At 65.8% G+C, this 54,029-nt stretch carries 61 protein-coding genes (2 of these 61 only partly in view); 28 read left to right on the forward strand and 33 right to left on the reverse strand.

Annotation, left to right across the window (positions count from 1 at the left end):
- Positions 1–66: the start of an L-threonylcarbamoyladenylate synthase gene (locus ACODRZ_RS03990; protein WP_488969566.1), read on the reverse strand. The gene continues 882 nt to the left of window position 1, outside the view; 66 of the gene's 948 nt are visible here — the first part of the coding sequence; it begins with the start codon at positions 64–66; its stop codon lies off the left edge, out of view.
- 49 nt (positions 67–115) lie between these two features.
- Here ACODRZ_RS03990 and ACODRZ_RS03995 point away from each other — a divergent pair, with 49 nt between their 5' ends.
- Positions 116–955 (forward strand): DUF815 domain-containing protein, encoded by an 840-nt coding sequence (locus tag ACODRZ_RS03995; protein ID WP_488969567.1) that lies wholly within the window; start codon positions 116–118, stop codon positions 953–955.
- A 121-nt stretch (positions 956–1,076) separates the two neighbouring features.
- Here the strand turns inward: ACODRZ_RS03995 and ACODRZ_RS04000 are convergent, their stop codons facing one another.
- Positions 1,077–2,567: a PQQ-dependent sugar dehydrogenase gene (locus ACODRZ_RS04000; RefSeq protein ID WP_488969568.1), complete on the reverse strand. Its 1,491-nt coding sequence runs from the start codon at positions 2,565–2,567 to the stop codon at positions 1,077–1,079.
- 61 nt (positions 2,568–2,628) lie between these two features.
- Between ACODRZ_RS04000 and ACODRZ_RS04005 the strand changes: the two genes are divergently transcribed.
- Together ACODRZ_RS04005 and ACODRZ_RS04010 are read left to right on the forward strand one after the other, a co-directional pair.
- Positions 2,629–3,111: a GAF domain-containing protein gene (locus ACODRZ_RS04005; RefSeq protein WP_488969712.1), complete on the forward strand. Its 483-nt coding sequence runs from the start codon at positions 2,629–2,631 to the stop codon at positions 3,109–3,111.
- A 151-nt stretch (positions 3,112–3,262) separates the two neighbouring features.
- Positions 3,263–3,922, forward strand: a complete 660-nt coding sequence (locus ACODRZ_RS04010) for a glycine zipper 2TM domain-containing protein (RefSeq protein WP_488969569.1) — start codon at positions 3,263–3,265, stop codon at positions 3,920–3,922.
- A 76-nt stretch (positions 3,923–3,998) separates the two neighbouring features.
- Here ACODRZ_RS04010 and ACODRZ_RS04015 read toward each other — a convergent pair whose 3' ends face one another.
- The 6 genes from ACODRZ_RS04015 to ACODRZ_RS04040 form a co-directional block, all read right to left on the reverse strand.
- Positions 3,999–4,961, reverse strand: coding sequence for a ParB/RepB/Spo0J family partition protein (locus ACODRZ_RS04015; RefSeq protein WP_488969570.1), 963 nt, complete (start codon positions 4,959–4,961; stop codon positions 3,999–4,001).
- The gene (locus ACODRZ_RS04020; protein WP_488969571.1) at positions 4,958–5,734 is read right to left on the reverse strand and encodes a ParA family protein; all 777 of its coding nucleotides are present in this window, start codon (positions 5,732–5,734) and stop codon (positions 4,958–4,960) included. Before ACODRZ_RS04020 ends, ACODRZ_RS04015 begins: the two co-directional genes overlap by 4 nt.
- Positions 5,731–6,372 carry a 16S rRNA (guanine(527)-N(7))-methyltransferase RsmG gene (gene rsmG / locus ACODRZ_RS04025; RefSeq protein ID WP_488969572.1) on the reverse strand — a complete coding sequence of 214 codons (642 nt, stop codon included), beginning with the start codon at positions 6,370–6,372 and terminating at the stop codon, positions 5,731–5,733. Before rsmG ends, ACODRZ_RS04020 begins: the two co-directional genes overlap by 4 nt.
- Positions 6,369–8,216: a tRNA uridine-5-carboxymethylaminomethyl(34) synthesis enzyme MnmG gene (gene mnmG / locus ACODRZ_RS04030; RefSeq protein ID WP_488969573.1), complete on the reverse strand. Its 1,848-nt coding sequence runs from the start codon at positions 8,214–8,216 to the stop codon at positions 6,369–6,371. The genes rsmG and mnmG overlap by 4 nt, the downstream gene beginning before the upstream one ends.
- Before the next feature lie 67 nt (positions 8,217–8,283).
- Positions 8,284–9,561, reverse strand: a complete 1,278-nt coding sequence (mnmE, locus tag ACODRZ_RS04035) for a tRNA uridine-5-carboxymethylaminomethyl(34) synthesis GTPase MnmE (protein WP_488969574.1) — start codon at positions 9,559–9,561, stop codon at positions 8,284–8,286.
- A 62-nt stretch (positions 9,562–9,623) separates the two neighbouring features.
- Positions 9,624–9,887: a DUF6489 family protein gene (locus ACODRZ_RS04040; protein WP_488969575.1), complete on the reverse strand. Its 264-nt coding sequence runs from the start codon at positions 9,885–9,887 to the stop codon at positions 9,624–9,626.
- Positions 9,888–9,988: 101 nt separating this feature from the next.
- Between ACODRZ_RS04040 and ACODRZ_RS04045 the strand changes: the two genes are divergently transcribed.
- Positions 9,989–10,687, forward strand: a complete 699-nt coding sequence (locus tag ACODRZ_RS04045; RefSeq protein ID WP_488969576.1) for a dienelactone hydrolase family protein — start codon at positions 9,989–9,991, stop codon at positions 10,685–10,687.
- Between the two features lie 11 nt (positions 10,688–10,698).
- Positions 10,699–11,667 carry a quinone oxidoreductase family protein gene (locus ACODRZ_RS04050; protein ID WP_488969577.1) on the forward strand — a complete coding sequence of 323 codons (969 nt, stop codon included), beginning with the start codon at positions 10,699–10,701 and terminating at the stop codon, positions 11,665–11,667.
- A 49-nt stretch (positions 11,668–11,716) separates the two neighbouring features.
- On the opposite strand, the gene ACODRZ_RS04055 is transcribed toward ACODRZ_RS04050, so the two are convergent.
- From ACODRZ_RS04055 to hemE, 5 genes are all read right to left on the reverse strand, one after another.
- Positions 11,717–12,442 (reverse strand): TerC family protein, encoded by a 726-nt coding sequence (locus tag ACODRZ_RS04055; protein ID WP_488969578.1) that lies wholly within the window; start codon positions 12,440–12,442, stop codon positions 11,717–11,719.
- A 15-nt stretch (positions 12,443–12,457) separates the two neighbouring features.
- A complete protein-coding gene (gene rho, locus ACODRZ_RS04060) occupies positions 12,458–13,714 on the reverse strand; it encodes a transcription termination factor Rho (protein WP_488969579.1) in 1,257 nt (418 codons plus the stop codon).
- 274 nt (positions 13,715–13,988) lie between these two features.
- Positions 13,989–14,315, reverse strand: coding sequence for a hypothetical protein (locus ACODRZ_RS04065; protein ID WP_488969580.1), 327 nt, complete (start codon positions 14,313–14,315; stop codon positions 13,989–13,991).
- Positions 14,316–14,328: 13 nt separating this feature from the next.
- Positions 14,329–14,769 (reverse strand): CopD family protein, encoded by a 441-nt coding sequence (locus ACODRZ_RS04070; protein WP_488969581.1) that lies wholly within the window; start codon positions 14,767–14,769, stop codon positions 14,329–14,331.
- 31 nt (positions 14,770–14,800) lie between these two features.
- The gene (gene hemE, locus ACODRZ_RS04075; protein WP_488969582.1) at positions 14,801–15,826 is read right to left on the reverse strand and encodes a uroporphyrinogen decarboxylase; all 1,026 of its coding nucleotides are present in this window, start codon (positions 15,824–15,826) and stop codon (positions 14,801–14,803) included.
- Between the two features lie 335 nt (positions 15,827–16,161).
- Between hemE and ACODRZ_RS04080 the strand changes: the two genes are divergently transcribed.
- The 10 genes from ACODRZ_RS04080 to ACODRZ_RS04125 all read left to right on the forward strand — a co-directional run bounded on the left by ACODRZ_RS04080 (position 16,162) and on the right by ACODRZ_RS04125 (position 22,664).
- The gene (locus ACODRZ_RS04080) at positions 16,162–17,007 is read left to right on the forward strand and encodes a pyruvate, water dikinase regulatory protein (protein ID WP_488969583.1); all 846 of its coding nucleotides are present in this window, start codon (positions 16,162–16,164) and stop codon (positions 17,005–17,007) included.
- Between the two features lie 41 nt (positions 17,008–17,048).
- Entirely contained in the window at positions 17,049–17,633 is a 585-nt protein-coding gene (locus tag ACODRZ_RS04085) for a Maf family protein (protein ID WP_488969584.1), read from the forward strand.
- Positions 17,630–18,523: a shikimate dehydrogenase family protein gene (locus tag ACODRZ_RS04090; protein WP_488969585.1), complete on the forward strand. Its 894-nt coding sequence runs from the start codon at positions 17,630–17,632 to the stop codon at positions 18,521–18,523. Before ACODRZ_RS04085 ends, ACODRZ_RS04090 begins: the two co-directional genes overlap by 4 nt.
- Positions 18,524–18,533: 10 nt before the next feature.
- Positions 18,534–19,121, forward strand: a complete 588-nt coding sequence (gene coaE / locus ACODRZ_RS04095; RefSeq protein ID WP_488969586.1) for a dephospho-CoA kinase — start codon at positions 18,534–18,536, stop codon at positions 19,119–19,121.
- A 50-nt stretch (positions 19,122–19,171) separates the two neighbouring features.
- On the forward strand, positions 19,172–19,855 hold the full coding sequence (gene dnaQ, locus ACODRZ_RS04100; protein WP_488969587.1) for a DNA polymerase III subunit epsilon: 684 nt from the start codon (positions 19,172–19,174) through the stop codon (positions 19,853–19,855).
- Positions 19,856–19,880: 25 nt separating this feature from the next.
- Positions 19,881–20,453, forward strand: coding sequence for a ribosome hibernation-promoting factor, HPF/YfiA family (gene hpf, locus ACODRZ_RS04105; RefSeq protein WP_488969588.1), 573 nt, complete (start codon positions 19,881–19,883; stop codon positions 20,451–20,453).
- A gap of 113 nt (positions 20,454–20,566) precedes the next feature.
- Positions 20,567–21,028, forward strand: coding sequence for a PTS sugar transporter subunit IIA (locus ACODRZ_RS04110; RefSeq protein ID WP_488969589.1), 462 nt, complete (start codon positions 20,567–20,569; stop codon positions 21,026–21,028).
- Positions 21,018–21,512 carry a PaaI family thioesterase gene (locus ACODRZ_RS04115; protein WP_488969713.1) on the forward strand — a complete coding sequence of 165 codons (495 nt, stop codon included), beginning with the start codon at positions 21,018–21,020 and terminating at the stop codon, positions 21,510–21,512. Before ACODRZ_RS04110 ends, ACODRZ_RS04115 begins: the two co-directional genes overlap by 11 nt.
- Complete coding sequence (locus ACODRZ_RS04120) at positions 21,512–21,838, forward strand: DUF1491 family protein (protein ID WP_488969590.1); 327 nt, start codon at positions 21,512–21,514, stop codon at positions 21,836–21,838. Before ACODRZ_RS04115 ends, ACODRZ_RS04120 begins: the two co-directional genes overlap by 1 nt.
- A gap of 199 nt (positions 21,839–22,037) precedes the next feature.
- Positions 22,038–22,664, forward strand: coding sequence for a cell wall hydrolase (locus ACODRZ_RS04125; protein WP_488969591.1), 627 nt, complete (start codon positions 22,038–22,040; stop codon positions 22,662–22,664).
- Positions 22,665–22,799: 135 nt separating this feature from the next.
- Here the strand turns inward: ACODRZ_RS04125 and xth are convergent, their stop codons facing one another.
- The 3 genes from xth to ACODRZ_RS04140 all read right to left on the reverse strand — a co-directional run bounded on the left by xth (position 22,800) and on the right by ACODRZ_RS04140 (position 24,414).
- Positions 22,800–23,576, reverse strand: coding sequence for an exodeoxyribonuclease III (xth, locus tag ACODRZ_RS04130; RefSeq protein WP_488969592.1), 777 nt, complete (start codon positions 23,574–23,576; stop codon positions 22,800–22,802).
- Entirely contained in the window at positions 23,573–23,905 is a 333-nt protein-coding gene (locus tag ACODRZ_RS04135) for a HesB/IscA family protein (RefSeq protein ID WP_103099383.1), read from the reverse strand. The genes xth and ACODRZ_RS04135 overlap by 4 nt, the downstream gene beginning before the upstream one ends.
- Positions 23,906–23,988: 83 nt before the next feature.
- Positions 23,989–24,414, reverse strand: coding sequence for a CBS domain-containing protein (locus ACODRZ_RS04140; RefSeq protein WP_488969593.1), 426 nt, complete (start codon positions 24,412–24,414; stop codon positions 23,989–23,991).
- A 132-nt stretch (positions 24,415–24,546) separates the two neighbouring features.
- Here ACODRZ_RS04140 and ACODRZ_RS04145 point away from each other — a divergent pair, with 132 nt between their 5' ends.
- Positions 24,547–24,843 (forward strand): hypothetical protein, encoded by a 297-nt coding sequence (locus ACODRZ_RS04145; RefSeq protein ID WP_488969594.1) that lies wholly within the window; start codon positions 24,547–24,549, stop codon positions 24,841–24,843.
- 6 nt (positions 24,844–24,849) lie between these two features.
- Here the strand turns inward: ACODRZ_RS04145 and ACODRZ_RS04150 are convergent, their stop codons facing one another.
- From ACODRZ_RS04150 to ACODRZ_RS04170, 5 genes are all read right to left on the reverse strand, one after another.
- Positions 24,850–25,233 carry a (2Fe-2S) ferredoxin domain-containing protein gene (locus ACODRZ_RS04150; RefSeq protein ID WP_488969595.1) on the reverse strand — a complete coding sequence of 128 codons (384 nt, stop codon included), beginning with the start codon at positions 25,231–25,233 and terminating at the stop codon, positions 24,850–24,852.
- Positions 25,230–25,661 (reverse strand): acyl-CoA thioesterase, encoded by a 432-nt coding sequence (locus ACODRZ_RS04155; RefSeq protein WP_488969596.1) that lies wholly within the window; start codon positions 25,659–25,661, stop codon positions 25,230–25,232. The genes ACODRZ_RS04150 and ACODRZ_RS04155 overlap by 4 nt, the downstream gene beginning before the upstream one ends.
- A gap of 47 nt (positions 25,662–25,708) precedes the next feature.
- The gene (locus tag ACODRZ_RS04160) at positions 25,709–26,155 is read right to left on the reverse strand and encodes a DUF2497 domain-containing protein (protein ID WP_488969597.1); all 447 of its coding nucleotides are present in this window, start codon (positions 26,153–26,155) and stop codon (positions 25,709–25,711) included.
- A gap of 64 nt (positions 26,156–26,219) precedes the next feature.
- Positions 26,220–27,683 (reverse strand): TolC family outer membrane protein, encoded by a 1,464-nt coding sequence (locus ACODRZ_RS04165; RefSeq protein WP_488969598.1) that lies wholly within the window; start codon positions 27,681–27,683, stop codon positions 26,220–26,222.
- A gap of 2 nt (positions 27,684–27,685) precedes the next feature.
- Positions 27,686–28,291 carry a protein-L-isoaspartate O-methyltransferase family protein gene (locus ACODRZ_RS04170; protein ID WP_488969599.1) on the reverse strand — a complete coding sequence of 202 codons (606 nt, stop codon included), beginning with the start codon at positions 28,289–28,291 and terminating at the stop codon, positions 27,686–27,688.
- A gap of 224 nt (positions 28,292–28,515) precedes the next feature.
- Between ACODRZ_RS04170 and ACODRZ_RS04175 the strand changes: the two genes are divergently transcribed.
- The 3 genes from ACODRZ_RS04175 to ACODRZ_RS04185 all read left to right on the forward strand — a co-directional run bounded on the left by ACODRZ_RS04175 (position 28,516) and on the right by ACODRZ_RS04185 (position 32,347).
- Positions 28,516–30,036, forward strand: a complete 1,521-nt coding sequence (locus tag ACODRZ_RS04175) for a fumarate hydratase (RefSeq protein ID WP_488969600.1) — start codon at positions 28,516–28,518, stop codon at positions 30,034–30,036.
- 237 nt (positions 30,037–30,273) lie between these two features.
- A complete protein-coding gene (locus ACODRZ_RS04180; protein ID WP_488969601.1) occupies positions 30,274–31,599 on the forward strand; it encodes a sensor histidine kinase in 1,326 nt (441 codons plus the stop codon).
- A complete protein-coding gene (locus ACODRZ_RS04185) occupies positions 31,592–32,347 on the forward strand; it encodes a LytR/AlgR family response regulator transcription factor (protein WP_488969602.1) in 756 nt (251 codons plus the stop codon). Before ACODRZ_RS04180 ends, ACODRZ_RS04185 begins: the two co-directional genes overlap by 8 nt.
- Before the next feature lie 166 nt (positions 32,348–32,513).
- On the opposite strand, the gene ACODRZ_RS04190 is transcribed toward ACODRZ_RS04185, so the two are convergent.
- Positions 32,514–32,834: a UrcA family protein gene (locus ACODRZ_RS04190; RefSeq protein ID WP_488969603.1), complete on the reverse strand. Its 321-nt coding sequence runs from the start codon at positions 32,832–32,834 to the stop codon at positions 32,514–32,516.
- Between the two features lie 266 nt (positions 32,835–33,100).
- On the opposite strand from ACODRZ_RS04190, the gene ACODRZ_RS04195 reads away from it, so the two are divergent.
- Genes ACODRZ_RS04195 through ACODRZ_RS04205 form a run of 3 tightly spaced genes read left to right on the forward strand, consistent with a single transcriptional unit; the run spans position 33,101 to position 35,185 of the window.
- Positions 33,101–33,370, forward strand: a complete 270-nt coding sequence (locus ACODRZ_RS04195; protein ID WP_488969604.1) for a hypothetical protein — start codon at positions 33,101–33,103, stop codon at positions 33,368–33,370.
- A 49-nt stretch (positions 33,371–33,419) separates the two neighbouring features.
- Entirely contained in the window at positions 33,420–34,301 is an 882-nt protein-coding gene (locus ACODRZ_RS04200) for a diacylglycerol kinase family protein (RefSeq protein ID WP_488969605.1), read from the forward strand.
- Positions 34,301–35,185 (forward strand): metallophosphoesterase family protein, encoded by an 885-nt coding sequence (locus tag ACODRZ_RS04205; RefSeq protein WP_488969606.1) that lies wholly within the window; start codon positions 34,301–34,303, stop codon positions 35,183–35,185. Before ACODRZ_RS04200 ends, ACODRZ_RS04205 begins: the two co-directional genes overlap by 1 nt.
- A gap of 156 nt (positions 35,186–35,341) precedes the next feature.
- On the opposite strand, the gene ACODRZ_RS04210 is transcribed toward ACODRZ_RS04205, so the two are convergent.
- The 5 genes from ACODRZ_RS04210 to ACODRZ_RS04230 all read right to left on the reverse strand — a co-directional run bounded on the left by ACODRZ_RS04210 (position 35,342) and on the right by ACODRZ_RS04230 (position 39,855).
- A complete protein-coding gene (locus ACODRZ_RS04210) occupies positions 35,342–35,656 on the reverse strand; it encodes a hypothetical protein (RefSeq protein ID WP_488969607.1) in 315 nt (104 codons plus the stop codon).
- A 128-nt stretch (positions 35,657–35,784) separates the two neighbouring features.
- On the reverse strand, positions 35,785–36,318 hold the full coding sequence (locus ACODRZ_RS04215; RefSeq protein WP_488969608.1) for a CarD family transcriptional regulator: 534 nt from the start codon (positions 36,316–36,318) through the stop codon (positions 35,785–35,787).
- A 318-nt stretch (positions 36,319–36,636) separates the two neighbouring features.
- Complete coding sequence (gene fdxA / locus ACODRZ_RS04220) at positions 36,637–36,975, reverse strand: ferredoxin FdxA (protein ID WP_488969609.1); 339 nt, start codon at positions 36,973–36,975, stop codon at positions 36,637–36,639.
- 18 nt (positions 36,976–36,993) lie between these two features.
- A complete protein-coding gene (locus ACODRZ_RS04225; protein ID WP_488969610.1) occupies positions 36,994–37,299 on the reverse strand; it encodes an RNA-binding S4 domain-containing protein in 306 nt (101 codons plus the stop codon).
- A gap of 9 nt (positions 37,300–37,308) precedes the next feature.
- Complete coding sequence (locus ACODRZ_RS04230) at positions 37,309–39,855, reverse strand: helicase-related protein (RefSeq protein WP_488969611.1); 2,547 nt, start codon at positions 39,853–39,855, stop codon at positions 37,309–37,311.
- Between the two features lie 167 nt (positions 39,856–40,022).
- On the opposite strand from ACODRZ_RS04230, the gene ACODRZ_RS04235 reads away from it, so the two are divergent.
- The 6 genes from ACODRZ_RS04235 (at position 40,023) to ACODRZ_RS04260 (ending at position 46,679) form a co-directional block, all read left to right on the forward strand.
- Complete coding sequence (locus ACODRZ_RS04235; protein WP_488969612.1) at positions 40,023–41,660, forward strand: peptidoglycan DD-metalloendopeptidase family protein; 1,638 nt, start codon at positions 40,023–40,025, stop codon at positions 41,658–41,660.
- Positions 41,661–41,878: 218 nt separating this feature from the next.
- Positions 41,879–42,874, forward strand: a complete 996-nt coding sequence (hemB, locus tag ACODRZ_RS04240; RefSeq protein ID WP_488969613.1) for a porphobilinogen synthase — start codon at positions 41,879–41,881, stop codon at positions 42,872–42,874.
- Positions 42,867–43,454 (forward strand): GNAT family N-acetyltransferase, encoded by a 588-nt coding sequence (locus tag ACODRZ_RS04245; protein ID WP_488969614.1) that lies wholly within the window; start codon positions 42,867–42,869, stop codon positions 43,452–43,454. Before hemB ends, ACODRZ_RS04245 begins: the two co-directional genes overlap by 8 nt.
- 149 nt (positions 43,455–43,603) lie before the next feature.
- A complete protein-coding gene (locus tag ACODRZ_RS04250) occupies positions 43,604–45,844 on the forward strand; it encodes a spermidine synthase (protein WP_488969615.1) in 2,241 nt (746 codons plus the stop codon).
- The gene (locus ACODRZ_RS04255; RefSeq protein ID WP_488969616.1) at positions 45,841–46,401 is read left to right on the forward strand and encodes a gamma carbonic anhydrase family protein; all 561 of its coding nucleotides are present in this window, start codon (positions 45,841–45,843) and stop codon (positions 46,399–46,401) included. Before ACODRZ_RS04250 ends, ACODRZ_RS04255 begins: the two co-directional genes overlap by 4 nt.
- Positions 46,401–46,679, forward strand: coding sequence for a DUF167 domain-containing protein (locus tag ACODRZ_RS04260; RefSeq protein ID WP_488969617.1), 279 nt, complete (start codon positions 46,401–46,403; stop codon positions 46,677–46,679). Before ACODRZ_RS04255 ends, ACODRZ_RS04260 begins: the two co-directional genes overlap by 1 nt.
- Positions 46,680–46,715: 36 nt before the next feature.
- On the opposite strand, the gene ACODRZ_RS04265 is transcribed toward ACODRZ_RS04260, so the two are convergent.
- The 6 genes from ACODRZ_RS04265 to ACODRZ_RS04290 all read right to left on the reverse strand — a co-directional run.
- The gene (locus ACODRZ_RS04265) at positions 46,716–47,111 is read right to left on the reverse strand and encodes a group II truncated hemoglobin (RefSeq protein ID WP_488969618.1); all 396 of its coding nucleotides are present in this window, start codon (positions 47,109–47,111) and stop codon (positions 46,716–46,718) included.
- A 44-nt stretch (positions 47,112–47,155) separates the two neighbouring features.
- Positions 47,156–48,748, reverse strand: a complete 1,593-nt coding sequence (locus tag ACODRZ_RS04270; protein WP_488969619.1) for a cisplatin damage response ATP-dependent DNA ligase — start codon at positions 48,746–48,748, stop codon at positions 47,156–47,158.
- 186 nt (positions 48,749–48,934) lie between these two features.
- The gene (locus ACODRZ_RS04275) at positions 48,935–49,939 is read right to left on the reverse strand and encodes a ligase-associated DNA damage response exonuclease (RefSeq protein ID WP_488969620.1); all 1,005 of its coding nucleotides are present in this window, start codon (positions 49,937–49,939) and stop codon (positions 48,935–48,937) included.
- Positions 49,940–50,108: 169 nt separating this feature from the next.
- Complete coding sequence (gene clpA / locus ACODRZ_RS04280) at positions 50,109–52,481, reverse strand: ATP-dependent Clp protease ATP-binding subunit ClpA (protein WP_488969621.1); 2,373 nt, start codon at positions 52,479–52,481, stop codon at positions 50,109–50,111.
- 173 nt (positions 52,482–52,654) lie between these two features.
- Positions 52,655–52,873 (reverse strand): DUF1192 domain-containing protein, encoded by a 219-nt coding sequence (locus tag ACODRZ_RS04285; protein WP_008831392.1) that lies wholly within the window; start codon positions 52,871–52,873, stop codon positions 52,655–52,657.
- Positions 52,874–53,148: 275 nt separating this feature from the next.
- Positions 53,149–54,029 carry the 3' portion of an MlaA family lipoprotein gene (locus ACODRZ_RS04290; RefSeq protein ID WP_488969622.1) on the reverse strand. It continues 55 nt past the right edge of the window, so the window shows 881 of its 936 coding nt (coding positions 56–936); the start codon falls outside the window, past its right edge; it ends in the stop codon at positions 53,149–53,151.

The following is a 54,029-nucleotide window of genomic DNA, read 5'->3' on the forward strand; positions in this document are numbered from 1 at the left end:
ACGCGCGGCGGCTTCGATCCCGACGGGACCGGCTTCAAGCATCTCGGGCTGGGTGGCGTGCTCCATACCCCGCCGCTATAGCCCCACGGCGACGAATGCCAAGGACATGCAACAGATGACGACCCAGCCCGCCGAGCACACTGACGTTCTCACGCGCATCGCCGAAGCACTGGAACGCCTCGTGCCTCCCGCGCCCACTGCGACCAACTGGCTCGCCCATCCCGCCTACGTCTGGACCGGCAGCACCGCGAGATCGGTCGAACAACTGGACGCCCCTGCCCTCGCCCTGCTGCGCGGCATCGACACCCAGAAAGACCGCGTCGTCACCAACGTCGAGCGCCTTGCCGCAGGCCACGCCGCGCACGACATGCTGCTCTGGGGCTCGCGCGGGATGGGCAAGTCGGCCCTGCTGCGCGCCGCCGTCCGCTCCGCCGACGCGGCGCACCCGGGCCGCATCGCGCTGGTGCAGGTGGCGCAGGAAGCCCTCTCCGGCGTGACCGACCTCTTCGCCGCACTCGGCAAGGTGGACCGCAGCTTCCTCGTCTTCATCGACGATCTCGGTTTCGAGGAAGGCGACGGCGCCGGGCCGCGCATCCTGCGCTCGTGGCTGGAAGGCGGCGTCGAGGCACGCCCGGCGAACGTGCGCCTCGCCGTCACCTCGAACCGCCGCGCCATCGTCGGCCGCTCGATGTCGGAGCAGGACGATCCCATCAACGCCCGTGACGCGGTGGACGAAAAGCTGGCGCTGGCGGATCGCTTCGGCCTCTCGATCGGCTTCCACAACTGCGATCAGGATTCCTACCTCGCCATCATCGGCGGCTATGCCGGGGAATTCGGTCTGGAGTGGGAGCCGGCGGACGCGCTGGAATGGTCGCGGCGGCGTGGGGCTCGCTCGGGGCGCGTGGCCTGGCAGTATGTCAATGAATTGGCTGGAAGAGCAGGGAAAGCAATATAAACGCAGGGGTTAACACCCCTGCACCCCATTACCGTCGTCGCTGTGCGCGCATCACCGTAGCTGCACGCACGACGACGACAGTTTGGGGGTCTGGGGCGATGGCCCCAGGACTTCCTTCTTCTTACTGCGGCAGCAGCCTGTCGTCTTCCTTCCGGAATCCCCCCATCAACTTCGCCGCTTCTTCCGGAGAAGTCGGATCCTTGATGTCCTCACGCGGCTTCATGTGCTCGGTGACGACGGGCTTGATCGCCGCAGAAGGCTGTGCCCCCGGCGACACCACGCGCCAGACGATCCCCGCCGTATCGTCGCTGACGAGCAGCGCGCCGCCCTTGTCCCACGTGACCCAGGTAGGACGGCCGTGCGTATCGCCGTTGTCCTTGAGGAAGCCGGTCAGCACCGGCTGCGGCTTCACGTCCTTCGGATTGCCGTTGGCGTCGAAGGGAATGAACACTACGTCGTAACCCGCCGAGGGGCGGCGATTCCACGAACCGTGACGCGCGATAAAGACGCCGTTCTCGTAGCCCTTGCCCATGCGGTTGCCGCCATTGGCGAAGGTCAGCCCCAGTGCCGAGACATGGGCGCCCAGCGCATACTCGGGCTTCCGGGTATATTCGATCATGTAGGTCTGCATCGGCCACTGGACGCGCTCGTCGAAAGTGTCCTTCCAGTAGACCCACGGCCAGCCGTACTGCGCGCCGACCGGAACGTTGGTCAGATAATCCGGCACGAGATCCGGGCCGAGCATATCGCGCTCCTGCACCGTCGCCCACATCTCGCCGGTCGAGGGGTTCCAGCCCAGGCCGTTGGGATTGCGCATGCCCACCGCAAACTGGCGGCGGCGGGCGGTAGCGACGTCGATCTCCCAGATCATCGCGCGGCCGGTCTCTTGCTCCATGCCGTTTTCGGCAATGTTGCTGGCCGAGCCGACCGCGACGTAGAGGTGCTTGCCATCCTCGCTCAGCAGCAGGTTGCGCATCCAGTGATTGCCGGCGGGCGGCAGGTCCATCATCGTGCGCAGCGGACGGCCTTCCAGCTTGGTCTGGCCGGGCGTGAAGGCGAATTCCAGCACCTTGTCGTGGTTCGCCACGTAGAGCTTGCCGTCGCGATAAGCGAGACCGGAGGGCGAGTGCATGTCCTCGCTGCGCAGCGTGGTCTTCAGTTCAGCCTTGCCGTCACCGTCGGCGTCACGCAGCAGGACGATGCGGTCGGGCGAAGCAACTCCGGCGCCAACGCGATTGAACATCAGGCCCATGACGAAGCCGGTGATCCCGCCCGGCTTGTTCCCGGCCGGCGCATTCGTCTCCGACACCAGCACGTCGCCGTTGGGCAGCGTCAGCATGGTGCGCGGATGATCGAGCCCTTCCGCAAAGCGGGCAACCGTCAGTCCCTGAGCCGCCTTGGGCGCCTCGCCCGCAGCCCAGCCCACCGGCTTGGCGAGCTTGATGCTGGGGATCCACTGCGCCTTGGCCTCGACCAGCTGCGGGTTCTTGCCTGCAGTCGCATCGCTCGGCAGGTCCGAGGTGTTGGAGTTCAGGCCCCAGTACACGAACCCGGCGGCAGCCAGGACGATCACGGCGGAGGCGATGGCGGTCTTCTTGACGATCGGATTCATGCGCCAAGAGATAGAGCCGCACCGGCTGGCCGACAACAAAGACTTGCGCTAAATGCGCCGCATGTACGACTTTGCCGCAGACGCCGATCTCCCCAAGCCCGAACTCTACAGCGCCCTCGCCCGCGCCGCCGATGCGCTGGTGCAGGGAGAACCCGATCCCATCGCCAACATGGCCAATCTGGCGGCGGTGATCTGGCAGTTCGTGCCCGACCTTAACTGGGCCGGTTTCTACCGCACGGTGGAGGACGAACTGGTGCTCGGCCCGTTCATGGGCAAGCCCGCCTGCATCCGCATCCCCTTCGGCCGCGGTGTATGCGGTACGGCGGCAGCGCTCGGCACCACGCAGGTCGTGCCCGACGTCCATGCCTTCCCCGGCCACATCGCCTGCGACGCCGACAGCCGCTCCGAACTGGTGGTGCCGGTCCTGCGCGACGGCAAGCTTATCGCCGTGATCGACCTCGACAGCCCCACCCCTGGCCGCTTCGATGACGAGGACGCCGCCGGGCTGCAGCTTCTCGCGCAAGTCGCCTCCCTCGCCATTTGATCTCTGGCCATCCGAGCCCGCACCAAAACGGGACACCGACAGTGCATCCGCGCAAGACGCTTGGTTTTGCGCGGATCACGATGCTAAATTTTGCGTTAACTGACGGGGCTGACTTCGTGGCCTCCGCATTTCTCGCGAAAGGGTGCCCTCGATGCGTCTTCCCCTGCATGCCGTCGTCATCGCGACGCTGTCCCTGGCCGCATCTCCGGCCCTCGCCCATGACGCGCCAGACGGCCGCCCCTACGGTTATGATCGCGGGTATGATGCCCGTGGATACGACGCGCGCGGCTACGATCCGCGCGAAGCATGGCTCGCGGATTGCCGCCAGCGCCTGTCCTCGCGCGACTCGGGCGTCGGCGGTGCCGTCATCGGCGGTGTGGTCGGCGGTGTAGCGGGCAACCGCATCGCCGGACGCGGCAATCGCACGGTCGGCACGGTGGCAGGCGCGGCCGTGGGCGCCGTGGCCGGAGCCGCAATCGACAAGGCCGAAGATCGCGGCCGCAATCGCGACGAATGCGAAGCCTATCTCGACGACTATTATGCCCGCTACGAGCGTGGCGGCGCTTACCCCGGTTACGCACCGCAGGGCTACTACCCCGCCTACGGCTACCCGGCGCAGGGTTGCTGCATGGCTCAGCCCATGATGATGGTCCCGGTCGCTCAGCCCCAGCAGAACTGCACCGAGACGGTCGAGTACGTCTACGAGGACGTGCCGGTGCGCCCCGCCTACCACGTCATCCCCCGCCGCAGCAAGGTGGTGCCGGACAAGCGCGTGAAGATCGTCCCCGACAAGCGGGTCCCCATCAAGTAAGCCGAAACGAAGAGACCCGGCGCGGCATTAGGCCGCCCCGGATCTTTTCCTTTTACACGCAATGACGAGGCAAGATTCAGATCGCGCCGCCGGTCAGGCGCTGGCAGATCAGATCGAGCTGATCGAGCGTCGCATAGCGGATCGTCACGGTGCCGGTCGAAGGATCGGCATCGGCGCTGATCTTCACCGGCAGGCCGAGGAATTCCTCGAGATGGTTCTGCACCGCCGCGATGTCCGCATCCTCCGAACCACTGCGCGCCGCGCGTGCGGAACGGCGGGGCGCCACGTCGCCGCGCTGCTTCTTGCGCACCAGCTTTTCCACGTCGCGCACCGACATCTGCTTGGAGACGGCAGACACCGCTATGTCTTCGGCGTCGTCGCAGCCGATCAGGGCGCGGGCATGGCCCATCGACAGATCGCCCTTTTCGACCAGCAGGATCACGCCGTCAGGCAGAGCGAGCAGGCGCTGGAAATTGGCGACATGGCTGCGGCTCTTGTCGACCATGCGGGCGATCTCGGCCTGCGTCATGCCCTCCAGTTCGGCGAGGCGATTGTAGGCGCGCGCCTCTTCGATGGGGTTGAGATCCTCGCGCTGGAGGTTCTCGATCAGCGCCAGCGCCATGACCTCGCGGTCGGACAATTCGCGGACCAGCGCCGGAATCTCGTGAAGCTGCGCCTTCTGCGCCGCGCGCCAGCGGCGCTCACCAGCGACCAGCTGATAGCGCCCGTTGTCGAGCGGGCGCACGATGATGGGCTGGATCACGCCGCGCTGGGCGATCGAGGCGGCGAGTTCCTCCAGCGCCGATTCCTCGAAGTAGCGACGCGGCTGATGCGGGTCGGGCTTGATATCGGAGATCGACAGCACCGCCAGGCCACCGCGCGTCGGAACGACCGTGCCGCCCTCGCCCGTCGCCGGCACCGGCTCCTCGCGTCGGCTTTCGCCCAGCAGCGCGCCGAGGCCACGGCCAAGACCCTTGGGCTTCTGCCCGCCCGCCTTGGGCTGGGGTACGCTGAAGCGCACGATGGAATCGTCGTTCATGCCGCTTTCCTCTTTTCGGGCAATCGGGTGATCAGCTCGCGGGCGAGCGCCATGTAGGCACGGCTGCCTGCGCAGGCATGATCGTAGATCAGCGCCGGAACCCCATGGCTCGGCGCTTCGGAGAGGCGCACGTTGCGCGGAATGACGGTCTCGAACACCAGCTTGCCCAGCACCGATCGCACGTCGTCGGAAACCTGCTCGGTCAGACGATTGCGGCGATCGTACATGGTCAGCGCGATGCCGATGATGCCAAGGTCGGGGTTGAAGCGCTGCTGCACCCGCTCGACCGTCTGCAGCAACTGGCTGAGCCCTTCGAGCGCGAAGAACTCGCACTGCAGCGGCACCAACAGGGTATCGGCGGCATTGAGCGCGTTAAGCGTCAGCAGGCCCAGCGAAGGCGGGCAATCGATCAGGCAAACGTCGTAGCCGAGGTCCGGCGTCAGCGTGCGCTGCAGGCGATGCGCGCGATCGTCGGCGCTGACCAGTTCGACTTCGGCGCCCGACAGGTCCACCGTCGCGGGCAACAGATCAAGATTGGGAATGCGGGTGGGCATGACGCACTGCGACACCGGCACCTTGTCGACCAGCACGTCATAGGACGATGCCTCGCGTTCGGAAGCGCCGACGCCGATGCCGGTGGAGGCATTGCCCTGCGGGTCGATGTCGATCAGCAACGTCTTCCAGCCGGTGGCCGCCAGCGCGGTCGCGATGTTGATTGCCGTCGTCGTCTTTCCGACGCCGCCTTTCTGGTTGGCGATGGCAATGCGAATCACCCGATCTTACCCTTCCCGCCGGCAAGCGTGCCGACAATGATGCCCGCCTGCGGGTCCGTCAGGGACTGTTCCACGTGGAACACATGCCGCCACTTGCGAAGGTCTGCCAATTCTTGACCGGCAGACCGCCCTTTGGGCAACAGGAACACGGTGTCACTTGTGGAAAATCGCGCGGATAACGTCAGCAATTTGTCGAGAGGCGCAAAAGCACGCGCGGAGATGACTGCTGCCTGACGACTTTCGACCAGTTCGAGACGTTGTCCGGCAACCGAAGCGCGATCGAAGCCCATCGCGATTCGCGCCCGGTCGAGCCATTCGATTCGCCGCGCGCGCGATTCGACCATCACGACTTCGCATTCGGGCCGAAGCGCCGCGATCACTAGTCCAGGGAATCCCGCGCCGGTTCCGAGATCAATCCAGGGCGTCGATGTTTCACGTGGAACATGCGGCAGCAGCTGCGCGCTGTCGACGATATGCCTCAGCCAGACCTGATCGAGACTGGCGGCCGACACGAGGTTCTGGCGCTGGTTCTCTTCCGCCAGCATGGCGACGAGCAGTTCCAGTCGCTCCATCGCCGCCGCATCGCATTCGGGCAGCGCACGCAGCCATTCGCGCGCCTCTTCTTCGGTCGTGATCACGCGGCCTCCCTGCGGGCATGGACAAGCAGCGCCGCCAGCGCCGCCGGAGTGATTCCCGGAATCCGCCCTGCTGCCGCCAGGGTGGCAGGACGCGCCCTGGTCAGCCGCTCGACCATCTCGCGGGAGAGGCCGGCGATCCGGTCATAAGGAAAATCGTCGCCAAGGCTCAGCGCTTCGCTGGCGCGCAGATCACGCAGTTCGCGCTCCTGCCGTTCGAGGTAAGGCGCGTAAGCCGCGTCTTCAGCCATCTCGTCAAGCAGTTCGGCATCTGCGCGCAAGGCGGGATCTAACCACGGCTCCAGACCGGCAATGTCGACACCGCCGAAGCGCAGCCATTCGCGCAGCGGCAATCGCCCGACATCGGAGCGCACCGGCAGTCCCGCCGCCGCCAGCTCGGTAGAAGCCAGGGTCGCATCGAATGCTTGGCCCAGTGCCGCCCTCGCCTCCTCACGCCGCGCGAACCATTCGCGGCGAGCGGGGCTTGCCGCTCCGACCTCGATGGCCAGAGGAGTCAGGCGCGTGGTGGTATTGTTGGCGCGCAGCCGCAGACGATACTCCGCGCGGGCGGTGAGCATGCGGTAGGGCTCGCTGACACCATGCAGCGTAAGGTCGTCCACCATCACCGCCATGTAGCTGTTCGCCCGGTCAAGAGCGGGAGGCTGGCGACCGATCACTTCGGCCGCCGCGTGAAGACCCGCGACCAGACCTTGCGCCGCCGCTTCCTCGTAGCCCGTCGTGCCGTTGATCTGCCCTGCGCAGTAGAGGCCTGGAATCTCGCGCAGTTCTAGACTGGAACGCAGGGCGCGCGGATCGATATGATCGTACTCGACGGCATAGCCGGGCACGACCATCTCCACCGTCTCCAACCCCTCCATGGTGCGCAGCATTTCGAGCTGGACGTCGGCAGGCAGAGAGGTGCTGACCCCGTTGGGATAGACGAGGTGCGTGGTCAGCCCCTCAGGCTCGAGAAAAATCTGGTGCCCTTCGCGGTCGGCGAAGCGATGAATCTTGTCCTCGATCGAAGGGCAATAGCGTGGCCCCTGCGCCCCGATCGCGCCGGAGAACAAGGGCGAGCGGTGGAGGTTGGCGCGGATGACATCGTGGCTGCGCGGGTTCGTGCGGGTGATGGCGCAGAACACTTGCGGCACGGTACGCCGCTGCTCCATCGGCGACATGGTCCAGGCCTCGCCATCCGAGGGTTGCTCGTCGAGCCGGGACCAATCGATTGTCCGCCCATCGAGGCGAGGCGGCGTGCCGGTCTTGAGCCGTGCCATCGGCAGCGCCGCATCGCGCATCTGGGCTGCGAGCCGCTGCGCCGATGCTTCACCGATACGTCCTCCGACCAGACGCTCTTCCCCCCGGAACAGGGTGCCGCCAAGGAAGGTGCCGGTGCACAGGATCGTGGCAGGCGCAATCAGCCGGCTACCATCAGCGAGATCGACACCGACCGCACGCCCGCCTTCAAGCACCAGTGCCGCCGCCTCGCCGGCGACCAGCGAAAGATCGCCCTGCTCTTTCAGCAGCCGCTGGATCGCCGCCTTGAACAATACGCGGTCTGCCTGCACGCGCGGCCCCTGCACCGCGCTGCCCTTGGAGCGGTTCAGCATCCGATAGTGGATCGCCGCGGCATCCGCAGCCCGTGCAATGAGTCCGTCGAAGGCATCGACTTCGCGCACGAGATGACCTTTGCCCAAACCACCGATAGCAGGGTTGCAGCTCATCGCACCGACCGCATCGAGGTCGAAGCTGACGAGCGCCACGCGCGCGCCCATGCGGGCGGCCACGGCCGCCGCCTCACAGCCGGCGTGGCCGCCGCCGATCACGATCACATCGAAGGAGTGCATCCGCCGCCTTTACCGCGTCGCGGATTTCACGTCAAAGTGCCTCAACGTGTTCCACGTGGAACATTGCTTATTTTCCGATGCAGAACCGGCCGAACAGCGCATCTAGCATATCCTCGGTGGTGGCGCGGCCGATCAGACCGTCGAATGCCACTCGCGCCCGGCGCAGGCATTCGGCGACGAGGAGCGGATCGCTTTCATGTCCCGCGGCGCGCAGCGCATTTTCGGCGTCAGCGAGAAAAGCATATTGCCGAGCATTCAGGGCGGCATCGCCCGGACGCGGCATGGCCTGCCGTGCCGTCTCCACAAGGTCATGCCGCAAGCCGTCGAGCCCTTCGCCGCTTACCGCCGAGATCGCATGGCGCGCGTTCGGGCTCGGTTGCACGGAAGGCATATCGATCTGCGGCGTGACTTCCCATGCCTCTTGTGGCCCTAGACCTGGGTCGCCCAGCCAGAGCACCAGATCGGCGCGATCGAGTGCGGCCTTGGCCCTGTCGATGCCGATGGCCTCGATCACGTCGTCAGTCTCATCCCGGAGCCCTGCGGTATCGGCGAAGACAAATGGCACCCCGCCAATCGCAACGGCGCGGGTCAGGACGTCGCGCGTCGTTCCCGCCACTGGTGCGGTGATCGCGGCCTCGTCCTCGACCAGTGCATTGAACAAGGTGCTTTTGCCGGCATTGGGAGGACCGGCCAGCACCACGCGAAACCCTTCACGCAGGGTTTCGGCGCGAGGACGGGCGAGCCAGTCGGACACTTCCCTGGCCAGGCCATCGATGCGGGATATGAAATCAGCCGGAAGATCAGCGACGTCATCTTCATCCCCGAAGTCGAGCACGGCCTCCACCGATGCCGACGCCGCGAGAACGCGGAACCGCCAGTCGTCGACCTGGCGGGACAAGGCCCCGCCCGCCATGGCGATCGCGCTGCGGCGCTGCAGTTCAGTCTCGGCGGAAAGCAGGTCCGCCAGCCCCTCGGCCTCTGCAAGATCGATGCGTCCATTGGCGAAAGCGCGGCGGGTGAATTCACCCGGCACGGCTCGCCGCAAGCCTGGGATATCGCCCAAGGCCCCCTCCACTGCGGCGACCACCGCCTTGCCGCCATGGAGATGCAGTTCGGCAAGATCTTCTCCCGTGGCGGTGTTCGGGCCAGGGAACCACAGGACGAGAGCATGGTCGAGAACTGTTTCACGTGAAACACTCAGCGGCCGGTAGCTGGCGTGACGAGGTTGCGGGATACGTCCGGCGAGTCGGGAAAGCGCCTCCCCCGCCTGTGGCCCACTGATTCGGACCACGGCGATGGCGGCAGGCGGCGAGCCACTCGAAAGCGCGAAAATCGTATCGTCCATTATGCCCCCCTAGAGCGTTTTCACATGGTGTGAAAATGCTCCGACAGGGAGCAGGACCGATTCTACTCGCTGTCCTTACGGGGCTTGGTGCCGCTCATTGCCATGGCCACGCCATTCTCGAGGAACTGCTGGAACAGCTTAAGACCCATCTGACCCATGGGCGCGACCTGTTTGGCCAGTTCGTTCATCTGGTCGAAGTTGGTCGTACCCTGCATCGCGTTGGTCAGAGCATCGACGTAAGCCTCGTTCGCCCGGGTCACGTCAGGCAGACCCAGAAAACGGCGCGCCTCCTCAGGGGAGCATTCGACCTCGACATTGACTTTCATCGCGCGGCTCCCGCTGATTTATCGCATCATGACTGACACATGCGCTTGGCAAAGTCCATTGCAAGTGCCTTACTCGGCCCAAAGCGAACAGGAGAAGAGACATGGCCACGAACACCGGGATTCCCAGCCTCGACGGTGACGGCACGATCCCCGCCTATGTCGCCGTCCCGGAGGGGACCCCGCGCGGTGCGATCATCGTGCAGCAGGAGATTTTCGGCGTGGACGAAGGCATCCGGCGCAAGGCCGACGAATGGGCCGCCAGAGGCTACCTCGCCGTCGCACCAGACACGTTCTGGCGCCAGCGACCGGGCATCGAACTCAGCCCTTATGTCGAGACCGAAATGCAGGCCGCACTTAACCACATGATGAAGCACGACTTCGATCTCGGGATGCGCGACATCGAAGCGGTGATCCACTGGGTCCGCCGCGAAAAGCGCGTCGACAAGGTCGGCTTCGTTGGCTTCTGCATGGGCGGCAAGATTGCCTACATGACCGCCGCGCGCACCGATATCGATGCCTCGGTCGGCTATTACGGCGTCATGATCGACCAGATGCTGAACGAGAAGCACGCCATCGCCCGCCCTCTCATGCTGCACATTCCTACCGCCGATCACTTCGTGGACGAGGCGGCCCAGAAAGCGATGCACGACGGGCTGGACGATCACCCCAAGGTCACACTCCACGATTACGAAGGGCTCGACCATGGCTTCGCGGCCGAGATCGGCGCGCGCCGTGACGAGGCGGGAGCGAAGCTGGCAGACGGTCGCACCGAAGCCTTCTTCGCTGAGCATATCGGCTGAGGATACCGGACATGACCAGCAGCTATCGCATGATCGTGCGCGCCCATGGCGGCCCGGAAGTCATCGAGCACGAGGACTTCGCCATCCCCTCTCCCGGTCCCGGAGAAGTGGTGATCGAGACCGAGGCGGTCGGGCTCAACTTCATCGACACCTATTATCGCAAGGGTCTCTATCCCGACGCCCTGCCGATCAGCCTCGGCTCCGAGAGCGTGGGGCGCATTGTCGCCGCAGGTGACGGCGTCGCCGATCTGACGGTGGGCGATCGTGTCGGCACCACGCAGAACGGCGGCGCCTATGCCACGCACCGGACGATCCCCGCGGCCAAGGCCATGCGTATTCCCGAAGGCATTGCCCCCGAAATCGCCGCCGCCGTCATGCTCAAGGGACTGACAGCCTGCTATCTTGCCGAAGATACCTTCCCCGCCAAGGCCGGAGACGTGGCACTCGTCCATTCCGCTGCGGGCGGGGTGGGCTCCCTGCTGATGCCCTGGCTGCTGGACAAGGGCGTGACGGTGATCGCGCATTCGGGCAGCCCCGAAAAGGCCGCGAAGGTGCCGGGCGACCATTCGCTGCACTGCCCCTTCGCCGAGTTGCCTCAAGCCATCCGGGAAATCACCGGCGGGGCCATGTGCAACGTCGTCTACGATGGCGTCGGCGCCGCCACCTGGGAGGCGTCGCTCGCTTCGCTGCGCCGGCGCGGAATGATGGTAAGCTACGGTAATGCCTCTGGCGCGGTGCCGCCGATCGCGCTGCTCGACCTCATGCGTGGCGGGTCGCTCTATGTGACGCGGCCGACGCTGGCGGACTACGTCGCAACACCCGAATTGCTGGCAGCCAGCGCGAAGAAGCTGTTCGACAGGATCGCTTCGGGCGTACTCGAACCGAAGATCGGGCAGACCTTTGCTCTGAAGGATGCAGCGGATGCGCATCGGGCTCTGGAGAGTCGGTCAACGACGGGATCTACGGTTCTGGTTCCGTAGGAGCGGGAAGGGTAAATCTGGGACTATGGCCTCAGATTTACCCTAAATCTCAAAAAAGCGTGACAATTCCAAGGGTTGGATCAGTCCACCCCTCATAGATCATCTTGACCGCAACATAGAGGATGACGGCAAGCCCGACCCATCCGATCCAGCGATACCGCTCGATATACCGCGCAATGAAATTCGCGGCGAGGCCCATCATCGCCACCGCCACGATCAGGCCGACGATGAGGATACCGGGATGCTCGCGCGCCGCACCGGCCACGCCGAGCACGTTGTCGATCGACATCGACACGTCCGCCACCGCCACCGAAATTGCCGCCGAGGCAAAGCTTTTGGAAGGCGCGAGACCGGAGCGTTCGTCGCCTTCGATCTCGGGCGAGCCGACGGAATGTTCGCCCACGGGGCTATGGTGCAGTTCGCGGTACATCTTCCACGCGACCCACAACAGCAGCAGGCCGCCTGCGAAGACGAGGCCGACGATGCCCAGCAACCAGGTCACAACCAGCGCAAAGCCGATGCGCAGAACCAGCGCGGCGAGGACGCCGATAGCGATGACCTTCTTGCGCTGCTCCGCCGGAAGTCCCGCCGCCAGTGCGCCGACGACGATCGCGTTGTCCCCGGCAAGGACGACGTCGATCATCAGCACCTGGAGGAACGCGGAAAGCGCCGCCGGGGTGCCGATGTTCGAGAAGTCGGTGACGATGTGGTGCCAGATCTCCGCCGGGCTCTGGATTCCCGGTGCTCCGGCGAGGATCGTGAGAATATCCAACATCGTCTCCTTCGACGCTTACTGGTTCATCGTGGCAAAGAAGTCCTCGTTGGTCTTGGAGTCCTTCATCTTGTCCAGCAGGAACTCCATCGCATCGACGGTGCCCATCTGCATGAGGATGCGGCGCAGCACCCACATCTTCGTGAGTTGGTCCTTGGGCACGAGCAGTTCTTCCTTGCGGGTGCCGGACTTGCCCACGTCGAGCGCCGGGAAGATGCGCTTGTCGGCCACCTTGCGGTCAAGGACGATTTCCGAGTTACCGGTGCCCTTGAACTCTTCGAAGATGACTTCGTCCATGCGGCTGCCGGTGTCGATCAGCGCGGTGGCGATGATGGAGAGCGAGCCGCCCTCCTCGATGTTGCGCGCGGCACCGAAGAAGCGCTTGGGGCGCTGCAGGGCGTTGGCGTCGACACCGCCGGTCAACACCTTGCCCGAGCTGGGCACCACGGTGTTGTAGGCGCGGCCGAGGCGGGTGATGGAGTCCAGCAGGATGACCACGTCGCGCTTGTGCTCGACGAGGCGCTTGGCCTTCTCGATCACCATTTCGGCAACCTGGACGTGGCGCTGCGCGGGTTCGTCGAAGGTGGAGGAGATGACCTCGCCCTTCACGGAGCGCTGCATGTCGGTGACTTCCTCGGGGCGCTCGTCGACGAGCAGGACGAGAAGGAACACCTCGGGATGGTTGTCGGTAATGGCCTTGGCCATGTTCTGCAGCAGCACGGTCTTACCGGTGCGCGGCGGTGCGACGATCAGCGCGCGCTGGCCCTTGCCCTGCGGCGAGACGAGGTCGATCACGCGGGCCGACTTGTCCTTGACCGTGGGGTCGAGGGTGTCGAGGCGCAGGCGCTCGTTCGGATAGAGCGGCGTCAGGTTGTCGAAGTTGACGCGGTGGCGCACCGCGTCGGGATCGTCGAAGTTGACGCTCATGAGCTTGGTGATGGCGAAGTAGCGCTCGCCCTCCTTGGGGGCGCGGATTTCGCCTTCGACGGTATCGCCCGTGCGCAGGCCCCATTTGCGGACCTGGTTGGGCGAGACGTAAATGTCGTCGGGGCCGGCGAGGTAGTTCGCCTCGGCGTTGCGCAGGAAGCCGAAACCGTCGGTCAGCACTTCGATGGTGCCCTGCCCGATGATTTCCTCACCGTCTTCAGCCACTTCCTTGAGGATGGCGAAGATCAGGTCCTGGCGGCGCAGCGTGGAGGCGCTTTCGACGCCCAGTTCCTCTGCCATTTCGACCAGCTCGGCCGATGACTTCTTCTTGAGTTCTTTGAGATGCATTTCTTGAAATTCCAGATGGATTTGTAGTGTCGGCCAGATGATCGTTACGGCGGGATCGATGGGCTTGGGGAAAGCGGATCCAGGCAGGAGAAAAGGCTCGCGCCCTGTTGCCGGAACGCCGCTCAGATAAGCGTTCGCGAGGGCTCGGTCAACGAGTCAATCCGCGAGATGGGACCGGGGCGGGGTGAGTCGAGGAAAGCCCACCCCCAGCCCCTCCCGCTTGTGGGAGGGAACGGGACTTGGCAGTCTGCTGCCCAGTCGCAGCGGGGTGGGCCTAGCGCGCACCCTCGTATCTTCCCTTCCAAGCATCGAAGTGCGCCGCAAGCGGATCCAGTTGCGCGTGGCAGCGGGCCTTGTCAGCCTCGTAGGCCTTCTTGTCGTATTCCGGCGTGCTCACGATCGCCTGTAACGCGGCGGCGATGTCCAGTTGCGGATCACTCGCCTCGATCCGGCCGAAGTAATACAGCGCCCCGCCCTCGACCTTGCGGCGCGTCTCTCCATCCACTTTCCCTGCCGCCACCGAAAGATAGGCGAGGCAGTGGATATCGTCTTCGGTCTGAGGTGACAGAAGTAGCGCTGCAGCAAGCAGGGTAACGATCATCACCTTACTCCATTCAGAACGGTTTCACGACCACCAGAATGACGATCACCACGGCGGCAAGGCCGGGCACTTCGTTCAGCAGGCGCAGCTTTTTGCCAGTCAGCGGTCGCTCACCGCGTGCCAGCTTCTTCGCATAGCCGACCAGCCAGCCATGATAGCCCGAGAGAGCCACCACGAAGAGCAGTTTGGCATGGAGCCACCCTTCGCTGAAGGCACCGATCGAAAGCGCTGTAAGCACCCCCAGAACCCAGGTGAGGACCATCGAGGGGGTCAGGATGATCTTCCGCAGCTTTGCTTCACGATCGACCCAGCGTGCCTCTTCCGCCGAACCAGGATCGCTTTCCTGGTGATAGACGAAATAGCGGGGCAGCATGAACAGCCCGGCCATCCAGAAGATCACGAAGATGACGTGCCCGGCCTTCAGCCAGGGATAGAGACTCTGAAGGATACCCATGATGCCCCTCTAGCGGGTCGACGATCCGGCCTCAACGCTCCCAGTTGCGAACGGTGGCGAGTAACTGCTCGACATTCGCGATGGGCGTGTGCTGGCCGATGCCGTGGCCGAGATTGAAGACGTGGGGACGGTCCGCGAAGGCGTCAAGCACCGTGCGGGCCTGCCGGTCGAGATCGTCGCCGCCCGAAAGCAGGAGCAGCGGATCGAGGTTCCCCTGTACGGGAAGCCCTTCGGGAAGTTCGCGCGCGGCCCAGATCGGGTCGATGGTCTCATCGATTCCGACTGCGTCGACCCCCGTCTCACGGGCATAGGCCGGAAGCTTCTCGCCCGATCCCTTCGGGAAGCCGATGATCGGAGTCTGCGGATGGCGGGCCTTCACCGCTTCGACGATCACCGCGTTGGGCGCGATGACCCAGCGTTCGAACTGCGCCGGAGACAGGCTTCCTGCCCATGAATCGAAAAGCTGCACCGCCTCTGCGCCGGCTTCGATCTGGCCGCACAGATATTCCACGGTCACCTGAATCACGGAATCGATGATCGCCGCGAAGGCCTGCGGGTCCCGATAGGCCATGGCGCGGGTGTCGTGCTGGTCGCGGCTGCCTTCTCCCGCGACCATGTAGGTGGCGACGGTCCAGGGCGATCCGGCGAAACCGAGCATCGTCTTGTCCGTGGCCAGTTCGGCACGGACTTTGCCGACTGTCTCATAGATCGGCGAGAGGCGCCCGGGCACCTGAGTCAGCCCCTCGAGCGCATTGTCCACAAGCCGGGGACTCAGTTTCGGCCCTTCTCCGGCGAGGAACTGGAGGTCCTGCCCCATGGCGTAAGGCACGATCAGGATATCGGAAAACAGGATGGCACCATCGAATCCGAAACGGCGGATCGGTTGCAGCGTAATCTCGGCGGCTGCGTCGGTATCGTAGACCAGCGCAAGGAATCCGCCCTTTTCGGCGCGCAATTCGCGGTATTCCGGTAGGTATCGGCCTGCTTGCCGCATGAGCCAGATCGGTCGCTTCCGCGTGTTCGTACCGCGCAGTGTGTCGAGGAGAATTCCGGGCATCGCGTCACGTCCCAACAAAAAAATAGAATTTTTATAGAAGGATGATGGAGTCTGTTGGCCCTGTGGATATCGGGGACGAGCGCGCATTGCCCGATTTGTACCCGGTTGAACAGGTCGAAGAGTCATATGCGACTCTTGGACGAGAGTGAGTCAACGAAAGGTTGTCCGCCTTGTCCACAGGGTGTGGGAAGAGTCGGTTGCCCTGTCCAGAAACTGACTCGGTGAATCCCGGTAACGGGCAGGAAAAGTCCGGAGCGAGTTGTCACCAGCCCACTCCCATGGTTTATGCCGCCACATATCCACACCCCTTCCCCTTCCGGAGGCCCTGAGCCGGCATGGCGCGTTTCCACCTGCACCTCCTGTCAGATTCCACCGGCGAAACGCTGGAGATGATCGCCAAGGCGGCCCTCGCGCAGTTCGACGACAGCGACGTCCTGCGCCATTTCTGGCCGATGGTGCGCTCGCAGCAGCATCTCGACCGCATCATGGGGGAGATCGCCGCGAACCCGGGGCTGGTGTTCTTCACCCTGGTCAATGAAGAGACGCGGGGGCGGCTCGAGGAAAAGTGCCAGACGCTCGGGCTTCCGGCGATTGCGGTGCTCGACGGCGTGACCGATGCGCTTGAGGCGCTGCTCGGACAGGAGGCCAAGGGCCGTCCGGGCCGCCAGCATCGGCTGGACGACGCCTATTTCGCGCGCGTCGATGCGATCCAGTTCACCATTGCCCACGACGATGGCGTCCTGTGGGAGGAATGGGAAGAGGCCGACATCGTCCTGGCGGGTGTGTCGCGCACCAGCAAGACGCCGACCTCGATCTACCTCGCCAATCGCGGGTACAAGGTTGCGAATATCCCGATCGTCGTCGAGAGCCCGCCGCCCTCGCTCCTCTACGGGCTCAAGCGGCCGCTGGTGGTGGGGCTGACGACGGCGCCCGACCGGCTGATCCAGATCCGCCGCAATCGCCTGCTCTCGCTCAGCCAGTCCCCGGACACCGACTATGTGGCGAGTGACAAGGTGGAGAGCGAGCTTAAATATGCACGGCGCATGTTCGCCGACAATTCCTGGCCGGTGATCGACGTGACCCGTCGCTCGATCGAGGAAACGGCCGCAGCAGTCATCAACCTCTACAACGAACGCAAGGCCGCCGGTCAGTCCGGGCAAATCGGCCCCAAGCCCATCTAAATGCGGCCCACCTTATACCGGCCTATCTGACAGAGTTATCCATGATCGTTCTCGCATCCCAAAGCGGCTCGCGCCGCGCCATGCTCGAAGCGGCAGGCATTGCGTTCAAGGCCCAGCCCGCACACGTGGACGAACGCGGTATCGAGGCAGCGCTTGGCGATGCTCCGGCGGCAGAGGTCGCGCTGGAACTTGCCACAGCCAAGGCGCTGAGTGTTTCACGTGAAACATCGGGCGCGGTAGTGCTCGGCAGCGACTCCCTCGTATCCTGCGGCGGCCGCCGCTTCGACAAGCCGGCCAGTCGCGCAAACGCCGCCGAGCACTTGCGCTTCTTTTCGGGCAAGGTAATGGAACTGCACAGTGCTGCCGCCCTCGTGCGCGATGGCGAAGTGCTCTGGGCGCAGAATGCCATCGCCGAACTCCATGTCGCCGAGTTGTCCGATGCTTTCATCGAAGCCTATCTTGATGCCGAGTGGCCCGAAGTCGGCGCCTGCGTGGGCGTTTTCCGCATCGAGGGTCGCGGTGTGCAGCTGTTCGAGAAGATCGATGGCGACTACTTCACGATCCTGGGCATGCCGCTGCTCAAGGTGCAGGCGGCGCTCCGCCAGCTTGGAGTCCTGACGCAATGAGCACGTCCTCGGTACAGGACCTTCGACCGGGTTCGAAACAGGCTTATGCCGAAGTCATCGGAGACCCGATCGCGCAGTCGAAGTCTCCGGCGATTCATAACTTCTGGCTGGCCGAACTGGGGCTCGAAGGGCGCTATGATCATTGCCTGGTCAAGCTGGAGGATCTCGGCGCCTATCTTGCAAGGCGCCGCGCAGATCCGGACTGGCGTGGCTGCAACGTGACCATGCCGCACAAGCTGGCGATCGTGCCGTTGATGGATCGGCTCGATCCCCTCGCCGCGCAGATCGGTGCAGTGAACACGGTGGTGCGCGAGGCCGACGGCACGCTGACGGGCTACAACACCGATGCGCCGGGTTTCCTCGAGCCGGTGCGGGAGGAACTGGGCAAGACTCACCTCTTCCGCATGGCGCGTATTCTCGGCACCGGCGGCGCGGCGCGGGCTATCATCGCGGCGCTGGCCAGGGAGCACTTCGTCATCGTCCTGGCCGGGCGCGATCCGGCCAAGGCCCGCGCCATGCTCGACGAACTCGCCCCGAACGGTGAGCATCACGCGATCGGTCTGGAGCATTTCGCCGATGCCACCGATTTTGCCTTCGACGATCGCGAGCAGTGTTTCGACCTGGTCGTCAATGCTAGTCCGCTCGGCATGACGGGGCAACCGCCGCTTTCCTTCGATTTCAGCCATGCGCCGCCGCGCAGCGTGGTTTATGACATCGTGACCAGCCCGCTCGACACGCAGTTCCTGCAGGATGCCCGTAGCGCCGGGTTCGATACGGTGGACGGTCTTGCCATGCTCATCGGACAGGCGGATGCGGCTTTCACGCATTTCTTTGGTGCTCGCCCTCCCCGCGAACGCGACGGGCGCTTGCGCGAACTGATCCTCAAATGAAGATGCGCCTGTGAAGATTCTGGGCCTCACCGGATCGATCGGCATGGGCAAGTCGACCGTCGCGGCGATGCTGCGCGAACTCGACGTGCCGGTCTTCGATGCGGACGCCGCCGTTCACGAACTGCAAGGCCCGCACGGCGCCCTCGTGCCGCTGATCGAGACGGCCTTCCCCGGCACTACCGGCCCTGCAGGGGTCGACCGTCCCAAGCTCGGCGCGGCAGTGTTCGGCGACAGGGACAAGCTCGCGACGCTGGAACGAATCGTCCACCCCGCCGTCGCCGCCATGCGGGGAGACTTCCTGCGCGACAATGCGCAGGCGCCGCTGGTCGTTTTCGATATTCCGCTGCTCTACGAAAAGGGAAGCGACAAGGGGTTGGACGCGGTGGCGGTGGTCTCCGCTCCGGCCGAGGAACAGCGTCGCCGGGTACTTGCCCGGCCCGGCATGACGGCCGAGAAATTCGAGCATATTCTGGCACTTCAGGTGCCCGATGCACAGAAGCGGGCACGGGCCGACTATGTGATCGACACCGGCACATCGCTCGATACCACACGCGAACAGGTGGCTGGTATCGTGCAGGCGCTGAGGCGAACCGAATAATCCTCGCCAGCCCCTTGCACATGCGTGCGCACAGGCAGATATGGAGAGGGATGAGAGAGATCATCTTCGACACCGAAACGACCGGCTTCGACCCGAAAAACGGGGACCGCATGGTGGAAATCGGCTGCATCGAAATGGTCAACCGGGTGCTGACCGGTCGTACCTACCACGCCTATTTCAACCCCGAACGCTCTATGCCCGCAGAGGCCGAGGCCGTGCACGGGCTTTCCGATGCGTTTCTGGCCGACAAGCCGCTGTTCTCGGCCTGCGCGCAGGAATTCCTCGACTTCATCGAGGACAGCGCGATGGTGGCGCACAACGCCAACTTCGACTTCAACTTCATCAATGCCGAGCTGGCGCTCTGCGGCCTGCCGCCCGTCGCCATGACGCGCATGGTCGATACCGTGGCGCTCGCCAAGGTGCGCCATCCCGGCGCCAAGCTGTCGCTTGATGCGCTCTGCAGCCGCTATGGAATCGACCGCAGCCATCGCACCAAGCACGGCGCGCTGCTCGACTCCGAATTGCTTGCCCAAGTTTACGTGGAACTGCGGGGAGGCCGCCAGATCGGTCTCGAACTTTCCGCAGAAACCACTGAGATCGTGACGGAAATCAAGGTTCTCAACACGAAGAACCGTATTTTCCGTCAGCCGCGTCCCCACGCGGCTACCGAGGCGGAACTCGTTGCGCACGCAGCGTTTCTTGAATCGGTCGATACCCCGCTCTGGGGTGCCTGAACTCTAAGTCTAAGGAGAAACGCCCATGGATATCCGCGTCTCTGGTCACCAGGTCGAAACCGGCGAGGCCCTGCAGGTCCACGCCAACGACAAGCTCACGGCGATCATCGAGAAGTATTTCAACCGGGCGCTGTCGTCTCACGTCACCTTTGGCCGAGCGCCTGCCGGGGCGTTCAAGTGCGACATCATCATGCACGTGATGCAGAACCTCGTGCTCAAGGGCAGCGGTATGGCGCAGGACGCGCACGTCGCCTGCGACCAGGCTGCCGAGAAGATCGACAAGCAGCTGCGCCGCTACAAGCGCCGGCTCAAGGATCGCTCCGAACAGACCGCCCACGCCAGTGCGGCGGAAGATGCGGCCTATACCATCTTCGAGGAAAACGTCGCCGACAACGACACCGATGACGTCGAAGCCGATGCTCCGGTCGTCATCGCCGAAACCCGCGTCGACGTTCCCGAAGCCACCGTTTCGGACGCGGTGATGATGCTCGACTTGCGCAATACTACGGCGCTTTTCTTCAAAAACGCTGGCACCGGGCGGCATAATATGGTCTATCGCCGCGGTGACGGTTCGATCGGCTGGGTCGAGCCGCACTGACGCTTTTCGCGCGACACTTCTGATCGCAATGAGAGGAAGAAACGAACCCCCGGTTTTCCGCCGGGGGTTTCGGAGCATGCAATGTTGGCAACCGGTCAAGTATCAGAAACGCAATGAGTGGGCTTTTTTCGCTGGCGCCCGAGGCTGTCATCACCCTCGACGCGGACAGCAAGGACATCATCCTGGACCGCCTCGCGGCTCGGTTCGCCACGGTCTATGGTCTCGACCATCAGGCTGTGCTCGCGCGCATCACCGAGCGTGAGCAACTGGGCAGCACCGGGTTCGGCCGACGCATCGCCATCCCCCATGCGCGCATGGCCGGGCTGACGCGGCCTGTCGCCGTGTTCATCCGGCTGGCCTCGCCGGTCGAATTCGAGTCAGCCGACGGTATGCCGATCGATCTCGTGTTCGGCCTGCTCTCGCCCGAGGGCGCGGGTGCCACGCATCTCCATGCCCTCGCTGCGATCTCGCGCATGATGCGCGACGAGCGCATGCACGAGGCGCTGCTCGCCGCTCCGGGCACCGAGGCGCTTTACAGCCTGTTGAGCAACGTCATCGACCGTGATGCCGCCTGAAGACACGGCCGACGGTATTCACACCGGTGGTGGGGGCGGCGCCGGGCTTCACTGGCGTGCGCTGGAGGGGCTTTACGCTTCGGCCCCGATCAACCAGATGTTCCGCTCGAAGCTGGAGATCGTCGGCGACGGGCATTCGCGCATCACGTTCCTCGTCGAACCGGACTGCTTCCACGCGGCGGGCGCAGCGCATGGGACCATCTATTTCAAGATGCTCGACGATGCGGCGTTCTATGCCGCCAACACTCACGTCACTGATCGCTTCCTGCTGACGACCTCTTTCAATCTGCACTTGTCCAAGCCCATCAAGGGCGGCCGCATCGTGGCCGAGGGACGCTGGGTGAGCGGTCGGCGGCGCGTGATGGTGGCAGAGTCCTGGCTCACCGACGAGGACGGAGACGAGTGCGGGCGCGGCACCGGCACCTTCATGCGATCGCGCATCGCCCTGTCCAGCCTGCCGGGCTATTCGATCCCGCAAGGCTGATGGAAGCCCGCCTCCCTGCCCATCTCGAAGTCTCCGGCCTGATTCGCCGCTTCAACGCCGAGGGCGCATTCGCCACGGTGCTGGCCAGGGGCGAACACGACGCCGGGACGATTCTTGTCGTTCTTTCACACAACGGCAGGGACCTGCGGCTCTACGAGCGGATGCCCCAACTCGACGGTACCCGGCCCTGGCGTTGCTCCAAGACTCAGGCACCTGAAAACCCATTCGAATTTCAGGAATACCTCGACCGCCGCAAGCGTCAGGACCCTGACGTGTGGATCGTCGAACTCGATGGCGCAGACGCCGAACGCTTCATCGGGACTTGAATGTGCGCGGGTTGACACATCCCGCGCACAGCCTAAAGGCCCCCTTCACTGACGCGAAAGCGGCTCGGACAGCACTTCGGCTTGTCCGGCTAGCACGCAGACGGGGGATCGTCGGCAGGCTCGACGGACACTGAACGCCACAAAATGGCTTTCCGTTCCAGCCTGTGCAGACCGGTTCACCGCCTTTGATCAAGTTTGAATGCGAAAGAAAGTTGAGTGGGCGAGCGCGATTGCGCTGGCCGCGACGGTTCTCACCGCTCTTCTAGGCGCCACGGGCTCGGGCGCCGCCGCATCGGATTTCATTCCGACGCTGGTAGAAACGAAGCCCACCCCGCAGTTCGTTTCCGAACCGGTCGTGCAGGCGCTTCCCTCCGCCGAAACCGAGACCGAGGAAGCCGACGCCCCCGATGCGGATTCCCTTCAGCAACTGGTGTCTCAGCAGGAGACGCCGGACGACATGTCGCGCGACATGCGCTGCCTTGCCGGCGCGATCTACTTCGAAGCACGCGGTGAATCGCTGGAAGGCCAGCTCGCCGTGGGCCGCGTGATCGTCAATCGCACCAAGTCGGGCCGCTTCCCGACGAGCTATTGCGGCGTGGTCTACCAGCCCTCGCAGTTCTCGTTCATTCGCGGCCGCTCGATGCCTGCCGTGCGCGAGAATTCGCCCAGCTGGCAGGAAGCCGTGGCCATCGCCCAGATCGCCGACGACGGCGCCTGGAAGAGCAAGGCCAAGGGCGCGCTGTTCTTCCACGCCAAGCGCGTCTCGCCGCGCTGGAGCAAGCTGACGAAGCTGGCTCAGGTGGATAACCACATCTTCTATCGGTAATTGCTGATCCTCCCTGTTGCGTAGCAATGGGGAGGTGGCAGCCCGCAGGGCTGACGGAGGGGTTTCTCCGCCTCCACCACCGACTTCGTCGGCGGTCCCCCTCCCCATCGCTTCGCGACGGGGAGGATTTTTGTTTCAGGCGGCCTTCAACTCGACCCACACAGGCGCATGATCGCTGGCCTTTTCCCGCCCGCGATGAACCTTGTCGACACCGCACGCCGCCAGCCGGTCCGCCAGTTCGGGCGAGAGCAGCGAGTGGTCGATGCGGAAGCCGTGGTCGCGCTGCCAGGCGCCTGCCTGATAGTCCCAGTAGGTCCACACCCCGCCGCGCGGGTTGTGCGTGGCCAGCGCGTCGGTCCAGCCGTCTCCGAGGAGGCGGAAGTAGGCATCGCGCGATTCCGGCTGCATCAGGGCGTCGGCAGCCATTGCAGGCGGCGCCCAAACGTCGCGGTCGGTCGGGATGACGTTGTAGTCGCCGGTGATGATCGCGGGGACTTCCTCCGCCTTGATTGCGTCCATGCGGCGGCGAAGGCGTTCCATCCAGCGCAGTTTGTAGTCGAACTTGGGGCCGGGGACGGGATTGCCGTTGGGCAGGTAGATGCACACCACCCGCACGCCGAAGACCTGCGCCTCCAGATAGCGCGAGTGTTCGTCCTCGGGCTCGCCATCGAGGCCGCGCTGGACTTCGACGGGCATTTCCCCGTCGGCGAGGATGGCGACGCCGTTGAAGCCCTTCTGGCCGTGCCAGATGCCCTTGTAGCCCAGCTTCTCGAACTCGGCGATCGGGAAGCCTTCGTCCTGCGTCTTGATCTCCTGCAGGCAGGCGACGGCGGGACGGGTTTCCTCGAGCCATTCGAGCAGACGGGGCAGGCGTGCCTTGACGCCGTTGATGTTGAAGGTGGAGATCCTCATACCGAGAAGCTGGACCCGCAGCCGCAGCCTGCGGCGGCATTCGGGTTTTCCACCCGGAACGCCGCGCCGCCCAGCGATTCCACGAAGTCCACGACGCAGCCTTGCACCAGGTCCAGGCTGACCGAGTCGACGAGGAGCTTCACCCCGTCGGTCTCAGCCACGCTGTCGTCCGCCTCAGGGGCGTCGGCGAGGCCGAACTTGTACTGGAAGCCCGAGCAGCCCCCGCCTTCGACGGCAAGCCGCAGAATTGCGGGCTTGCCCTGCTTGCTCGCGATCGCGGCGACGCGCGCGGCGGCCGAGGGGCTGAGAGTGACGGTTTGCTGTTCCATGCGCCCGATGTAGGCTCGGCGAGGGGGCGCGGCAAGGCGTCGGCAAAAAGCCTCTCTCCCCTTCAGGGGAGAGGGCTGAGGTATTACGCCGTCTGGATGTAGTCCCGCATGGCCGCCGCTTCGTTCTCGATCTTGTCGATCCGGTATTTCACCAGATCGCCGATCGATACGAACCCGACCATGTGCCCGTCCTTCACCACGGGCAGGTGACGGATCCGGCGGCGGGTCATCAGCGACAGCGCCGCCATGACCGAGGTTTCGGGCTCGATGGTCACGGGCAGCGCGGTCATGATGTGGCCGAGCGGCATGTCGAGCATGTCGGCGCCCAGTTCGCGCAGTTTGTAGATCACGTCGCGCTCGGAGAAAATTCCGGCGATTTCGCCGTTTTCCATCACCGGCACCGCGCCGATGCGTCGTTCGGCGAGGATTCCGGCGGCCTCGCGCACGGTCATGGCAACGTCGCAGGTGACTACGGCATCGCGGCCTTCGATAATTCGACCGATGGTCATCGTCAGCTCTCCCTGTTCCTGAAAGGAGCCTCTGTTCCCGCAGCTTGCCCCCGGGGCGGAGCGTATCACAGCCGCGTCGGCCTCGTCACGTCATGCTTGCGATGAGGCGCCGTCAGGCCCAGATAGGGCGCGATGATACCGTCCTCGCCCCTCGACGATCCCGGCAAGGCCGCCCATGCCTGGGCGCGCTATCTGCGCATCATGCGCTGGATGATGACGATCACGGTCGGGCTGGTGATCGGATCGATCATCCTGCTGTACCGCTCCAATGGGATGGTCTCGATCCACTTCTACATCGCGACGGCGCTGGGCATCGGTTTCACCATGCTGCTGGCCTCGGCGCTGATGGGCCTTGCGTTTCTTTCGAGCGGGACCGGGCATGACGATGCGGTCGTCGATCCGCTCGAGGACGACGACCCTTACAAGTAACCGCGCTCAACCGCCCGGTGCGTGCAGGCGAAATTCCTCCACCGGCTCGCCGCCGATGAGATGCTGCTGGATGATCTGCTCCAGCACGTCCTCGTTGCAGGAGTGATACCACACGCCGTCCGGCCACACGACCGCGACCGGCCCGGCGTGGCAGATGCGAAGGCAGTCCGCCTTGGTACGGGCGATCCCGCCGCCCTTTTCGGTTATTGGCCCGTCCAGCCCCAGCTGCTTGAGGCGCTTCTTGAGGAACTTCCACGCCGCCTGCCCCTTCTCGGGCGAGCAGCATTCGCCCTTCTGCGGTTCGGCGCAGATGAAGATGTGGCGGCGGATCAGGTCGCTGCCGGTCTTGGCGAAGGCTTCCTCGGCCTTGGCGATGGCATGGTGGCTCATGGGCGCAGTTTCCATTGCTCGATCTGGTCGGCGAAAGTGGCAGGCATCGGGGCGGGGCCGTCCTTGCCGACCGTTACCATGGTGGAGCGCGAGAAGGCGACGATCCGGTTGTCCTGCGTCACCAGCTGGATGAGGCCGTGGCTGGTGCGCCCGACATGCTCGACCGCGCTGTGAACGGTCAGCGCATCGGGATAGTGCGCCTCGCCGAGATATTCGATGCCTATGCTGACGATCATCGAGGACAGGCCGACTAGTCCCTCGCGATAGCGGCTGGCACGGTGGAACCGCACGCGACCATCCTCGAGGAATCCGGCCATCGCCACATTGTTGATGTGCATGTTGACGTCGAGATCGCCGAAGCGTGGCTCGATGCGGCAGGAAAACGGATAGCGTGCGGGATCGAGCAGCGCGGGGTCGGGTTTCGGCATACCCGGTGAACGTAGGAAGCGCGGGCCTTCAGGTCCAGCCCCGGTTGTCAGCCCTTCTTGCCGACGATCCGCGCGATTTCTGCGGCGACGAGGCGTTCGACCATCGCCGGCAGGTTGCGGTCCAGCCATTCGGTCAGCGCCGGGCGGAGCAGTTCCTTCGCCAGCGCCTCCAGCGAGGTTTCGCCCGAGCGGACGATCTGCGGCTGCGCGCCGGGTTCGGACAGCATGGCGAGAGCGGCCAACGATTCGCGCATCGAATCGCGCGCCTGATCGTGCAACAGCGGACCGTCGTCGGTCTCGGCGGCTACGGAAATCTGCGCGGCCTCCTGAAGTTCGAGGATGTCGTCCTCATCTTCGTCGGCGTAGATCGGCTCCGGCTCGCGCATCAGGCGTTCGGTACGGCTGGTGCGGGTTTCGAGGCGGGAATCGCGCGCGATGACCTGCTTGATCGACTGGAGGATCTCCTCGACCGAAGGTTCACCGTTCTGACGCATCTGCCTCTAGTCCCTGTTTCCCGGCCTCGTGCCGGCGCATCCAAGTCCTTATCCCTAAACGGGATCAGGGCTCCTGCGAAGCGGGAATCTTGCCGTCCTGAACCGGCGTGTCAACGGTGCGCGTGGACCGGGCCACCGGCGCATCGTCGTCGTCCCAGTCGAAGAACTTGCCGCGCACGCGCTCATAGTTGAGGTTCGGATCGTAGAGCGCCCCGCCATCGAGACCGAGATCGCGCGCCTCGGCCTTGCCCATCGCCGCCAGCAGGGTGAAGCCCGCGACGTAGGCATTGCGCCGCGCCGTCACCAGCGTGACCTGCGCGTTCAGCAATTCCTGCTCGGCATTGAGGATGTCGAGGATCGTGCGCCGACCCACCGAATTCTCCGCCCGCACGCCTTCGAGACTCAGCGTCGCCGCATCGACCGCGACCTGCGAGGAGCGGATCAGGTCGTTCGAGGCGACATACGAGGTATAGGCCGAGCGGACCTGTGCGATCACGTCACGCTCGGTGGCGATCTCCTGCTCCAGCGTGGCCGAAGCCGTCGCCTGCGCCTGTCGGCGCTGCGCGGCGGGAAGGCCGCCCTGGAAGATCGGGATCGACAGCTGGGCACCCGCCTGCGCTGCGGAATCGCTTTGCGAGACGTTCGCGTTCACTGCGCCGCGCGCCAGCGTGTTGAAGTAGTTGTTGTAAGTGCCCTGCCCGAAGAGCCGCAGCGTCGGCAGGCGGCTGGCGCCCGCGACGTCGATGTCCTTGTCCGCGGCCTTGCTGCGTTCGCGCGCGGCGAGGATGTCCGGGTTCGAATCGAGCGCGATCGTCGCCGCTTCGCTGGCGTTGGCGGGCAGGTTCGGCAGGGGCGGCGGGGCGTCGAGCGCTTCGGGCGCATGGCCGACGAACCGGATGTAGGTTTCGCGCGCGGCGGCAAGATTGGCTTCCGCCGTCAGCAGGTCGCTCTGCGCCGTAGCAAGGCGCGACTGCGATTGCGCGACATCGGTGCGCGTGAGGTTGCCGATCTGGAACCGGTCGTTGGTCGCATCGAGGTTGGTCTTGAGCACCGCCACGTTCTTGCGGTTGAGCCCGGCGATCGCTTCCGTGCGGATCACGTCCATGTAGGCCGCGACGACCTGCGAGAAGACCGAAGCCTCGGTGCCGCGCAGATCGGCCTGACCGGCGCCGACGCGCAGCTTGGCAGCCTTGACCCGGTTCCTGACCGCGCCGCCCGAATAGATCGGCACGCCCAGCTGGGCATCCGCCGTGAAGATCTTCGACGGCGCCGTCAGCGAGTTTTCGCTCTGCTTCAGGTTCTTGGTGTAAGTTTCGGTCGTGCTGAGGCTGGGTAGCCCCGCAGCCCTGGCGATCGGTACGCCTTCATCCGTGGCGCGCTGCTGGGCGCGCGCCGATTCCAGCGTGGGATTGGTCTGATAGGCCGAAACGAGCGCGTCGCGCAGGGTGTCGGCCCGCGCAGGCGCGCCGGCCGTCAGTATCAGACATCCCCCCGCGAGCAGCCCGGAACGCCACGCGATCCGGGCCATGCTCAGAAGCTCCAGCGTTTGGGAGCGGCGAATTCGGAAAGCACCGGAATCCCCAGCTCCGCCAGCGGCAGCAGCGAGGTCACGCCGCCTGCCTTGGTGCCGGCGGCAAGACGGGTCACGCCGCGCTCGGTGACTCCGGTGACCACGCGGCCGCCCTCGGCGAGACGCGCGGAGAGGGCATCGGGGAGCACTTCGATGGCGCCGTCGATGACGATGAGGTTGTATTCACCGGCAGCGGCCTCGGCGGCAGCGGCAGGCGCCACGGCGTCAAGCGAGCCGACCAGCGGACGCAGCAGCGTGGCGAGGTAGCCTTCGCCGTCACCCACGATCAGCGCCTTGTCGGTCTTCGCCGGAGCGGCTTCCTGCAGCATCTTGCCCTGCACCAGCGGGGCGCCGAGGAACCTGCCCTCGCCCAGCGGCACGGCGCGGTCGATGTAGGCGGCGTCGCGCAGTTCGGCGGGCACGAAGTTTTCACGTGGAACACCGGCCATCGCTTCCAGCACCCAGGGCTCGTTCACGCCGCTGGTGCGCAGCTGGCTGACGATCATGGCACGGCGGGCTGCGGAAAAGTCGGTGGCGGTTGCCGACCGGTCCTCGGTCAAGGTCATTCGTGTATTCCCTCACTCGCTCGCGGGGCTTGCGGCAGATCGCTGCAATCGCGAAGACGACACTATGGGGCCGCTTCTATGCGAACCCGCCTCTCAGGCCAAGCCCCATGAAACAACGCCCGTCGATCCGATCAAGCACTTTGACGATCACGCCCATGCGGCTTATGGAGCGGCAAAAATCCGACGTTATCCGCCAGATCGGGCCAAGAAGACCGGAGAATTCCATGACAGAAATGGTGACCATCCGCGAAGAGGACCTCATCGAGTCCGTCGCCGACGCATTGCAGTACATCAGCTACTATCACCCGATGGATTACATCCGCGCGCTGGGCGACGCCTACGAGGCGGAGCAGGGACCGGCGGCGAAGGACGCCATCGCCCAGATCCTGACCAACAGCCGCATGTGCGCCGAGGGTCACCGCCCGATCTGCCAGGACACCGGCATCGTCAACGTCTTCATCGAGTGGGGCCAGAACTGCCGCCTCGAGTCCGACCGCAGCTTGCAGGAAGTGGTCGATGACGGCGTGCGCCGCGCCTACAACCACCCCGAGAACAAGCTGCGCGCCTCGGTGCTGGCCGATCCCGCCTTCACCCGCCGCAACACCAAGGACAACACGCCGTGCGTGCTGTCGGTGGAGATGGTGCCGGGCTCGAAGATCTCGGTCGACGTCGCTGCCAAGGGCGGCGGTTCTGAGAACAAGTCCAAGTTCAAGATGATGAATCCCAGCGATTCCATCGTCGACTGGGTGATCGAGATGCTGCCGCAGATGGGCGCCGGCTGGTGCCCGCCGGGCATGCTGGGCATCGGCATCGGCGGCACCGCCGAGCATTGCGTCAAGCTCGCCAAGCAGAGCCTGATGGAGCCGATCGACATGGCGCAGCTGAAGCAGCGCGGCCCGCAGAACGACATCGAGGCGCTGCGCATCGAGATCTTCGACAAGGTCAACGCGCTGGGCATCGGCGCGCAGGGCCTCGGCGGTCTGGCGACGATCCTGGACGTCAAGATTCTCGACTGGCCGTGCCACGCTGCGGGCAAGCCCGTCGCGATGATCCCGAACTGCGCCGCCACCCGGCACGCGCACTTCACGCTCGACGGTTCCGGCCCGAGCTTCCTCGAAACGCCGAACCTCGACGAGTGGCCCAAGGTCGAGTGGAAGCCCAGCAAGGAAGCGATCAAGGTCAACCTCGACACGCTGACCGCTGAGGAAGTCCAGAGCTGGAAGCAGGGCGACCGCCTGCTGCTCAACGGCAAGATGCTGACCGGCCGTGACGCCGCGCACAAGCGCATCGCCGACATGCTGGCCAAGGGCGAGGAACTGCCGGTCGATTTCAAGGGCCGCGTGATCTATTACGTCGGACCCGTCGATCCGGTGCGCGAGGAAGTCGTCGGCCCCGCCGGCCCGACCACCGCGACCCGCATGGACAAGTTCTCCGACACCATGCTCGACCTCGGCCTGCTTGCCAGCATCGGCAAGTCCGAGCGCGGCCCGGCGGCGACCGAGTCCATCGCCAGGCACAAGTCGGCCTACCTGATGGCGGTCGGCGGCGCCGCCTACCTTGTCGCGCGCGCGATCAAGGAAGCCAAGGTCGTCGGCTTCGAGGATCTCGGCATGGAGGCGATCTATGAGTTCACCGTGCAGGACATGCCGGTGACCGTGGCCGTCGACAGCGAGGGCAAGAACGTCCACACGCTTGCCCCGCCGGTGTGGAAGACCAAGATCGCCGAGGAACACCTGCTGGTGTAACCGATTGCCCCCTTCTCCTGATGAGGAGGGGGCTTCGATGCTTCGGCAAGCTCAGCACTCAGCCTGACCCTTCGACAGGCTCAGGGTGAGCGGAAGTCGCGCCAGACTTCCAAATCCCGCTCAGGCTGAGCTTGTCGAAGCCCCTCGGCCAAAACCACTCCCCCTTCGACCAACGACAATCTCCGTCCGATGGATGGTGTAGTGCGACGAGCCGTTTTCGCGCTAGACCGGGCAGTAATGTCCGATGCAGCATCCCCTCCCCGCGTTCCGGCGCGCCTCGTCCTCCTGTCGCTGGCGGCCCTGTGGGCCTGCTACTTCATCGTGGCCTCCCTGCGCGGTCTGGTCATGGGGTTCGACCTCGACTGGTCGTTCCTGTCGCGGCGCCTGACGATCTGCATCGTCTCGATGCTGGTGATGGCCGCCGTCTGGCCCTTGCTGCAGCTGCTGGACCGCAAGTCCGGAGGCGCGCGCTTCGCCATCGTGCTGATCGCCGCGCTGCCGCTGTCGCTGGTGCTCAGCATCGTCAACGACGTGATCTTCGCGGACATCGAGCGCCCGGCGGCCTACGGCAGCGAGGAAGACGCCGCCAAGGTCGCGGCGGGCAACGTGCGCATATCGCAGGACGAGGCGGGCAACATCCTCGTCGACCTGCCCAAGATCCCGGTCCCTCCGGCGCCCCCTGCCCCGCCTGCGCCCGATTCCAGCGAAGTGCCGGACGAGGCGTCCGACACGCCGATCGAGGAGGCAAGCGAGGAACAGTCGGGTTCCTCGGCGATAACGATCAAGACAGGCTCGGTGCTGGGGCATAACCTCGGCCGCTGGGCGAATATCGCCGACACCGCGTTCGGCCGCTATTTCCTCGTGCTGGCATGGGTGGCGCTCTACTTCGCGCTCGCCAAGGCCGAGGAGGCCCGCGCGGCCGAACGGCGCGAGGGGGAATACCGCCGCGCTGCCGAGCAGGCCGAGCTGCGTTCGCTGCGCTATCAGGTCAATCCGCACTTCCTGTTCAACACGCTCAACTCGCTGTCGGCGCTGGTCATGGTCGGGCGGCAGGACGATGCCGAAGAGATGATCCAGACGCTGTCGACGTTCTACCGCCGCACTTTGTCGGGTGATCCCACCAACGATCTTTCGCTGGTTGACGAGATAGAACTGCAGCGCCTTTACTTCGCGATCGAGGCGGTTCGCTTCCCCAATCGATTGCTAACGCATATCGATATTGACGAGGCCGTTCTCGATGCGAAAGTTCCGGGCATGATATTGCAACCGCTCGTCGAGAACTCCGTGAAGTATGCCGTTGCCGCCACCCAGCGGCCGGTGACAATCGCCATCGAGGCCCGGCGCGAGGGCGGCCAGCTCGTCGTCGCCGTCCACGATGATGGACCGGGTGAAACAGGCGGCGAACTCAAGATCAAGACCGAGGGCTGCGGCATCGGCCTCAACAACGTGCGCGACCGTCTGCGCGCCCGCTATGGCGAGGCGGCGACGATCACTTACGGCAAGCGCCCGAACGGCGGTTTCGCGACGATCCTGCGCATGCCGCTGGAGGCGGGGAATGTCTGAGCCCGAAGGCGCGGCGCCCGCCGCTCCCCTGCGCACCCTGATCGTCGACGACGAGCCGCTGGCGGTCGAGCGCATGCAGGTGATCTGCTCCCGGATCGAGGGAATCTCGGTGATCGGCACCGCCAGCGACGGCCAGGCCGCGCTGCGCCTGATCGATGCGCTGACGCCCGATCTGGTGCTGCTCGACCTGACAATGCCGGAGACGGACGGGCTGACCGTGGCGCGTACGCTCGGCGGCCGGGCCACTGCTCCGGCGGTGATCTTCGTGACCGCGCATGACGAGTTCGCGGTCGAGGCGTTCGATCTCGATGCCGTGGATTACGTGCTCAAGCCCGTGGCGCCCGATCGCCTTCAGCGCGCGGTCACGCGGGTGGTGTCGCGGCGGGGGGAACGGGCGCAGGCGCCGGTGGCAAGCGAGTGGCTGGACGAGTTCTGGGTGCCGCACCGCTCCGAACTGGTGCGCGTGCCCGCCGCGGAGGTCCAGCGCATCGATGCCGAACGCGACTATGTGCGCCTGCACGTGGGGACTCAGAGCTACCTGCTGCTGCAGACCATCACCAGCCTGGAGGAACGCCTCGATCCCGAGCGGTTCATCCGCATCCACCGCAGCTGCATCCTGCAACGCAGCCACGTGTCGGGCCTGAGGCACGAGGGGCTCGGCGTGTGGTCGGCGGAAACCGCGGACGGCGAGGCCCTGCGGATCGGCCGGACCTATCTTCCCGGCGTAAAGAAAATGGCGGGCCGCTAAGCCCGCCATCAGGAGTTTTTCCGGGCCTTTTCTTCTTTTGGGACCTGGATTGATGGGGTTTGGAGCATTCTGAAGTCGGCTGGAACAGCCGACGGCTCGCAGAATGCGGCAAGCAAAAGGAAATGGAGCGTCATCCGATTCAACCGGATCGGATGACGCTCAAACCTCAGCCGCCGAGGCGGGTGTCGTCGGCCTTGTCGATTGCGGAGGCGACCTGCTCGCGCACGTTCAGCCGGGCCTGGCGGTAGCACTGGATATCGACATTGCTGTCGATGTGGGTGCCGGTGGTCGGGCGGCTGACGCGGCAGACGTTGCGGGCGGCCTTGTCGATGCGCTTCTTCAGCATGTTCTGGCCTTCGGTGGTGCCGAGGTCGAGGTCCTTGTAGTGAACCTCGATGCTCTTGGCGAAGGCGGCCGGGGCCGAGAACAGGCCAACGGTGCAGAGGGCAGCGGCAGCAAGCATGGCGGTCTGGGTGGTCTTGAACATGGTATTTTCCTCCTCACGGTGTGAGCCGTGGGGAAGAACTGTGTTCCGTCCGGCTCGATGAGTGTGATGTGCCTCACTCTCCCCGGCCGATCACGCGAAGGTCGATTGCAAGCAGAAGCGATCCGACGAAGGCGTAGACTGACGGACCAACGACATTTGTAATCGACGAACGACATGCAAGATGATGACGCACCGTGTGCCATGCACGTTCGAATCGTGCGCAAGTCGGTGGCGCTGCTGCCGCGCAGTCGATAGACTGGCGGCACATGACCCCCCTGATCCTCGTATTCTGTCTCGGAATCGTCAATTTCGCCGCGCACAAGGCGCTGCTTGAAAGCAACCACCCCATGTTGATGCATGTGCCGTGGTTCTTTCAGGCGCTTGGCGGGCGGCTCAGCCTCATCGTCGAGTTCGTGATGCTGGTGGGGGTGATGATCGTCGCGGCGGCGGGATCGACCGGCTGGGCGCTGCTCTATGCGCTTTATACGGCGCTCAATGGCATATCCGCGTGGCTGATCTTCAGCGGGCGCGTTTGAAGGGAGCTGCGGCGGGGAACCCTGCCCCCGCTCGGGCGCTTGTGCGGGCATGACTCCACACGGCACCCCTTCGAAGGTCTGGCTCGTCTGCAATGCGGCCAGCGGCAGCAATAACGATGCGGCGGTGGAGGACCTGCTCGCCGCCTTCGCGGCGGCCGGTCTCGCACCTGACCGGGTCCTGCGCTTCCCTGACGATCCAGCGCCGGACCCCGGCGATCTCGATGCTGCGGGCGTGACCATGCTTGCGGTCTTCGGCGGTGACGGGACGACGCATTCGGTCGTCATGAAGGCTTACGGCTGGGGCGGCGCGGTGCTGGTGCTGCCGGGCGGGACGATGAACCTGCTGGCCAAGCGCATGCACGGCGACGTACCTGCGCCCGAGATCGTCGCGCGGCTTTCCGGCGCCCCCCTGAGCACCGTGCGCCCGCCGGTGATTGTCTCGCGCCACGGCATCGGCCTCACCGGCGCGCTGGCCGGTCCGGGGACGGTGTGGAACGAAGTGCGCGAGGCGATGCGCGCGATGAACGTGATCGATTTCGTCGCTTCGACGCGCGAGGCGATCGCGCAGTCCGCGAACGGCCCGAAAGTCATGTGCGCCGACGTCGGTGGCAGGGAGGTCGACGGGGCGCGCGAGGAAGGCTATGCCGCGATCACGGTTGTTCCCAAGGACGACGGCTTGCGGGCGAACGGCTATTATGCCGAGTCGCTGGGGGACTACGCCGGGCAAGGCATCGCCCTGCTCAACCGCAACTTTCGCGACGGCCCGCACGACGAACTGGGCCGTCACCCCAGGCTGCGGCTGGTCTGCCCCACGGGCGAGCCGATGGGCCTGCTGATAGACGGCGAGCCGTTCGACGGCGCTGCCGAGGAAATTTTCGAACTGGGCACCTGCGAGGTCGACCTGGTGACGACAAAGGAGTTCGACGGATAATGCACGGCAAGACGGCCTCGATGTACAACGGTCCGTTGCGGTTGTTCCACCTGAGCGACATCCATTTCGGATTGGTCGATCAGCACGCGATCGACTGGGCCAAGGCCTGCATCGAGCGCGAGATGCCGCATGCCGTCGCGATCACCGGCGACCTCACCATGCGTGCCCGCCACCCCGAATTCCAGGCCGCCTGCGAGTGGATTCAGGGGCTCGACGTGCCGGTGACGGTCGAGGTGGGCAACCACGACATCCCCTACTTCAACCTCTACCAGCGTTTCTTCGACCCCTACCGCCGGTTCAAGGCGATCGAGCGGATGGTCGAGACTCAGCTGGACCTGCCCAACCTCGCCATCGTGCCGCTGCGCACGACCACGCGCGCGCAGTACCAGCGCTTTCCCTGGTCGAACGGCTGGGTGACCGATCATGCCCTGAAGCAGACGCTGGCGCAGATCGACGCCCTGCCCGAAGGCACGCGCGTCCTCGTCACCTGCCACCACCCGCTGCCCGAGCGCCGCGCCGATGGCAAGCTGCTGACCATCAACGGCACCCGCACGATGGAAGTGCTGGCCGGGCGCAAGGTCATGGCGGTGCTCTCTGGCCATATCCACGACCCCTTCGACCTTACCGAGCAGACGCCCGCAGGGCCGCTGCGCATGATCGGTGCGGGCACGTTGTCGAAGCGTATCCGCTCTACTCCGCCGAGCTTCAACGAGATCGTGATCGACGGAGACCAGATCCGGGTGACCGCGCGCAACCTGGAAAAGGTGCCGACCCCGGCGATGCAGATCGACGAAGTGCCGGAAAACGCCCTGCCCCCGCGCGACCCTGGCGAGCCGGTGTCGCCGGTCGGCAAGGTGCCGCCGGTCGATCCGCCGGTGCATTGATAGCTGGAGCTTTCCTCAAGCTCAGCGGTGACCCTTCGACAAGCTCAGGGTGAGCGGGGGTCGCTTAAGCCTCGAGGCGAAGGGTGTCATGAACCTCCGACCCGCTCATCCTGAGCCTGTCGAAGGATGGGAGCAGCCTCCGCCCTCCCCGCGCGATCAGATCGCCTTTTCGCGCAAGTCCTGCATCGCGCCGTAATCGTCGCGCGCACGGTCGCAGGCAGCTTCGGAGCCGCGCTGGCAATCGCGGGTGTTCTTTTCGTAGCTGCGGTTGAGCTTGCCGAGTTCCTCGTCACGCTTGCGCAGGGCACGGCCGCGCTTTTCGTCGGATTCGGATTGGCTGGTGGTGGTCCAGTCCACTGCCTTGCCTGCCACGCGCACCGGCGCGGTGACGATGCTGGCGGCCGTCCTCACGCAGCCCGAGAGCATCGGCAGGGCCATCACAATGGCAACGGGCAGGATAACGCGCTTCATCCCTGCAGCTTCACACGCGCCGGATGACAGCGCAATGAACAATCGCCGCGAAAACGCCGGACTACAAACGACAAGGGGCCGCTCCCTTGCGGAAGCGGCCCCATGGTTCCACGTGGAACGCCTGAGGATCAGGCGGTCTCGGCGGAGTCGTAATACTTCGGTGCGTGCTCATTGAGGATCGCGAGGATCTTCTTGAGCGCGGCCGGCTCGTCGGTCTTTTCCATCGCCGCGAGTTCGCGGGCGAGGCGCGAGGACGCCGCTTCGAAGATCTGGCGCTCCGAATAGCTCTGTTCGGGCTGGTCGTCGGCGCGGAACAGGTCGCGGGTCACTTCGGCGATCGACACGAGGTCGCCCGAGTTGATCTTCGCTTCGTATTCCTGGGCACGGCGCGACCACATGGTGCGCTTCACCTTGGGCTTGCCCTTCAGGGTATCGAGCGCCTCGCGCAGCGTCTTGTCGGACGACAGCTTGCGCATGCCGATCGATTCGACCTTGTTCACGGGAACGCGAAGGGTCATGCGTTCTTTTTCGAAACGCAGTACATAAAGCTCGAGCTGCATCCCGGCGATTTCCTGCTTCTGCAGCTCAATAACCCGACCAACACCGTGCTTCGGGTAAACGACGTAATCTCCAACATCGAATGCATCGATCCTGGTTGCCATGTATCGTCCTTTCACCTGCAGGGTTCCAGTTTGTTCGAATCGGGAGATAACCGGGGGTGCGACAGGGAGACGATTCGTCTCCACGCCCGGTCAGATCACTCTCCCAACCGTCTGCTTTCGAACCCTGCCTCGCAATGAAAATGCCTGCCGAACGAGCAGAAGGCTCGGGCAGTTGAACGATTATATAGCAGCAATATGCCAAAAAATCCAGAGGCGCGTAAACGTTTCCGTTTCGCGCCTCATGGTTCGGTTGCGCGACGCGCAATCCGCAGGATTCCAAAGGTCTTTGCGACAGGGCGGATGCCCTGCCCCCTTGGGTCAGTCGCCTTCGCCGGGCTCCGGCGAGAAGTATTTCTCGAACTTGCCTTCCTCGCCCTTCATCGCGTCGGCGTCTTCCGGCGCGTCCTTGCGGGTGGTGAGGTTGGGCCATTCGGCCGAATACTTGGCGTTGATTTCCATCCACTGCTCGAGGCCGCTTTCGGTGTCGGGCAGGATCGCCTCAGCAGGGCATTCAGGCTCGCACACGCCGCAGTCGATGCACTCGCTGGGGTTGATGACCAGCATGTTCTCGCCTTCGTAGAAGCAGTCCACGGGGCAGACTTCCACACAGTCCGTGTACTTGCACCTGATGCAGGCGTCGGTGACGACATACGTCATGAGTGCGTTTTCCTTCCTTCAGGCGTCATTCGATTCCGGCGCTGCTATGGGATGGACGGCCCTGCCGTCAAGCACCCTGTAGCACGCTTGCGCTTCGCTATAAGGTCCGCGCCTGTCAGGCAAGGATAGGACTTCTATCACCCGCACTCCGCCAGCTACTTGCCCGCCTACCGGAACCGTAAGCACGTCGCCCACCGCGATCTTCTGGTGGGCGCGGTCGATGCGGCGGCCGTTGAGCCGCATGTGGCCTTCCTCGGCAAGGGCCTGCGCGATCGGCCGGGTCTTGGCGAGGCGCAGGAACCACAGCAGCTTGTCGACCCTCATCGCGCCTCCCTAACGCACCATGTCCGCCAGCGCTGCGAAGGCGCCGCCCTGCCGCACCGGGGCGGCGCGCTCGGGCTCGGCCTGGCGGCGGGGCGGACGCCAGCGCCAGCGCACCGGGGCGGGCGGGCCGTGCGCCCCTTCCGCCAGCGCGCGCGGCATCAGGGGCTGGAACCCGCCGAGCCGGAGCAGCCGCGCGTAGCTGGAGGTCGTCAGTCCCATCGAGACCGCCCGCGCCGGATCGAGCGCGAAGCTGCCCCGCTTTTCCGCCGCGCGCAGCTCATGCGCCTCGCGCAGCAGCTTTTCGGCCATGTCGAGGCGCAGCAATTGCTTGCCCAGTGCGCGGTAGCCCGGCGGCGGGCGGTGGTTTCCGGCAGGCAGCACCGGCGGCATATCGGGAGCGGGCGCGCCGCCCTCCTTATTGCCCGAAACTTTCGCCAGCTGCCGCCACAGCGCGATCACCGGGCTGCGCAGCATGGCGGGCACGAAGAGGTCGAGCGCCCCTACCCGCACCCCGAGCCGCGCCAGCATCGTGCGGCGCGGCTTGTCGAGTCGGTCGAGCCCCGAATCCTCGCGCGCGGTCATGCCGCCGCGCTCGACCAGGGTGATGAGCAGCGCGCGCAAGTCGGAACCGGCGTCGGTCGCGCGGCTTGCCTCGTCCAGCTTGGCGAGCGGGGCGAGCGGCTTCAGCGCGGCCTCCAGCCAAACTTCCAGCGCGGCGACGAGCGCCTTGCGCGACACGTCCGGCACGGCATCGAGCGCGCGATCGGGCACCATCACCGGTGCCAGCAACGAGCGGCCGGGCGCGAGGCTCGCCAGCTTCTGCCCGTCCCATACCAGCGCGCCGTCGGCCAGGGTGATCGCGGCGGTTCCCTCGTGCATGCCCGTGACCAGCGCATCCGCGCGGGTGCCGAGCAGCGTGGAGAGGTGCTTTTCCGCCGCCGCCAGCAGCAGCTTGCGGTCCGACAGGCGCGCGCCGGGATCGACCTGAAAGGTGAAGCCGCGCAGAGAGCCGATGTGCTCGCCCTCGACCAGCACTTCCTCGTCTTCCAGCCGGACCGAGAGCAGTCCGGTATCCGGTCCCAGCTTCTTCATCAGAACGGCCGTCCTGCGGTTGATGAATCGTTCCGTCAGCTTTCCGTGAAGTGCGTCCGAAAGTCGAGCCTCAACCGCACGGGCGCGGGCGGCCATTTCATCGCGCGCGAGTACCCAATCGGGACGCTGGGCGATGTAGGCCCACGAACGGATCGCGGCGATGCGGCCCTGCAGGGTGTCGATGTCGCCGCCGGTGCGGTCGAGCTGGGCGATCTGCGCCGCCACGAAATCGGCGCCGAGTTCGCCGCTGCGGAGGTCCTGCCACAGCCGCGCGACGAAGCGCGAATGCGTCTCCACCCCCTGCTGGCGGAAGTCCGGCAGGCGGCACACGTCCCAGAAGCGGCGCACCTGCCCGATGCCGCGCACGGTGTCCGCCACCGGCCCCTCGTCCGCGAGGCGCTTGAGCACGGCGAGGTCGATCGCCTCGGGCGCAGGCGCGAGCTCGGGGCGCAGCGGCGGGGTTTCGAGGTCGGCGATCAAGGTGGCGAGGCTGTCGAAGCGGGGCTCGGGTTCGCGCCAGAACAGCTTGGTCAGCGGCGCGAAGCGGTGTTCCTCGATCGCGTAGATTTCTTCGGGGTCGAATTCGGAATCGTGGCCGCCCGTTCCCGTCAGCGTGCCGAAGCTGCCGTCCTTCTGGTGGCGCCCTGCCCGCCCGGCGATCTGCGCCATCTCGGACGGGTTCAGGCGGCGGTGGCGGCGGCCGTCGTACTTGGACAGCCCTGCGAAGGCGACATGCTCGACATCGAGGTTTAGGCCCATGCCGATCGCGTCGGTGGCGACGAGATAATCCACCTCCCCCGACTGGTAGAGCGCCACCTGGGCATTGCGCGTCTGCGGGCTGAGCGCGCCCATCACCACCGCCGCGCCGCCCCGGAAGCGGCGCAGCATTTCGGCGATGGCGTAGACCTGCTCGGCCGAGAACGCGACGATCGCGCTGCGCGGCGGCACGCGGCTGAGCTTCTTCGCGCCCGCATGGGTCAGCGTGGAGAAGCGCGGCCGGGTGACGATCTCGGCCTCGGGCACCAGTGCCTTCACCAGCGGCTCGACGGTGGAGGAGCCGAGGATCATCGTCTCCTCGCGCCCCCGTGCATGCAGCAGGCGGTCGGTGAAGACATGGCCGCGCTCGCGGTCCGCCGCCAGCTGCGCCTCGTCGATGGCAACGAAGGCCATCGAGCGTTCGCTCACCGGCATCGCCTCGGCCGTGCAGAGGAGGTAGCGCGCGTTCTTCGGCTCGATCCGCTCCTCGCCGGTGATGAGCGCGACGCTGGCCTCGCCCTTGATCTTGACCACGCGGTCGTAGACCTCGCGCGCCAGGAGGCGCAGCGGGAAGCCGATCATGCCGCTGGAGTGGGCGCACATCCGCTCTATCGCGAGGTGTGTCTTGCCGGTGTTGGTGGGGCCAAGCACCGCCTTCACCGCGCCGGGAGCGTCCTTTTGTGCCGAGCCGTTCCGGTGCTGAACCATTATGCCGGTGAATGTGGCACCGCAGCCCGCCGCTCGCAAGACTCGGGGTATCCCGCAGACCCCCCTGAATCCACAGTCTTAGGATGTTCGTAACCTTGTTCGGGCAGGGAAATTGCGCGAGGTCCGCCGTGCGGGCCGAAGGGTTGCAACGAGGGAACCGCGCGAAGGTGTTGAAGCCGCAGCAGCGCGATCGCAAGGATCGCGCTGAAACTCAGAACCCGGACGGGCTGACGCCTGCGGCCACGCGGCGCGACGATGCCGTGCTTCTGGTGTTTCCCGCCGAGCAAGGCCGTTCACGGCCAGCGGTCCCGGATCAGGTCCGGGACGACGAAGTTGCCCCCCGCCCTTCCCTGCGCGCCCGGGTCGAGAGCTGGTGCGACCGTATCGAGCTGGCCCCCGATCTTGCCGCCGACATCGGCAGCCGCAAGTGGCTACGCGGGCTCGCCACGATGCTGGGCCTCAGCGGCGCGGCGCTGGCCCTGCTCCCCGGTTTCAGCGCGGTCGAGGCTGCGGCGACGATGCCGCTCGACGCCAGCCAGCAGGGCGAATTCCGCAGCCAGTCGATCGCCCCGCTTGCTCTCGGCGCCGACACCGGCCGCCACATGGGTGCGACGCCGCTGGTCAGCCCGCTGACCGGCGTGCCCGAGCGGCCGACCGTGCAACTGACCTCGACGCTGGGACAAGGCGACACCCTCCCCGGCCTGCTCCAGCGCGCCGGGCTGGGATCGGCCGAGGTGGCGCAAGTGACGCAACTGGTCGGGCAGGTCGTGCCGGCCGGAGAAATCGGTTCGGGCACCCAGTTCGACATCACGCTGGGCCGCCGCCCTGCCGAGGGCGCGGCGCGGGCGCTCGATTCGCTGTCGTTCCGGGCGCGCTTCGACCTCGATCTTTCCATCGAGCGCGGTGCCGGTGGTCTGATGGCGGTGCGCCATCCTATCCGGGTCGACGAGACCCCACTGCGCATTCGCGGCACCGTAGGCTCCAGCCTCTACCGCTCGGCGCGCAATGCCGGGGCGCCGGTAGGGGCGATCCAGTCGTACTTGCGCGCGGTGGACAAGTATCTCAGCCTCGACAGCGACCTGCGCTCGGGCGACGAATTCGACATGATCCTGTCCTACAAACGCTCGGCCAAGGGCGAGCGTGAGGTGGGCGACCTGCTCTATGCAGGCGTCGCGCGGGGCGGGAAGCCGCAACTGCAGCTGATGCGCTGGGGCAACGACGGGCAGATGTTCGCCGCCAGCTCCATCGGCCAGCCGCGCGCGGTGCCGATCGGCCAGCCGGTGGCGAGCACGCGGATCACGTCGCCCTATGGCGGGCGGCGCCATCCGATCCTCGGCTACGTGCGGCTGCATGCGGGGATCGACTTCGGCGCGCCTTACGGAGCGCCGATCTATGCGGTGGCGGACGGCGTGGTGACGTTCGCCGGGCGGCATGGCGGGCACGGCAACTACGTGCGGCTGCAGCACGGCGGCGGTCTCGGTACCGGTTATGGGCACATGAGTCGCATCGCCGTCAGCAATGGCACGCGCGTGCGGGCCGGGCAGGTGATCGGCTATGTCGGTTCCACCGGGCTTTCGACCGGGCCGCATCTGCACTTCGAGGCGTATCGCGGCGGCCGCACCATCAACCCGGCTGGCATCGCGGTGATCCAGCGGCCCGAGATCGACGGGCGCGAGCGTGATGCCTTCAAGGCGCGGCTCAATGCGCTGCTGGGCGTAACGCCGGGCGCGGCGCTGGGTTCGATAGAGCCGGTTGCGAGCGATCCGGTCGAGACCACACGCGAGATCGACAAGCTGGGGCGCTGATGCCTTATCCTCCCCGTTGCGCAGCAATGGGGAGGGGGACCGCCGACGCAGTCGGTGGTGGAGGGGGGAGCCGGCCCCCTCCGTCAGTCGCTGCGCGACTGCCACCTCCCCATCGCTTCGCGACAGGGAGGATAAGGTAATCCCACGCACCCAGCCCCGCGCAAATCGCAACCCTCCCCCGATTGCCCCCGCCCCCGTTTTCCGGCAATCACCCCGCCATGACCGGCACATATCCCCACACCCGCCTCCGCCGTACCCGCGCCACCGCCTGGAGCCGCGCGCTCCACCGCGAGACGGTGCTGACCCCGGCGGACCTCATCTGGCCCCTCTTCATCACCGAGGGCGAAGGCGTGGAGCAGCCCATCGCCGCGCTGCCGGGCGTGTCGCGCTGGTCGGTGGACCTCATCGTCGAGCGGGCGAAGGAAGCGGTGGACCTTGGCATCCCGGTGCTCGCGCTGTTCCCGCACACCCAGCCCGATCGCCGTAGCGAGGACGGGGCCGAGGCGCTCAATCCCGACAACCTGATGTGCCGCGCGATCCGCGCGATCCGGGCGGAACTGGGCGACAGGATCGGCCTGCTCACCGACGTGGCGCTCGATCCCTACACCAGCCACGGACAGGACGGGCTGATCGACGATGCGGGCTACGTCCTCAACGACGAGACGGTCGAGGCACTGGTCGGCCAGTCGCTCAACCAGGCCAACGCGGGTGCCGACATCATCGCCCCCTCGGACATGATGGACGGCCGCATCGCCGCCATCCGCGACGCGCTGGAGGACGCGGGCCACATCAACGTCCAGATCATGAGCTATGCCGCCAAGTACGCCTCGGCGTTCTACGGCCCGTTCCGCGACGCGGTCGGATCGCGCGGACTGCTCAAGGGCGACAAGAAGACCTACCAGATGGACCCCGGCAACACCGAGGAAGCGCTGCGCGAAGTCGAGATGGACCTCGCCGAGGGCGCCGACACGGTGATGGTGAAGCCGGGCTTGCCTTACCTCGACATCATCCGCCGGGTGAAGGACACTTTCGAGGTGCCCGTCTTCGCCTATCAGGTCTCCGGCGAATACGCGATGATCGAGCACGCCGTCGCGGCGGGCGCGGCGGATCGCGACGCCATGGTGCTGGAGACGCTGACCGCCTTCAAGCGAGCGGGCGCCTCGGGCGTGCTGACGTACCATGCGGCCCATGCGGCGCGGCTGCTGCGTGGCTGAATTTCGTATCGAAACCCAGCGCCTGATCCTGCGCGACTGGGGTGAGGGCGACATTACGCGCTTCGCCGAGGGCACCAATACGCCCGCCGTCATGCGCCATCTCGGCGGAGTGATGGACGACGCCAAGGTGGCGCTGTTCGAGGAGCGGGTGCTGGGCTTCCAGCACCGTCTCGGCCACACCTTCTGGATCGTCGAGCGGAAGACCGATGGCGACGTGCTCGGCTTCTGCGGCCTCAAGGTGATCGACGCGCCGGGGGCGACGTTTCTCGGCGAGATGGAGATCGGCTGGCGGTTTCGTGAGGATTCCTGGGGGCAGGGCTATGCGAAGGAAGCCGCCATCGCCTCGCTCGATGCCGGGTTCGGCCGGTTCGGGGCGGCGGAGATCTTCGCCATCACCAACCTCGAGAACACCGCCAGCTGGGGCCTGATGCTGCGCCTCGGCATGGTCCGGCGCGAGGAGCTGGATTTCATCGACACCCGGTTCGCGCCCCCGGTCGGCGATACGATCGTCCATTCGATCACCGCCGAGGCGTGGCAGGGCGGTACTGTGCGGGACGGTATTGGGCGGGCAGGGCGCTAACCGCAGGTCATCACCACCCATTTCGTCATTGCGAGCGCAGCGAAGCAATCCAGGGTCGTCTTGAGCCACCCTGGATTGCTTCGCTGCGCTCGCAATGACGAGTGAAGGTCTATCCTTCCCTGCCGGCACCACGTACCTGTCTTGCCGCAATGACCGATACCGCCGAGCACATGCTGCAAACCGCCCGGACAACCCCGCCGCGCCGCGGGCTGTTCGTCGCCACGATCCTCGTCGGCAGTTTCCTGCTGTTCCTCGTTCAGCCGATGGTGGCGCGCATGGCGCTGCCCCGGCTCGGCGGCGCGCCGAACGTGTGGAACAGCGCGATGCTGGTCTATCAGGCGCTGCTGCTGGCGGGGTACGCCTATGCGCACTGGCTCGGCCGGTTCGCGCTGAAGCGGCAGGCGATGATTCACCTCGCGTTGCTGCTGGTCGCCGCGCTGACGCTTCCGGTCGGCCTCATCGACATGCCGCGCATGGCCGGGCTGCCCGAGGCCGCATGGGTGCCGTTGCTGCTGGGCGCGAGCATCGGGCCGGTTTTCTTCGTCGTTTCCGCGCAGGCGCCGCTGATGCAGCGCTGGTTCGCCGCCTCGCCCGAGGCGGGTGCACCTTGGGCGCTCTACGCCGCCTCCAATCTCGGCAGTTTCGCAGGGCTGATCGCCTATCCGCTGCTGGCCGAGCCGCTGCTGAGCGTGCGGCTGCAGAGCCTCGCGTGGTCGGGCGGATTTGCCGTGCTGGTGGTGCTGATCGCGCTCGCCGGGTTCAGCCGCCACGATGCTCCTGCGCCAGTTACGCCGACCCATGCAGTCGAGCGCATTCCCGGCCGCACCATCGCCCTGTGGCTGGCGCTGTCGGCGGTGCCTTCGGGGCTGATGCTCTCGACCACCACGCATCTCACCACCGACATTTTCGCGATGCCGCTGCTCTGGGTGATCCCGCTCGGGCTCTACCTGCTGAGCTTCGTGATCGCCTTCTCCGACCGGCGCGGCTTGGCGATCGTAATCAGCCGCATCGCGCCGATCGTGGTGCTGTTCATGGGCAGCTACGCGATGCTGTCGAACGGATCGGGCACCCTGTGGGCCGTGGCGGGCACCTGCCTGCTGCTGCTCTGCGTGGCGACGACGCTGCACGCGCGGCTCTACGACCTGAGGCCGGGAGAGGCGCAGCTTACCCGCTTCTACCTCGTCATGTCGGCCGGCGGAGCGCTGGGCGGCGTGTTCACTGCGCTGATCGCGCCGCTGGTGTTCGACTGGGCCTGGGAGCACCCCTTGCTGGTTCTCGCCGCCGCGCTGCTGATGCCGCTGCGCCCACTGCTGAACTGGCGCGACAACGCCGACATGGAGCCCGGCATGGCGCGCATCGCGCTGGGCGTGGTGCTGGCCTTCGCGGGTTTCCTCGGCTGGGAATTGCTGGAGACGATGCTCGACCCGGAAGAGGCGCTGTTCAGCCTGATGCTGACGGTGTTCCTCGTCGGCCTCGGCATCATGGTCATGGCCTGGCGCTGGGGCTTTGCGGCGGTGCTGCTGATCGCGATGGTCGGGCAGGGCGGCTTCTGGACCATGCGCGCGACCTTGGAGGGCGAGCGCACCCGCAGCTACTTCGGCATCTATACCCTGCGCGACGATGCCGAAGGGCGGTTCCGCACACTGGCGCATGGCACCACGCTGCACGGTATGCAGGCGCTGGACCCTGCCCATGCCCATGATGCGCTGACCTACTACGGCCCCGGCTCGGGCGTCGCCCTGGCGCTGGCGGCAGTGCCCGCCATCGAGGGGGCGCATGCCCGCGTCGGCGTGGTGGGCCTCGGCACCGGCTCGCTCGCCTGCCGTTCGCAGCCGGGGCAGGACTGGACCTTCTTCGAGATCGACCCGGTGGTGCTGCGCTTCTCCACGACGCGGCAGTTCACCTTCCTCAAGGACTGCACGCCCAAGGCCCGCGTGGTGATCGGCGACGCGCGGCTGGAACTGGCGCACGTCGCGCCGCGCAGCTTCGACGTGCTGGTGATCGACGCCTTCTCCTCCGACGCCATCCCCATGCACCTGCTGACGACCGAGGCGCTGGCGGTCTACCGCCGTGCGCTGACGCCGGGGGGCCTGCTGATCCTGCACATCTCCAACCGCTACATCGACCTCGCGCCGGTGGTCGGCGCCAATGCACGGGCGAGCGGCCTCATGGCGCTCTCGCGGCTGGACTTTCCCGAGGACGAAGTGCGCTACACCCCGTCGCGCTGGATCGCGCTTTCGGCGGACCCGGGCGTGCTGGGCAGGCTTGCAAGGCAGCGCCCGGATGCCCCATGGAGCAAGCTCGAAGAACGGGCGCCGCAGCCGTGGACGGACGATCACGCCTCCATCCTGCCGTATGTCCGCTGGAGCAGGCTGACGGGGAATCCATGACCGACCGTAACGACATCACAATCGCCGCCTTCAACGGCAAGGCGCCGCGCATCCATTCCAGCGCCTTCATCGCGCCTGGCTGCCGCATCATCGGCGACGTCGAGATCGGGGCAGACGTCAGCATCTGGTACAACTGCGTGATCCGCGCCGACGTCAACCGCGTGGTCATTGGCGCGCGCACCAACATCCAGGACGGCACCGTCGTCCATTGCGACAGCCCCAAGCCCGCCCGCCCCGAAGGCTACGCCACGATCATCGGCGAGGACGTGCTGATCGGCCACATGGTCATGCTGCACGGCTGCACGCTGGAGGACCGCGCCTTCATCGGCCTCGGCGCCATCGTGATGGACGGCTCCCATGTCGAGAGCGACGGCATGCTGGCGGCAGGCTCGCAGCTGACGGGCAAGCGCATCGGCTCCCGCCAGCTCTGGATGGGTCGCCCCGCCAAGTACCTGCGCGATTTGACCGACGAGGCGATCATCGCCAATCAGGCGGGCGTGAAGGGATACGTCGTCAACGGCCGCCTGCATGCCGAGGCGCTCGGGCTGAAGGGCTGATGGCGCGGCCCAGGGCGATGCTGCCGGATGCCGAGGCGCTGCGGGCGCTAGTCGATGCAGACGGAGCCCTGGCTCTGCGGGTGACGCCGGGCGCCAAAGTCGAAGCGTTGGAAATCGCCGGGAACCGCCTCACCGCCAAAGTCCGCGCCAAGCCGGAGGACGGCAAGGCCAACGCCGCCGTGCGCGACCTGCTCGCCCGCGCGCTGGGTGTGGCGCCCTCGCGGCTGGAACTGCTGCGCGGCGCAACGTCGCGTGAGAAGCAGTTCCGGGTAGATTGACGCCAATTCCTCCCCGAGCTTGCTCGGGGAGGAATGCTACCGCCCCATCCCACGCGCCATCCGCCCGAGCACCTCGCGCATCGACGCCGCGATCTCTGCCGGCTCTGGTGCGACGTCGGTGATGGCGCGCTCCATCGCATCGGCCCACTGGTTCGCCGTCAGCGGTTCGATGGTGAAGGGGGCATGCAGGCTCATCATGCAGCGGCCGGGGTTCGCCTCGAACCAGTCGCGCGGGCCACCTGCCCAACCGGCGAGGAATTTCGGCAGCGAGGCCCGCATCGGCGTCAGGTCCGCCGCATGCATCGCGCGCAACTCGGCATAGGCCGGGTCGCTGTCCATGAGATCGTAGAAGCGGTTGGCGATCGCCTCGAATACCGGTGCGCCGCCGAGGCGGTGGTACGGTGTGTCTGGCTCGGCAGAGGGCTGTTCCATGTTGCCCCTCTAGCGCATCGTCCGCACGCGCGCATTGATCGCGGTCAATCGCGGATCAGGGCGCGCAGGGTCTCGATCCGGTCGGCCTCGTGCGCGGGCTTGTCGGCGCGGATGCGGCTGATGCGCGGGAAGCGCATGGCGACGCCGGACTTGTGGCGCTTGCTGGCGTGGACCGAATCGAACGCCACCTCGAACACCAGCGACTTGTCCGTCTCGCGCACCGGGCCGAAGCGGTTGACGGTGTGATTGCGCACATGCCGGTCGAGCCATTTCAGCTCCTCGTCGGTGAAACCGAAGTAGGCCTTGCCCACCGGCAGCAGTTCCGCGCCGACATCGGGATCGCCATCCCAGCAGCCGAACGTGTAGTCCGAATAGAACGAACTGCGCTTGCCCGAACCGCGCTGGGCATACATCAGCACGCAGTCGATCAGCAGCGGATCGCGCTTCCACTTGTACCACAGCCCGGTCTTGCGCCCCGCGACATAGGGACTGTCGCGCCGCTTGAGCATTACCCCCTCGATTGCATCGTCGCGCGCGCGTTCGCGCATGGCGGCGAGGTCGGCGAAGTCGGCGGCGGAGATCACGGTGGAGATGTCGAAGTGGCTGGCGGGCAGGCGCGGCAGCAGCGCCTCCAGCGCGCCGCGGCGCTGACTCCATGGGAGGGGGCGCAAGTCCTGCCCTTCGAGGATCAGCACATCGTAAAGGCGCACGAAGGCTGGGTATTCCTCGCGCATCTTCTTCGAGACGGTCTTGCGCCCGAGGCGCTGCTGCAAGGCGTTAAAGCTGGCCGCGCCGCCCTCTTCGCCGCCCTGATGGGCACCGCGCACCAGCAGTTCGCCGTCCAGCACGCCGTCGATATGCAGCGCCTCGGCGACCTCGGGGAAGGTGGCGGAAATGTCATCACCAGAGCGGGAGTAGACGCGCGTTTCCCCGCCCGCCCGAACCACCTGTACGCGGATGCCGTCCCACTTCCACTCGGCGGCATAGTCGGCCAGATCGACCTCGGTTTCCTCCAGCCCGTGCGCCAGCATGAAGGGCCGGAACAGCGGCAGGTCGTCGGAATTGGGAGGCTCGGCACCGTGCGCGGCCCAGTCGAACAACGGAGCATAAGGCGGTGTCTGGCCGTGCCAGTGCTCCTCCACATCCTCCACCGCGACGTCGAAAGCCTGCGCGAAAGCCGTCTTGGCCAGCCGCGCCGAAATACCGATCCGCATCGCCCCGGTGGCCAGCTTGAGCAGGGCATAGCGGCCGTTCGCATCCAGCCGGTCGAGCAGCTTCGGCAATTCCACCATGACATTGGCGCGCGTAATGCGGGAAAGCGCATCCACCGCCTCCGACACCGTAGGCGGGGAGGGTGCCTCCGCCGGTTCGGGCCAGAGCAGGCTGGCGGTCTCTGCGGAATCGCCCACGTATTCGCGGCTGAGCGTCCAGAGTACCGGGTCGATCCGCTCGGTCAGGAGATTGCGAATGGTCGAACTCTTCACCGCCGGAAAATCAAGCCCGTCCGTCAGCGCGGCGAGCGCCCAGCCGCGATCGGGATCGGGCGTATCGCGCAGGTAGTCGGCCAGCAGCTTGAGCTTGGCATTGCGGCTGCGAGTGTAGACCAGCGCGTCGAGAAGGGCGGCGAAGTGTTCCATCAGGAAAGAGAAGTCCTGGGGCCATCGCCCCAGACCCCCATACCGTCGAGGTCATGCGTGCAGCCTCGTTTCGCGCTCACTTCGAGCCGGGAGACAAATAGCCTGCGGCGCCATGTGGGGCTGAGGCGGCTGCGCTCACGAGGACGACAGTAAAGGGGTCTGGGGCGATGGCCCCAGGACTTCTCTTCAATCATCTTCATCCTCATACCCCACCAGAGCCAGCGCCCGCGCTTTCCTCTGGTTCAACTCGCACCAGCGCAGCATGGCTTCCTCGCGCCCATGGGTGATCCATGTCTCGGCGGGGTTTACGTCCACCACGGTCTGCGTCAGTTCGTCCCAGTCGGCATGGTCGGAGATCACCAGCGGCAGTTCCACCATCCGCTGCCGCGCCCGCTGTCTCACCCGCATCCAGCCAGAGGCCATCGCCGTGATCGGATCGGGCAGGCGGCGGCTCCAGCGATCGTTGAGCGCCGAGGGCGGGGCGACGATCACCGCGCCCGTCAGCTGCTCCTTGGTGGCCTCCGACACCAGCCGCAGGTCGCCCAGATCGACGCCCCATTCCTCGTACAGATGGCACATCCGCTCCATCGCGCCGTGGAGCCAGATCGTGTCGCGGTGCCCGGCGCGGCGCAGTTCGGCGATCAGCCGCTGCGCCTTGCCCAGCGCATAGGCGCCGACCAGCACGCAGCGCTCCGGGTTGGCGGCGAGGGCGGTGAGCAGCTTGGCGATCTCCTCCTCCACCGGTGGGTGGCGGAAGACGGGCAGGCCGAAGGTCGCCTCGGTGACGAGCACGTCGCAAGGGGTGACCTCGAAGGGCGGGCAGGTGGGATCGGCGCGGCGTTTGAAGTCGCCGGTGACGATGATCCGCTCGCCCGCGTGTTCCAGCAGGATTTGTGCCGAGCCGAGGACGTGTCCGGCGGGAATCCAGGTGGCATGCACGTCGCCGGGCAGGGTTATGCGCTCACCGTAGGGGACGGGCATCGCGCCTTCCTCTGTGGCGTAGCGCAGTTTCATGATGGCGAGGGTTTCGGGCGTGGCGAACGTCGCGCCGTGGCCGCCTCGGGCGTGGTCGGCATGGCCGTGCGTTACCAGTGCGCGGTCCACGGGGCGGGCCGGGTCGATCCAGCAGTCGGCGGGGACGACGTGGATGCCCCAGGGTTCGGGTCTGATCCAGGAGAAATCGCGGGGCATGTCATGAAAATGGGGCGGGAACCGCGTGGTTCCCACCCCAATGTTTCAACGTGGCGCAGACCCTTCGACAAGCTCAGGGTGAGCGGTGTTGGTGTAAGGCCGCTACCCCCTCCTCCCGCTCAGGCTGAGCTTGTCGAAGCCCCCTGAGTCGGGAAGTGAGGAATGACCATCAATCGTCGGCGTTGGTATCCGCCTGCGGACCGGGCTTCTTCGCCCGCTTCACGGGCGCCTTCTTCTTCGTCTTGGACACCTTGGGCGCCGAGGGAGTCAGTTCGAAGTTCAGCGCGTTCTCCTTGACCGAGACGTGCACTTCGCCGCCATGGGCCAGCTTGCCGAACAGCAGTTCTTCCGCCAGCGGCTGCTTGACCTTCTCCTGGATCACGCGGCCCATCGGGCGGGCGCCGTAGAGCTTGTCATAGCCCTTGTCGCCCAGCCAGCCGCGTGCGTCCGAGTCGAACTGGATGTGGACGTTCTGGTCGGCCAGCTGCAGTTCCAGCTGGAGGATGAACTTGTCCACGACCCGGCTGATGGTGTCCTTGGCGAGGTAGGCGAAGGGCACGATCGCATCGAGGCGGTTGCGGAATTCGGGGGTGAACATCTGCTTCACCGCTTCCTCGCCGGCATCCTCCTTCGAGGTGTCGCCGAAGCCGATGCCCTGCTTGGCCATGTCCGAGGCGCCCGCGTTGGTGGTCATGATGAGCACCACGTTGCGGAAATCGACGGTCTTGCCGTGGTGATCGGTCAGGCGACCGTTGTCCATCACCTGCAGCAGGATGTTGAACAGGTCGGGGTGCGCCTTCTCGATCTCGTCGAGCAGGAGGACGCAGTGCGGGTTCTGGTCGATCGCGTCGGTCAGCAGACCGCCCTGGTCGAAGCCGACATAGCCCGGAGGCGCACCGATCAGGCGGCTGACCGAGTGACGCTCCATATATTCCGACATGTCGAAGCGCTTCAGCTCGATGCCCATGATGCTGGCGAGCTGGCGCGCCACTTCGGTCTTGCCGACGCCGGTAGGACCGCTGAACAGGAACGAGCCGATCGGCTTGTCCGGATCGCGCAGACCTGCGCGGCTCAGCTTCATCGCGGTGGCGAGGAGGCCGATCGCCTTGTCCTGGCCGAACACCACGCGCTTCAGGTCACGTTCGAGGTTCTCCAGCGCCTTCTTGTCGTCGGACGAGACGGACTTGGGCGGGATGCGGGCCATCGTCGCGATGACCTGCTCGATCTCGCGCGCGGTGATGGTCTTCTTGCGGCGGCTGGGCGGCAGCAGCATCTGCATCGCGCCGACTTCGTCGATCACGTCGATCGCCTTGTCGGGCAGCTTGCGGTCGTTGATGTAGCGGGCCGAAAGCTCCACGGCGGTCTTGATCGCATCCGGCGTGTACTTGACGCGGTGGTGATCCTCGAACGCGGTACGCAGGCCCTTGAGGATCTTGATGGTATCCTCGACCGTGGGCTCGTTCACGTCGATCTTCTGGAACCGGCGCAGCAGGGCGCGGTCCTTCTCGAAGTGGTTGCGGAACTCCTTGTAGGTGGTCGAGCCGATGCAGCGGATCGTCCCGCCCGACAGCGCCGGCTTCAGCAGGTTCGAGGCGTCCATCGCCCCGCCGCTGGTGGCGCCGGCACCGATCACCGTATGGATCTCGTCGATGAAGAGGACCGCGTGCGGCATCTTCTCCAGTTCGGAGACGACCTGCTTCAGACGCTCTTCAAAGTCGCCGCGATAGCGGGTGCCCGCCAGCAGGCTGCCCATGTCGAGCGAGTAGATCACCGCCTCGGTCAGCACTTCGGGCACTTCGCCCTCGACGATCTTGCGCGCCAGGCCTTCGGCGATGGCGGTCTTGCCCACGCCCGGATCGCCCACGTAGAGCGGGTTGTTCTTGGAGCGGCGGCACAGGATCTGGATCGTGCGGTCCACTTCGGGGCCGCGGCCGATCAGCGGATCGACCTTGCCCGCCAGCGCCTTCTCGTTGAGGCTGACGGTGAACTGGTCGAGCGCCGAATCCTTCTTGTTGGCGGACGCCTTGGCCTCGGCCTTGTCCTCGGGCGTGGGCGGGGTCTCGTCGGACGAGCCCTTGGCGGTGCGATCCTCGATCCGCTTGCCGCCCTTGCCGATGCCGTGGCTGATGTAGCTGACGGCGTCGAGGCGGCTCATGTCCTGCTGCTGCAGGAAGTAGACCGCGTAGGAATCCCGCTCCGAGAACAGCGCGACGAGCACGTTGGCGCCGGTCACGGTGTCCTTGCCGGACGACTGCACGTGCAGGATCGCGCGCTGGATCACGCGCTGGAAACCGGCGGTCGGGGCGGGATCGCCCTTTTCCTCGGTCTTGAGCGACTGGTATTCCTGGTCGAGATACTGGCGCACCACGTCGCCCAGATCGCCGAGGTCCACGCCGCAGGCCTGCATGACCTGGGCAGCGTCGGTGTCGTCGATCAGCGCGAGCAGCAGGTGCTCGAGCGTCGCGTACTCGTGGCTCCGCTCGGAGGCGTGAGACAGAGCCGAGTGCAGGGTCTTTTCAAGGCTTTGGGCGAAACTTGGCATTTAGGCGACCTTCATCGTGAGGGACGGCTCTCCCGGGAGGTTCCCGGCCCGCAGGGGAGATTGGCGGGTCAGGGTTACGAGGTTGATATAGGGACGTTCAGGATGGTTGCGAGGGTGGGCATGGGGGTAAGCGCCCGAGGTTGCCCGAAGGCTGCCAGAGGAGGCTGCGATTCTCAAGATGATCGCGGCCTGAACAGGGCGTCCGCCGCGAGGCGGTGGGCCGATGATGCGTTCCGGTGCGCGCGGATGCGGGCGATCTCGGTTTCGAGAAGCGCTACCCGCGCGTCGAGTTCGTCCAGCGAATAGCGATCGAGGCTTTCACCGGCGAGGTGGCTGGCGGCTCCGAAGTCGCCCTCGGATGACCGCCGCAGAGGTCGGTCTTCTTCGTCCATTGCGGTGCAGCATCGGACTGGAATGCGGGGCTGTCAATGGGTCCTTCGACTGGCCGGAGGATATGTGTTCCGGCGCGAGGCCGGGTTAAAACTCTGTCGTCATCCCAGCGAAGGCTGGGACCGCTATGACCCTATCGCGCCTTGTCGTTCGCAGACCTCTTGCCGCAAAAGCCCAGCCCGCAGCGTTCAGCACGGCGGCCAGCGGTCCCAGCCTTCGCTGGAATGACAGGTGTGTTTGAACGGGCGCCCCGTGTTTGCGCCCCGCTCTCCACCCGCTACTTGCCGTCCACCCCCGGCTCCGCAATGCCCTTGCGCGCGCGGTATTCCGGGCTGTGCAGCGCGTCCACTTCGGCCTGGCGACGCTTGAGGTAGAAATCGCGCGTCGCCACGTAAGGGTCGGCGGCGGCGCGGTTGGCCTTGATCTGCTCGTCGAAGGCGACTCGGTCGTTCATCGACTTCACGATGCCGGTGGAGAGGCCATAAGCAGGCTTGTTGAACGGCTTGCCCACCAGGGTGGGCAACACCGCCAGATCGAGCACGCGGCCGACCAGATCGCGCGCCGTCGTCGGACCCAGCACGGGGACGAACAGGTAAGGCCCGTTGCCGATGCCGTGATAGGCGAAAGTGTTGGCGAACCCGTTCTCGCGGTAGGGCAGGCGGAACGGCTTGCGCTTGGCCATGTCGAACAGCCCGGCGACGCCGATGGTGCTGTTGATGACGAAGCGGCCCGCCGTCTCCATCGCCTTGCCCGGCTTGAACTGCAGCAGGTAGTTCACGAAGACGATCGGCTCGGCGAGGTTGATGAGGAAATTGCGCAGGCCGTTGCGGATCGGCTTGGGCACGACCCGCTCGTATGTCCCCGCGACCGGGGCGACCACGACCTTGTCGACCGCCTCCACCACCGCGAAGCTGGCGGCGTTGACGCCCGAGAACGGGTCGGCCTCTATCTGGCGGGGACTGGAACTGACGATGATGACGTTCTCGTCTTCCGCCGCAGGCACGCTGCCGGGCGGGGGCGTTCCCGCAGGCGGGGCCGGCGCGTGAATGATCGGCGGGTGGTCGGCCAGCGGCTGTGCCGCGACGTTCGGCAACGGCTGCGCCGCCACTTCCGGCACGGGAGTCGTCACCGCGCCCGGCGTCCCGATCGCCGGGTGAT

This window comes from Novosphingobium sp. FG90, assembly GCF_057808725.1.

Coding starts and splice junctions, on each gene's coding strand:
- ACODRZ_RS04185 (WP_488969602.1), top strand. CDS start 31,592: ATGTCTGAGCCCGAAGGCGCGGCGCCCGCCGCTCCCCTGCGCACCCTG.
- ACODRZ_RS04010 (WP_488969569.1), top strand. CDS start 3,263: ATGCGTCTTCCCCTGCATGCCGTCGTCATCGCGACGCTGTCCCTGGCC.
- ACODRZ_RS03995 (WP_488969567.1), top strand. CDS start 116: ATGACGACCCAGCCCGCCGAGCACACTGACGTTCTCACGCGCATCGCC.
- ACODRZ_RS04140 (WP_488969593.1), bottom strand. CDS start 24,414: ATGACCATCGGTCGAATTATCGAAGGCCGCGATGCCGTAGTCACCTGC.
- ACODRZ_RS04110 (WP_488969589.1), top strand. CDS start 20,567: ATGAGTGGGCTTTTTTCGCTGGCGCCCGAGGCTGTCATCACCCTCGAC.
- ACODRZ_RS04250 (WP_488969615.1), top strand. CDS start 43,604: ATGACCGATACCGCCGAGCACATGCTGCAAACCGCCCGGACAACCCCG.
- ACODRZ_RS04015 (WP_488969570.1), bottom strand. CDS start 4,961: ATGAACGACGATTCCATCGTGCGCTTCAGCGTACCCCAGCCCAAGGCG.
- ACODRZ_RS04255 (WP_488969616.1), top strand. CDS start 45,841: ATGACCGACCGTAACGACATCACAATCGCCGCCTTCAACGGCAAGGCG.
- hemE (WP_488969582.1), bottom strand. CDS start 15,826: ATGCCCGGAATTCTCCTCGACACACTGCGCGGTACGAACACGCGGAAG.
- ACODRZ_RS04065 (WP_488969580.1), bottom strand. CDS start 14,315: ATGATCGTTACCCTGCTTGCTGCAGCGCTACTTCTGTCACCTCAGACC.
- mnmG (WP_488969573.1), bottom strand. CDS start 8,216: ATGCACTCCTTCGATGTGATCGTGATCGGCGGCGGCCACGCCGGCTGT.
- ACODRZ_RS04000 (WP_488969568.1), bottom strand. CDS start 2,567: ATGAATCCGATCGTCAAGAAGACCGCCATCGCCTCCGCCGTGATCGTC.
- ACODRZ_RS04005 (WP_488969712.1), top strand. CDS start 2,629: ATGTACGACTTTGCCGCAGACGCCGATCTCCCCAAGCCCGAACTCTAC.
- ACODRZ_RS04265 (WP_488969618.1), bottom strand. CDS start 47,111: ATGGAACAGCCCTCTGCCGAGCCAGACACACCGTACCACCGCCTCGGC.
- ACODRZ_RS04275 (WP_488969620.1), bottom strand. CDS start 49,939: ATGCCCCGCGATTTCTCCTGGATCAGACCCGAACCCTGGGGCATCCAC.
- ACODRZ_RS04190 (WP_488969603.1), bottom strand. CDS start 32,834: ATGTTCAAGACCACCCAGACCGCCATGCTTGCTGCCGCTGCCCTCTGC.
- ACODRZ_RS04175 (WP_488969600.1), top strand. CDS start 28,516: ATGACAGAAATGGTGACCATCCGCGAAGAGGACCTCATCGAGTCCGTC.
- ACODRZ_RS04165 (WP_488969598.1), bottom strand. CDS start 27,683: ATGGCCCGGATCGCGTGGCGTTCCGGGCTGCTCGCGGGGGGATGTCTG.
- ACODRZ_RS04040 (WP_488969575.1), bottom strand. CDS start 9,887: ATGAAAGTCAATGTCGAGGTCGAATGCTCCCCTGAGGAGGCGCGCCGT.
- ACODRZ_RS04270 (WP_488969619.1), bottom strand. CDS start 48,748: ATGGAACACTTCGCCGCCCTTCTCGACGCGCTGGTCTACACTCGCAGC.
- ACODRZ_RS04080 (WP_488969583.1), top strand. CDS start 16,162: ATGGCGCGTTTCCACCTGCACCTCCTGTCAGATTCCACCGGCGAAACG.
- ACODRZ_RS04180 (WP_488969601.1), top strand. CDS start 30,274: ATGTCCGATGCAGCATCCCCTCCCCGCGTTCCGGCGCGCCTCGTCCTC.
- ACODRZ_RS04200 (WP_488969605.1), top strand. CDS start 33,420: ATGACTCCACACGGCACCCCTTCGAAGGTCTGGCTCGTCTGCAATGCG.
- ACODRZ_RS04260 (WP_488969617.1), top strand. CDS start 46,401: ATGGCGCGGCCCAGGGCGATGCTGCCGGATGCCGAGGCGCTGCGGGCG.
- ACODRZ_RS04070 (WP_488969581.1), bottom strand. CDS start 14,769: ATGGGTATCCTTCAGAGTCTCTATCCCTGGCTGAAGGCCGGGCACGTC.
- ACODRZ_RS04050 (WP_488969577.1), top strand. CDS start 10,699: ATGACCAGCAGCTATCGCATGATCGTGCGCGCCCATGGCGGCCCGGAA.
- ACODRZ_RS04170 (WP_488969599.1), bottom strand. CDS start 28,291: ATGACCTTGACCGAGGACCGGTCGGCAACCGCCACCGACTTTTCCGCA.
- ACODRZ_RS04195 (WP_488969604.1), top strand. CDS start 33,101: ATGACCCCCCTGATCCTCGTATTCTGTCTCGGAATCGTCAATTTCGCC.
- ACODRZ_RS04145 (WP_488969594.1), top strand. CDS start 24,547: ATGATACCGTCCTCGCCCCTCGACGATCCCGGCAAGGCCGCCCATGCC.
- ACODRZ_RS04120 (WP_488969590.1), top strand. CDS start 21,512: ATGGAAGCCCGCCTCCCTGCCCATCTCGAAGTCTCCGGCCTGATTCGC.
- ACODRZ_RS04225 (WP_488969610.1), bottom strand. CDS start 37,299: ATGAGGGTCGACAAGCTGCTGTGGTTCCTGCGCCTCGCCAAGACCCGG.
- ACODRZ_RS04215 (WP_488969608.1), bottom strand. CDS start 36,318: ATGGCAACCAGGATCGATGCATTCGATGTTGGAGATTACGTCGTTTAC.
- ACODRZ_RS04160 (WP_488969597.1), bottom strand. CDS start 26,155: ATGCGTCAGAACGGTGAACCTTCGGTCGAGGAGATCCTCCAGTCGATC.
- hpf (WP_488969588.1), top strand. CDS start 19,881: ATGGATATCCGCGTCTCTGGTCACCAGGTCGAAACCGGCGAGGCCCTG.
- mnmE (WP_488969574.1), bottom strand. CDS start 9,561: ATGGACGATACGATTTTCGCGCTTTCGAGTGGCTCGCCGCCTGCCGCC.
- ACODRZ_RS04115 (WP_488969713.1), top strand. CDS start 21,018: ATGCCGCCTGAAGACACGGCCGACGGTATTCACACCGGTGGTGGGGGC.
- ACODRZ_RS04045 (WP_488969576.1), top strand. CDS start 9,989: ATGGCCACGAACACCGGGATTCCCAGCCTCGACGGTGACGGCACGATC.
- ACODRZ_RS04230 (WP_488969611.1), bottom strand. CDS start 39,855: ATGGTTCAGCACCGGAACGGCTCGGCACAAAAGGACGCTCCCGGCGCG.
- xth (WP_488969592.1), bottom strand. CDS start 23,576: ATGAGGATCTCCACCTTCAACATCAACGGCGTCAAGGCACGCCTGCCC.
- ACODRZ_RS04285 (WP_008831392.1), bottom strand. CDS start 52,873: ATGGACGAAGAAGACCGACCTCTGCGGCGGTCATCCGAGGGCGACTTC.
- clpA (WP_488969621.1), bottom strand. CDS start 52,481: ATGCCAAGTTTCGCCCAAAGCCTTGAAAAGACCCTGCACTCGGCTCTG.
- ACODRZ_RS04055 (WP_488969578.1), bottom strand. CDS start 12,442: ATGTTGGATATTCTCACGATCCTCGCCGGAGCACCGGGAATCCAGAGC.
- ACODRZ_RS04090 (WP_488969585.1), top strand. CDS start 17,630: ATGAGCACGTCCTCGGTACAGGACCTTCGACCGGGTTCGAAACAGGCT.
- ACODRZ_RS04135 (WP_103099383.1), bottom strand. CDS start 23,905: ATGGAACAGCAAACCGTCACTCTCAGCCCCTCGGCCGCCGCGCGCGTC.
- ACODRZ_RS04155 (WP_488969596.1), bottom strand. CDS start 25,661: ATGCCGAAACCCGACCCCGCGCTGCTCGATCCCGCACGCTATCCGTTT.
- dnaQ (WP_488969587.1), top strand. CDS start 19,172: ATGAGAGAGATCATCTTCGACACCGAAACGACCGGCTTCGACCCGAAA.
- ACODRZ_RS04210 (WP_488969607.1), bottom strand. CDS start 35,656: ATGAAGCGCGTTATCCTGCCCGTTGCCATTGTGATGGCCCTGCCGATG.
- ACODRZ_RS04205 (WP_488969606.1), top strand. CDS start 34,301: ATGCACGGCAAGACGGCCTCGATGTACAACGGTCCGTTGCGGTTGTTC.
- fdxA (WP_488969609.1), bottom strand. CDS start 36,975: ATGACGTATGTCGTCACCGACGCCTGCATCAGGTGCAAGTACACGGAC.
- ACODRZ_RS04150 (WP_488969595.1), bottom strand. CDS start 25,233: ATGAGCCACCATGCCATCGCCAAGGCCGAGGAAGCCTTCGCCAAGACC.
- ACODRZ_RS04085 (WP_488969584.1), top strand. CDS start 17,049: ATGATCGTTCTCGCATCCCAAAGCGGCTCGCGCCGCGCCATGCTCGAA.
- ACODRZ_RS04125 (WP_488969591.1), top strand. CDS start 22,038: ATGCGAAAGAAAGTTGAGTGGGCGAGCGCGATTGCGCTGGCCGCGACG.
- hemB (WP_488969613.1), top strand. CDS start 41,879: ATGACCGGCACATATCCCCACACCCGCCTCCGCCGTACCCGCGCCACC.
- rho (WP_488969579.1), bottom strand. CDS start 13,714: ATGCATCTCAAAGAACTCAAGAAGAAGTCATCGGCCGAGCTGGTCGAA.